This is a genomic window from Bacillus sp. CBEL-1 (assembly GCF_004348885.1).
Taxonomy (GTDB): domain Bacteria; phylum Bacillota; class Bacilli; order Bacillales; family Bacillaceae_H; genus Priestia; species Priestia aryabhattai_A.
In genome coordinates, this window is record NZ_SBIM01000008.1 from 1 (window position 1) to 57,671 (window position 57,671).

The following is a 57,671-nucleotide window of genomic DNA, read 5'->3' on the forward strand; positions in this document are numbered from 1 at the left end:
AGTTCGACTGGATAACTAACTCTTGTTCCCATAGAAAAAAACACCTCCAAGTGATGGTTAGGTACTACATACCCAGTTTTCAACTTAAAGGTGTTTTTTATTTGTCTCACTTTACGGGGTCAGTCCCTCAACCGTTCAGGTTTTTTATTAGTTGAATTACTTATGTCCCAGCCTTTTATAGCATCCATACAAATAACGATAAAATTTATCTTATTAAACAAGATGACTGTGGTTGTTTAAGATTTGGAGCTTCCACTTTTTGTCCTCGTAGGTAAAGGTTGTGATGCTCGTGTTTTGCAGAGCTGTTTTTCCTGTGCCGTGCTCTCCGTTTGTTACGTAGTGGATAAAGGTATTAATGATGGCTCCGTGGCTCACAACGGCTACCTTTCTTCCTTTAGATTCTTCCATAATTTCCGTTAGACGTTTTAAAAGGCGCTCTTGAATGACTTCTAGTGCTTCCATATCGTATAAAGCTTCGCTTCCCCAATTTGTATCATAATTGGGAACTAGGTCTCTTAATGAAGCAACCGGCTTTCCTTCTAGCTGGCCAAAAGAGCGCTCTCTCAATCTTTCACATGTTTCAATGTTATTAATACCGGATGCAGTCGCAATTGCTGCTGCCGTATCGTAAGCTCTCGTTAAATCGCTTGAATATAACTTTTCAATTCCTTCATTCTTTAAAAATCGTGCAACTTGCTGAGCTTGCTTCATGCCTTGCTCATCAAGTCCTATATTGCGCTGCCCTTGAATAAGCTTCTTTTTATTCCATTCGGTCTGTCCATGACGGATTAAGTACAGCATACCCTCACTCCTTTTTCCCTTTATTCTTTATTATAAAGAATAAAGGGATATTCAGGTGAAAAGTTTACCTTAATCAGGATTACATGATGCTTTTCCATGGCGAAGCACATCAAAGATAGCTTGACCATCACTTGAAGAGTTCTCCGAAAATCTAACGGGTAATAAAGAAAATACCGTATAGTAAACTGAAAAATAAACAAACTGATAAAAGAACAGATTTGCTGTGAAAAAACTAGATTCAATTAAACTATTTACAATAAAGATGGATGCTAAATTAGCCAATGATCCTCCCGCATAGACACAAGCATGAGAAAAACGGTTATCATATTTTAGCTTTTCATATACGCAGACGGAGTCTAAAAAATATATTGATTTCAACTTAATTTTCTTCCATTTAAAGATTGTTCTTCCTTTTCCAATTGTAAAGTTTACCTGTCCTCCGAATAGTAAGGCCATAAAGGAATGACCTGACTGATGGATAATAGATACAATAGGAACAATGAGCAAAAACGAAAACAAAAATTTAGGAATATCATCTAATCCAAACACAGTTCCATCTCCTTTATCATACGATTTGTTACCACTACTATTCCACTTTGTATCTCTTTAAAACCTGTGTTTTTCCAGTTTTATTCATTCAGTTAAACCAAAAACCTTCTGTAATCGTACAGAAGGTTTTTGTTAATAAGCGCTAATATTTAGTTCATTTAAAAAAGTAACAGCAAATGCTTCACAGGCTCGAATATCTTCTTCCATCTCAGGAGCCATTTCAATTTTTAAACCGGTGCAAACAATATCCGCTCCGCACTTTTTTAACCTTTCTTCAAGTAAGTCTACCGCCGCACAGAACTCTGGATAAACGCGGTCCCCAGAACCAAAAGTAGCGCCTTTTTTACCAATTAAGTTGATTTCACCTAAATTGTCATAGAAATCTTCAGCTTCATAAGGTAAATCTCCGTTCCCCCACGTATACGCTCCGAGTAAAATACCATCGTACGCTTGTAAATCTTGTACATCTAATAATTCAAGCTCTTCCATATGTACTTCATGTCCTGCACTCTGAATTTTATGTTTTAACAGATAAGCTATCTCTTCTGTGTTACCAGACATACTTGCATATCCAATTAGAATTTTTGCCATTTCTTTACTCCTCTTACTCGCATTTAAACAATTTGTGCATGAATTGTATCCACTTTATCTCTTATCTTTTGCAATTTAAACCGTTTGCTAACCATTGAATGAAATAGTTCGCGGTTTTGCGTATCGAGAGCTTCGTTAATCTTAAAGTTTAAATGATTCATTTGAAGATCTAAATCTAGGATTGAACAAATGACTCCGTTCAGATATAAATCTTGAAGCTCTTCAGTGCTTATGAAACATTGAAACTCTCGATTGACATCCATTAAGGAATGCCATCCTAACGAATCAATATATTTCCGTTCATCAGTCAATGTCCATACGTCTCCTTGGTGAAAGGTAATAACGTGTTGGTGACTTTCTCCAGGACAACAGCAGCTTACTTCATGACTAAATGCCTTTACTACGACTAAATGTTTATCCATTGATTTTTCTCCCTTTCTATTTATAAATTTCAATTCAGTCTCTCTAAGACTTCCTTATGTTAAAAAAGCTTATTGTTTCCAATTAGTAATTGATAATTATTATCAGTTTATATGATAATGATTATCAATGTCAACTATACTTTTTTAATTAAACAAAAAAAACATGTATATGTCATCATATACATGCTTTTAATCTCTTTTTAAAAATTGATAAACGGCTTCATCTACTTCGTTGCTCTCATGTAAATTTGAATGCGATTCATGAAACGTATGAAAGTGAATATGCTCGGTAAACGAATCAAGTCCATAGGCACTTTCAATCGTCACAACTCCATCAGTCCCATCGCCAATATCTCCAGCTCCGGAAAACACATCAATATGTTTTGCGAAATCTTCTTTATTAGCATGGATGTCTCTTAATGCAGCAGAGTGAAAGACCAAATCGCGAGCTCCTTCAGACGCCTGATGACTCTTTGCATGTGGATACATTTCCATTAGTTCACCATAGTCTAATCCCTTTAACGGCGATCCAAGCGTTACCAACTTATGAACATCTTTAGGTCTTTCTAAGCTAACTGCTGTAGCAGTTAAACCACCCATACTATGACCTAATAAATCAACAGAGGAAACATGGTACATTTTCTTTAAGTCATCGATAATACGTCCAACCCATTTCGTCTGCTCTTCCAGACTTGCATCTGCCTTTTTAAACACAATGTGTACCATAGGCAGATGCCCCGCTAACTTCCCTTTTTGTTTCCACTGTACTGTTCCATCACTTCTCACAATACAGTAAGCTGATTTTTGCCCCCAATTGTTTTCTTCAAATCGTTTTATCATCGTACCTAAGCTATTTTGATTTCCTAAATATCCATGTATAAACAAAACAGGTATTTCTCCCGACGAACTTGCACGCTTTGTTTGGGACGAGAAAATATACCAGCAAAAAGCTACTAATAATATAATGCTAAGAAGCAAAATGAATATTCTCAAGCTGCTAGCCTCCGATCGTGCCTTTACCATACTATTTCTCTAAAAGATTGTACTCCTATATTAGCTGTCTCTCGTTTGTTAGTCAAAAAATTTCGCATGAATCTTTCGTTGATACTGACGATAAGAGGGAGAAGACGCCATGCCTTTTTGCTTTACGATTTGCTGTAGCCTTACTTTTTTTTCTGTTAATTTTTGTTCTACATCAGCTTTTTCATCACCGTTACAAACAGCTGCCAGCTGTTCAAGCGTAATGACTTCTTTTTTTAGCTGTTTCTCATCTGAAACCATGCCTGCATTTTTCATCATTCGATATGCTTGACGCAGCTCTTCTGGAATATGACTCAGGTCTTCTAGCTGTAGCGGCTTTCCTGCTCCTGATAAATTATCGAAATCACCATCGTTAATCGCTTGTTTGATTTTTTCTTCCGCGATAATGTGGGCAATATCCATATTCCCCCTCCTTTTTATATACTATCGACTAGTTATGACTAATTTATAAAAAAAGCCTCCTTATATCAAATAAGGAGGTAAAAAGTTGTTCAAAGGTCATCATTGTTATGCCTACAGTTTAATAAAACCACATTATGATAGCGTTTTCAAGTTATTTTTAAAAGAAAGAATGGCTTTCACCACTCTTTTATCCTGTCTCGCTCTAGCGTTTTACTTTACACTATTCTGTATCTGATCGTGGAACTAAGATCTCCCCGTTTCCTTCATTTTTTTCTACAATCATTTGCAAAATTGTATTTGTTAATTTACTAGGTTGGTACGGTTTCACTAAATAAGCATACGCTCCAAATTCCATGCCTTTATTCTTTTCATCGAGAGCTGAAGAAATAAAAATTGGAATATGTTCAGTAGTTGGATCACCTTTCAGCATCTTTAAAATATCCCACCCGTTCATTTCATGCTCATGCAGCATAATGTCTAACACAATAGCTTCTGGCGGATTAGCTTGTATCGCTTCTATTGCAGCTTCGCCTCGATCAAAATGTCGAACGTAAAAACCGCTTTCTTTTAGCTCTACTTGCAACAGGCTTGCTAAACTTTTATCATCTTCAATAATGATGATGCTGCGCTTTCCGTCTTCTTTTTCTTGCTCAATTTGTTCAACAGAATGAGTTGTCATTAAAGGCAAGCTAACGGTGAATGTGCTTCCTTTTTTCCATTCTGAATTAACTTTAATCTCACCCTGGTGTGATTTAACGATTTCTTTTACAATAGAAAGCCCTAATCCTGTTCCACCAATTTTTCTCATATCTGAATTATCTACGCGATAAAACTTTGTAAATAGCTTATTTATTGCTTCTTCTGGAATTCCAATTCCTTCATCTTTAATTGAGATATGCACTTTATCATGCTCTGCAAGTGCTTTTATTTGTACATTCCCACCATCTGGCGAATACTTAACAGCATTGTGAATTAAGTTGTTAAATAGCTGTATGAGCTTATCCTCATCACCAAAAACAATAAGATCTTCACTACTTGTAATGATATCAAAGGTATGCTTTCCTGCATTCACCTGCTGAACGTTTACCACTTGCTTTAAAACCGGAACTAAATTCACATAATTTTTGTGATACGTTTGCGTTCCAGATTCCATTTTTTGCACATCAAGAAAATCGTTAATTAAAGCTGTTAAACGCTGAGCTTCTTGGTAAATGGTATTTAAATATTTCGTTTGCCTTTCTGGTCGAAGCGTTTTGTTTAACATAAGTTCTGTGAAGCCTAATACACTCGCTAGCGGTGTTCGAAGTTCATGGCTTACTGTACTAACAAATTCAGATTTCATTTGATCTACTTCAAACTCTTTTGTAATGTCTCGGTGAACAAATAAAACGCCAAAATGCTGACGGTTACGATAAACGTATTCGCTGTATACTTGAATTACACGATTTACTCCTGCAATATTTACTTGATATATGACAGTTGACTGGCGATTTTTAGACATATTAATGGTGTCAGTAATGAATGCTAGCAGCTCTTCACTATTATCTACTCGTTCACTAATTTGCTTCGTCCATTCATCCAACGGTGAGTTAAGAACAGTTTTTGAATGCTGACACCCGAAGATTTCACAAATATTTGTATTCACTTGTAAAACCTTACCTGATACATCCACAAGCTGAATGCCTTCTTTAATAGAATTGAGTACATCCTGAGACAATAAACGATCATGCTCAGACTCTTCGTAAATATTAATTTTCTCTAATGTAAGCGCTACTTGTTTACTTAAAGCAGAGAAAGTATCTAGATCGTTACTTGAAAAATCGTTAGTGTATCGGCTGTAGCACATACAAGCAATCAGTTCACCTTTGGATGAAATGACTGGTACAACAACGTCATATACATACATTTCTTTCTCATGATAAAGCTTCTCTGACTGTTGGCATAGCCGCTTAATAACAACAGGCTGATGTTCTTCTTTAAGCAGAGCTAAATGACTATCTAAGTTTGTAAGAGCTTGGTCTACGGCACTATTTGACAGTCCAATTGAAGCATGCCCTTTTTCATTTAAAAGAGCAATGAATCCATAATCTACTCTCATTACTTTTCGCATGTTTTTTACAATGCTATCTAAGACCTCTTGTTTTTTCAGAGAATTTTTCAATTCATCTATAAAATCATTTCGCGATTCTAATTCATGCTCTCGTTCTTTCATTTTATCTAATGCACTTTGCAATTCATCCTGCTGACTATGCAGCTCATCTTGTTGTGCAGTTAGCTCTTCGTTTTGAGCGAGCAATTCCTGTTCATTCGCCTGTAAGCTCCGTACCATTTTATAAAAAGCGTTGGATAGTACGCCAATTTCATCCTCACGCTTTTCATCTAGCTCATAAGATAAATCTTTACCATCAGCAATTTCACTAGCCACATAAGCAAGCTCGTTCAGAGGCTTTCCAACTCGTTTTAATAGGACCCTTGTTAATACAACGAGCACTAGTAAGCTGAACCCTAACAGACCAATAAAGAACCATTGGCTTTGATTCATATTCGTAGAAGCATCTGCATAAGCTACATCTATTTCATCTGAGAGTTGCTGTTGGTATGCGTTTAAGTCTTGTTGAACTTTTTCAACGCCTGCTGTGGCATCTTTGCGCTTTTGACTCTTACGTATTTCCTCTATTCCCTTCTTAACATACACATCTTTAAATGTTGGCATCGTCTCGGTGAAATAAACATTTACAAAATTATCAAGGTTGCGAATCATAGCTTGATCCTTTTCGTCAGCTAAAAGGAATAGCTCATCAATATTTTGCTGTAGAGGTTCTTTTCTACTCAATGCTTGCTCATACATGCTCTCATTATCAAATGCAATGTAGCCTCGAGCTTGAAGAAAAGCTTCATTTAAATCCTTTTTAATCGCAATAATTAGCTTTTCTTTTTTCGTTAACTCTTTACGCTGCTCGTCAAACGTTTCGGCAATATTTTGTTGAGCGTTAATAAGCACAACAGAACCGATTGCAAACATAACAAAAAACACTAGTATCAGTAAAATAAACTGGGAAGAAATACTCTTTCTTCCCACTTTTAATTTAGTTTTCATTTAAAATATCCTCAACCTTTTCCGCTAGTGCCAAAGGGCTAAATGGCTTTGACATAAAGTGCGTGGCCCCTGCTTCAATGACCCTAGACTGATCAGCAAGTTGATTTTTAGCTGACAATACGAGAATGTGTTTATACTTCTCGCTATTGATTGCTTTTAGCTTCTGAATTACTTCTAAACCGGTAAACACAGGCATCATATAATCCACAATAAGTAAATCAAAGTCTTCTTTTTGTGCATATTCAACAGCTTCTTGACCATCCTGTGCTTCTACTATTTCATGCCCTTCATCTTCCAACGTATCTACAATTAACATACGAAGCACCGCTTCATCTTCAGCAAGTAAAATTTTCGCCATTATTCTCCTCCTCAATGCTGGTTTTTAAAAGTATCTTGTAAAATATAATAAGACGATTTTAACCTCTCGTGATAAGTTGGCTCCTGCCACATTTCCCATGTATAGTGATAAAAGCTTTCAGATGGCAAACGGTTCTCTTTCATAACTGGAATTGTATCCGTTATTGCTTTTGTTTTGTGATTGACTGCTACAACAGCCAGATCAATTCCATCCAAAGTTACACTTTCTGATAGCTCACCTTTTTTCCATACGTCTCCCATTGCTTCTTTAGAACTCGGATCTTTCATGTTTAATAACGCCCATGGAATACGAATCTCAAAGACACCTGTTTTTTGATTCAAATAATAGTCTGCTAAGCTATCGAAATCCTTGTCTTTGGGATCTGTGGTACCAAACTTAAGCTTTCCAGCTTCGTATGATTCAAACGGAATAGTTTCTTTCTGTCCGCTTTCATTTTTAATTTTAAGCTCTTTATTAAGCGTTAATCGAATTGGATGGAACACCCCGTTATCTTTTTGATTCGCATACGGTACAGTTGGAATCATCTGCAGCTTATGTGCATAAGAAAAATAAAACGTATCATAGTAGCTATCAATCCAAAGATGACTGTTTTCTTTTCCATTAAGTTCAGCGACAAAATCAATGCCTTGTGTTTTTAAGCCTGGTAGCTGCTTTATGTTCGACTGACCTTGATCTTTAATTGTGTTGAAAAGCACATATAAACTTTCATCTTTAAGATTGTCTGACTTCCCTTTTACGTATAAATATCCTTCATCACTCGTTACTTGGAAGTTCTTTAATGAAGAAGAGGAACTGCTTTCTGTTGTTGCTTTCTTCCAATCATCCTCTTTTCCGTCAATAATTACTTTTTGCTCTCGTCCCGGTTCAAAGCTTAGTAAACCAAAATGCTGTTCATTAGTTTGCATATTATTCCAAAACGGTCTGCGGTCAGGATTGTCATAGTCCATTGTATTCCACGTTCGCTTAAACCACTCATCTTGCCATGTGAAAACAAGTCCTCCAGCCATTTTTTCTTCGACGATGTCTTCAAACAAGTGCGTTAGCATTTCTCCTTGTTCTTGTTCTGAATGAAATCCTTGATTCCATCCGTATCGATTGCGGTGTGTTAAACCTCGGGAAGCTGGAATACCAAACTCAGCCACAAGGAGCGGCATGTCGTGAACTTCTTTCATATGCTGCAAGTAACCAGCGTAATTATTTTTTTGACCACGGTGATCTACATAACTCACATAGCGAGATTCATAGTTTAAAAAATCCGGGTAGTAAGGATAGATATGATACGAAGCAAACAACCCTGGTTCAAACTGATCCGTTGCATGAATTAGATTTGGATTAACTGTTACTTTATCTTCGTCTACTGAAGGTTCAGATGGATGCGTCAATAAATCCGTCGTCACCCAGTTTGTAAAGCTCATAGGCCTTTGCCATTTGTAATTTTTCTGTTCATAATCAATGGTTTGTTCCATCATTTCAGCGAGCCATACCTCAAACGGCTGTGCTCCTTGTGTGTAAATATACTTACCTTTAAAATCCTTCATTCCTTGATGCTTCTCATTAGTTGATAATACAACGTCTGGGTCCCACTCCACTCCAATCATCCATCCAAGTACATATGGCGAAACATCTGCTTTATACGTCCCGCTTGCATGCCCTGCACGCTTTGGTAATGTTGCGTTACCGTGAACTAAATCAACTACGCGCTTAATTTCATCTACAAACTCAGATGTATTTTCTTTTGAAAAAGCGTCTTGCGACTCATAAAATACTTCTTCATTAATCCACACACCATGGAAAATGTAAAGAGGCTCTTTTGCTTGCTGATTGTATTCAGCTAGAGCTTCATAAAAACCTGGAGGATGAATCGTATATACCCGAATAGCGTTGGCATTCATTTTACCTATTTGCTTAAACCATCTCATGTACTCTGCCTTTGTAATAGCCGTCTCTCCAGGAAAATGTCCAGGTTTCGCAATCCCCATATTAACACCTTTTACTAGAATGTCTTGCCACTTTCCGTCTTTATAAACCTGCAGATAATCGTCTCCTGCTTTTCCAGTAGATTGATAGTCCTTGCCACTATAGACTTCAATCGGAAGCTTTTGGTCTTTCGCCTCTTTACTTTGAGTGACAACCTCTTTCATTAGCGGAATATATACATTCCAATAGAAAGCAGTCGAATCATCTCTTCGCAAAGATGTGATCCATTTTTTCCAAGTTGGATAAAAAGATGCTTGATGGAAAGCAGGTATTTCTCCTTCATCTGCGAAATCCCCTGCAAAGTAATACGTATCATATTTACTAGTCTTATGATACGTTACTGCTGGAATCGTTGTTGGAATATTGTGCTCTAAAAGTTTTTGCTTAGCTGAGCCTTTTAAGTTCAACGTATAGGTTGCTTGAATCTCCCTTTCATCTTGTGCTTGGATAACATCAAACCAATACTGATATGCTGCTTCATCATTCAGCCCAAGTTCCTTCTGACCGCTCTTGGTGTACTGAAACCAAACTGGATTATCTTTTAATTCTTTTTCGGTAATTACAATTAGTTCATTTTGTTCATTTACAAATAATAACCCTTTACCTTTGAGAGCCCATCCTTCTCCAAACTGCTCTCGATACGCTACTTTAGCCCAATTTGGAACTTCACTACTGCTAAAATCTTCAAAATAACGACCAATCCATCCTGTCCAAGTGACATTATAGAGATCGTAAAGCTCTGCTCGTACCTCTTTGGGAGTTGGACTTGCAAACGTATTAAATTCTCCAACAAGAGTTGAATGGTGATCATATAAAGACGTGCGGATAAAGGCAATATCTTCTGATGTTACTCCCCCATACAACAGCTTAGAGCGATTGCCTTCTTGCACACCGTCCTTCAAATCCTCTTCATATACTCCGTATCCATCTGCTAAATAAATCATGTCATAGTCATTGTTCTTTGGTAACGAGCGAATTGTATACTTACCGTTATCCTCTGGAACAAATCCTACATAGTCTTTCTTGGGGTCATAGGCTTTCCCGCCTTTAACTAACTTAGACTGATTTAACATCCACACAAGCCCTTGATGCTCCCGATACTCTGAATTTGGTACTGTTTTATCAATAATTAATACACTAAAGTCCGTTTTTCCTTTTAAAGCCCATACAATAAATGGAGATACAGCTAGCAATATAATAACCGTAATCCCTGCTGTCCAAAGCCATTTTCTCATTGCGACACACCCTTTCTTTGCATGTCACCCCAGCCTGTTTTCTTACGTAAAACATCAATGAGCCCGTGACAGCGCCAAATTACTGTTAACGGTCGATACCAAAATGATTCTGTAAGCGAGAAGAAAAATAAAACAGCAATATCTCGTACTTTTGGAAATTTTTTGAGACTCCACTCTTCTAGCAATACTGCTGCCATTGAATAGAGCGAACCATAAATAACCATAATCATAAACAGTAAATAAGCAAATTCTAGATATACTCCGCCTACAATAAGAGAAACTAAAATAAATAAGTAACCTGCTAATTCCACAACTGGGCCAATTAACTCAATAAAAAAGAAATAGGGCATCGATACCATTCCAATACTTCCGTACTTTGGGTTAAACATCATTTTCTTATGTTTCCAAAGACTATCAAACAAGCCCCGATGCCAACGGTTACGCTGACGACTTAAATATTTTATTTCATCTGGTGCTTCCGTCCAACAAACAGGATCGGCGATATACACAATCTGCTTTTTTTCTTTCTTATCTTTTAAGAGGCGATGAAGGCGAACGATAAGCTCCATATCTTCACCAACTGTTTTTGAATATCCACCAGCTTCAATGACCCAGCGTTTTGAAAATACGCCGAATGCTCCTGAAACAATTAGCAATAAGTTATGTCGACTCAATCCAATTCTCCCCATTAAAAATGCCCGTAAATATTCGATGACCTGCATTACAACAAGTGGCTCTCTTGCTAAACCTACAGATACAACGGCTCCATTTTCAATTCGACAACCGTTGGCAATCCGAACGCTCCCTCCAGAAACAATTACGTCGCCATTTGAATCAATAATTGGTTTCATTACTTTTAAAAATGCATCGCGTTCTAGTACCGAATCTCCATCAATTGAACAAAAATAAGGATAATGTGAGATGTTAATCCCCGCATTTAAAGCGTCCGATTTCCCTCCATTTTCTTTGTCAATTACATATAAATATTCGTAGATCTCTGATTGATAAAGTGCTTTTATTTGCTTTGTTTGTAACTGCTGTCGTATAACTCGATTCACTTTTTTCAGCTGAAACTCTTCAATTAATTGCTTCATCGTACCGTCTGATGAACCGTCATTAACGACAATTATCTCGTATTCTGGATACTCGATACTAAGAAGAGAACGAACGCTGCCGATGATTCCTTTTTCCTCGTTATACGCAGGAACTAAAATAGATAGTGGTGTTGTGTAGCTAACCTTCAGTAAGTCTTCATAAGGCTGTTTATCATTCAGCTGGTACTGTCTTCTTAATTGCACAGCTGAAATTAAAAACATAACAAAATAAAAAAGGAGTACAACTGCCATATAGATCAATACAGCTGTACCAAGGAAATATAAAACATAATGCCATATGGTATTAAACACTTCGTTCACCGCCTTTTTCTAGCCATTCATTCGCCATGTCACGTGCAAAGAGATCTTGTGTTTCCGCTGAAATCACACGTAGCCGCTCATATCCATTTGGAGCCTGAGTAATAGCTTGAGCTGCATTAGACCGAACAAGAAAGCTACGGTCATTTAATAGCTTCTCTAGCAACAGCAGTGCATCTTCTTCCTGTACTTTACTTAATAACTTTGCTGCCATCATTCTCTCTTCCCATAAATCTGATTTTACATGCTTCACCAAACGCGATGTCTCTGAAACGTAGGAAAGTTGATGCAGTGCTTTTAAAGCTCTAATACGAGCTTCATCTGATGTAGAATAAAGCTGGCTTTCTAAAAGCGAAAGTTGCTCAATTTTCCTATTAATCCCAATCACATCTATTATTGCAAGCTGTACAGCTTCCTTGTGTTCTTTAAATCGAACAACGAACCGTTCAAATTGTTCAGCACTCATCATTCCTAACAAAGATCGGTACGTAAATTCTGAGCGTTTATAACGATTACTCAATAGATATTGTTCATACTTTGGATGTTGAAAAAGCACTAGCATTCTTAATATTTGACTTTCCTCCGCTATCGTAACTCTCTTTTTATCCAGTACCTTTAGAACATCATCCAGGAGTGATACCATGTGTAGCTCTTCAATTGCATATAAAGCATTCATTCGCACGCTCCACCGTCGATGTTTCAGCTGATTGCGATATACATTCCCAAATTCTTTTTTTGCATAGCGTTGAATAAATTCCAGCAACTCTTCGCCATTCACTACTTTTACAAGTCCTAGTAGTAGTTCTTCGACAGCTATAATCTGCACACTATTTTTTGGACTTATCCTTAAACTCTCATCCTGTAAGTACATATACTGCATAAATGACTCTTGAATACTTTCTTTATAATTCTCTACTTGCTCTCTTTTACGATTTACACGGGCTTTTTTCATAAGTAAATACACGAAGAAAATTATCAACAACACAAACAAAATCAAAAACAAATAAAACACCCACTGGATCTTGATGATTTCCATATTATTTCACTCTCTTCATTAACAGCTGCATTCTTGCTTCTAATTCCATTAACTTAAACGGCTTTGTCATATAATCATCTGCTCCTAGCTGCAAGGCTCTTTGAATATCATTTTCACTATTCCTTGATGTCAACATCACCACTGTAAATTGATCATGGCGTTTTTCTTTTCTCAATCGCTGGAGTACTTCTAATCCATCCATTTTTGGCATCATTCCGTCTAAGATAACAAAGCAATGAGTATCTTCATTTATAATAGTTGAATTCATAAACTCTAAACCGTCTTTATACGTATGAATTTGCACCTCGTAGCGATTTCCAAGATCAATTCGCCCGAGTAATTCGGTTAACATAGTACGAATGATTGGATCATCGTCAATAATGGCTAAGTTAAATTTCTTCAGCTTCATTTGTTGGTGATAACACGATACTACTACTTGGTTACGCCCTTTTTCCTTTGCTGTATAAAGTGCGCGGTCAGCTTGATTTAATATGTTTTCCAGAGTACTTTCACTACTCACTTCAGCTACCCCAGCTGAAAATGTGACAAAGAAAGTCTGATTATTAATATGGAAAGATTCTTTTCCAAAGCTACTTAAAATACGATTCAATGTTGTTTGTGCTTCTTCAGCATTCGTCCTTGGAAGGTGTAATACAAATTCTTCACCACCATAGCGAAACAGCTGGTCTGTTGTTCGAATATTTGATTTTACATGCTTCACAAATCTCTGTAGGACTTCATCTCCCATTAAATGACCATATGTATCGTTTACTTTTTTAAAATGGTCTAAGTCAATCATAGCGATGCAATAAGCTTCTTTATTACGAATGTAATTTGTTTGTTGCTGCTTATACACTTCGGTTAAATACTTGCGGTTATAAGCACCTGTTAATTCATCTACCAATAAATACTCAGTAAACAGCTTACGGCGTTCTAAGTGACGCTCAATCTTTACTAGACACTCTTCCATATCAAGAGGCTTCGCTAAGAAATCATCTGCTCCCATTTGAAATGCTTTAATCCTTGTTTCTCTACTGTTATCTGCACTAATCATAATTGTCGGAATGAAACGTTGCCTCGCCTGCTCGTTAAAATAAGAAAGTAGTTCAAATCCATCTTCTTCCTGCATGTATACATCTAAAATAAGGCAATCGGGTTTTAATTCATAAAAAGCAGTAATCGCTTTTTCTCTATTTGACGCTACAAAGACGTGCCAGCCTTGCTGTTCAAATTGCTCTTTCAAGTAAATTAAAATGGATAAATCATCATCAATTAATAAAATACTAGCTGATGTTTGAGCTGGCTTATCGTTGGCCATAATTTGCTCAACTTCTACAATCTCATCTTTATAACAAATTTTTATAATATCAATTAGCAGGATCTGTAGTTCTTTTGTATCCCAAGTTGACTGTGGATTTTCAGATATCCCATCCAAAAGCTCTGCTGATACTTTTCCTAAATATTCAAGGCCAATTGTTTGAGACGTACCAGCCAACGAATGCAAGAAACGTTTTACATCTTGGTACTGTACGGGTTGACTTTTTTCAAACCATTCCTGCAACTGCTTGCGTATATTCATTAGCAAAGCTACCTGATATTTTTCCATTTTAGACAACACCTTTTTTGTTTTTTCATTATGCTATATAAAAAACCTTAATATTAACATATAATGGTTTACTTTTTATCAGTTATAAAGACCTACCAATTTCCAAACTATTACTCTAGAAAAATATACCTCATTTTACAATTGCAAACAACCTCTTCAACCTATTAAAATATGGGCTTATGATTGACAATCACTACTTCATTTGTTAGGGTAGTTAACGTTGTTTATTTTATGATATGAACAATATATCCTAGTTATAAATGATAAAAAGAGCACCTCAGTTTTTATTCTTATGACTAATTATTTAATCTATAACCACTACGCTTTTTCCACAATTATTATTTTTCCTAAAATGTAAATTAGATGAAAGGAGATTATATCAGTGTTGAGTGCATTTACTCCATCAGAACCCAAAGATGCGGAAGAATTACAAGAAACATTAGATGAATTAGAATTTCAGTTATATCGCATGCAAGATAACTTAAAAGAAATTGCTAAAAAATATGAGGTCATTGGTGTTGATCAACCTGAAGAAAATGAACTAGTTATTGTATCGGCACAAAATGACGGAAATGAATGCAAAATTATGATTAACAATTGTCATAAAGCGTATAAAGGCGTTTGGGATTTTGCCATTCATGGGGTATATGAAGACGACCACACCATTCATATTGGTGACATTAAAGGGCCAGTTAACAAAGGGTATGGTTCTATCTGCATGAACTATTTAAAAGAAGTAGCTCTTGATCAAAATATACACACTATTAAAGGCGATATCGCAAAGCGCGATTGGGATCATGTTAATCGACTAGTTCATTTTTATGAAAAACACGACTTCCACGTTGAAATTGACTATGATAACCAATGCGGTGAAATTGAATGGACCCCTTAAAACCAAAAACACATCTGCAACAGTTCGTTAACGAAACGAATGTGCAGATGTGTTTTTTATGCATGCTGTAAATAATAGTTTAAGCTTTGTTTAACACTTTCTAACGCTGAACCTTCACATTGATCTTGCTCAATAATCCACCATTTAACATCCATACTTTCAGCTTGATTAAAAATGGCAGTTATGTCCACTCCTCCAGTTCCAAGAGGTGCAAATAGCTGCTTGTCATCTGTCGTCATGTCTTTTAAATGAATTAAACGAGCGCGATCTTGATATTTCTTCATCCATTCAACAGGATTTTCTCCTGCTTTTGTAAGCCAGTATACATCAAACTCTACGCCTACATTTGTTTCATCTAAAATTGTTTCAAGAGCTGACTTACCATTTTGTAGTTTCTTTAATTCAAAGTCATGATGGTGGTAATAAAGCTTAATACCCTCTTTTGAACAGCGACCCTCCGCGTGATTTAATACGCTGATTAGTTGTTTATAGCCATCTTCTGTTTGTCGCTCTGGCAGTAAATACGGACATACAATCGCTGTATTACCAAGCTCTTTTTCAAACGCAATAACACCTTCCAGGTTCTCTTCAAGCTGTTCTAACGAGATATGACTAGCTGCAACTTGTAAGCCTACTTGCTCTAAAAGCTCTCTTACCTCTTGTGCTGAATATCCCCCATAACCTGCAAACTCTACGCCTTCGTAGCCTAACTCCGCCACTTTTTTAATCGTACCCTTAAAGTCTTTTTCTAACTCATCTCGTAGCGTATAAAGCTGTACTGCTACTGGAATCCTTGTCATATTTTTTCTCCCCTTTGTTTTTGATTTGTTTCTAGCATACATTGAAAACGTAATCATTTCCAACAAAAAAGCTCCGATAATCGGAGCTTTTTCTTATTTTACAGCACTTCCTAACATCCCTGAGATAAAATGACGCTGAAGTGCAAGGAAGAAAATAATGATTGGAATTGTTGCAATTGTAACGCCCATCATTACTTGTCCATAGTCAATAAACGATAAGCCAATTAAGCTAGATAACGCAACAGGTAATGTTGCCATTTCATTTGATGTGGTCGCAACAAGAGGCCACATGAAATTGTTCCATTGCGTCATAAACAGGAAGATTGCAGCTGCTGCCATTGCTGGCTTCATAGAAGGCAGTACAATCGTTAAGAAAATTCTAAACTCTCCAGCTCCATCGAGTCGCGCAGCCTCAATTAACTCCGTTGGAAAAGCTAAAAAGTTTTGTCTTAGCAAGAAGATAGCAAATGGATAGCAAAGCTGCGGTGCGATTAACGCGAAATACGTATCCAATAGGTTGAAATTAGACATCATTTGAAACAGCGGTATTAATGTTGCTTGATATGGAATCATCATTGATAGTAAAAACGTTGTAAAAATAAGGTTTCTTCCTTTGAATTCAAACTTAGATAATGCATAAGCCGCTGTCGAACAAACCATTAGCGCTACAATGACATATACAATGGATACAAACATTGAATTAAAGAACACACGTCCTAAGTCAATAGAGGCATTTAAATTTTGAAAGTTCGTCATAAACTGATCGCCAGGTATTAACGTTGGCGGGTTAGTAAACATCTTACCCGATTCGTTTGTAGCACCGATAAACATCCAATAGAACGGAAATATAGAAATGACGGTAAAAATACCTAATAAAAGGTACAAACCAATTTTTCTCAGCAATCCACTTTTTCTTTTTTTATTCGCATTTAACTTTGTATTAACAGTTGTCGTCTGTACTCTCTCTACTACACTCATTATTTATCACCCGTAAATTTAAATTGGAAGAATGTTAATACACCCACTAGTAATACAACAACATATGCAACTGCTGATGCATAACCAAAATCAAAATATTCGAAGCCATTTTGATAAATGTATAAACCAAGCGTCATCGTTGAGTCGGCTGGACCACCTTTAGTTAAGTTAAAAGGCTCATCGAATAATTGTAGCGTTCCAATCGTTGATAAAATGGTTGCAAATAAGATAACTGGTTTAAGCTGTGGAACCGTCACATGGAAAAACTTTTGAAAGCGATTAGCTCCGTCTAAATCTGCAGCTTCATAAACTTCGTGAGACAAGCTTTGTAATGCAGCTAAGAAAATAACCATATTGTAGCCTGTCCAGCGCCAAGTCATCGCCACGATAATTGAAACTTTCGCCCAGAAAGGATCTCCTAGCCATTGTATTGGATCTATACCGATAAACCCAAGTAACGTGTTCATGATTCCTTCATCTTGAAGAATGATGGAGAATAAGATTGAATATGCAACTAAAGACGTCACCGCTGGTAAGAAGAAGGATACACGGAAAAGTCCTCTTAGCTTCAGTAGCTGGCTGTTTAACGCATTTGCTAATATTAATGCAAGTAGAATCATTACTGGAACTTGAACAATTAAAATGATTCCCGTATTACCAAGCGCTGTCCAGAAAATATCATCTCCAAGTAAGCGCGTGTAGTTTGAAAGACCTGTAAAGGTATATTCACCTGCATCCATTGTTTGAAAGCTTAAAAGAAATGAAGAAAAGATTGGATAAATCGTAAATAATGCAAACAAGATCAAGGCAGGTGCAATAAAGACATATGGCAATGATTTATTTGTTTTCATGATGACCTCCGTTTTACACCGCAAGCATGAGACTTTGAGTTGAATCCCCTGCTTCAAAAAAGCAGGGGATATGGCCAATTCAATGCTTGCTTAACGTTCTATTTTTTTAGTAAATGCTTACTTAATGCGATTTTCCAAACGCTTTTCAGCTGCTTCTAATGACTTTTTAATGTCTTTGCCATTCGTTACTTCTGATACAGCTTTTACAGCTTCATCATTCGCAAGCGAATAGTTCCCAGTAAAGTTAACTGGTTTAATATCCTGCATTTCATCTGCGAACGTTTTCCAAATCGTTTGGTTGCTGAAGTATTCATCAGGCTGTGTGAATAACTCTGAATCATATACAGTATTTAATGAAGGGAATAATCCACCTTCCATTGCTGCTTCTTGAACTGAATCTGTTGTCGAGAAGTATTCCATAAATTTGTAAGCTTCATCAGCTTTTTTACTGTTTGCTGTTACGACATAGTTACTGCCACCTAGGTTTGAAGCACGATTTCCACCTTTTTCAAATGATGGAAGTAAAAACACCCCCCATTTTCCTTTTAGATCAGGTGCTTGTTGCTCAATTGAACCGTATAACCATGCGCCTGATGGAGAAGATGCTACTTTGCCTTCAGCTAATGCACTGATTGAAGCATCCCAACCAACTGTGTTACGAACAACACCAGCATCTTTTAACTTTTTGTTAAGTTCCATTGCTTGTTGAGACTCTTTAGATGTTAAATTAAGTTCACCTTTATCATCAAAATAGAAGGTACCTTGTTGTGTTAATGCAATACGGAATAATCCGTCATCATTGTTTAAATCAAGACCTAGTAAATCAACGCCGACTTTTTCTTTAATTTTTTTACCAGCAGCAATGTAATCATCCCACGTTTCGATTGTAGCTGGATCTACGCCAGCTTGCTCGAAGAAGTCTGTTCGATAGAAGACACCTGTTGGACCAGCGTCAAACGGGAAGCCATACATGTCACCATCTTTGGAAAGCAGCTGCTTTTTAAATTCAGGGAATTTATCACCGTGCTCATCAAAGCCTTTTTCCGATAGGTTTAAGAATGCTTTTGGAAATGAGTTAACGTATCCTTGGAAGCGATCATCTTCCACTAATACGATATCTGGAAGACCTTTACCTCCTGCTTGTAAACCTGTTGTTAGTTTTGAGTAAACGTCTTCACGCCCCATATCTACAACTTTTAATTTAAAGTCTGGATTTTCTTTTTGGTATTCTTCAGCTGCCTTTTCTAAAACAGGAACGTTAATATTCCATGCCCAAGCAACTACTTCTTTTCCATTACTACCGCTTCCACTTGCTTCGTCTGCTGATTTTCCTCCACATCCCGCTAAGATCAGCGTGAAAATAAGTGTAAAGCTGATAAGACCAAACCAACGCTTCATCATAATCCCCCTCTGAATAAACTCATTTTCTTTTTCTTACAAAATTTGAGTTTGATGTAAACGTTACATAATTCTTTTTTGCCTTTTTGCAAGCTTTATGTAAGCGGATACAATTAACTTAGTTAAATTATATGAAGGATTGACCATTTACTCAATGGTAAAAATAAAAGGCAAAAATGATACATTTTTGCCTTTTGTTTAAATTTATACAGTAAGGAAGGCTTTGCTAAAAGAAGGATAACGTTTGCTAGTAAAGAGAAGAGTTTAGAATAAGTTAACCATTTGTTAACTAAAACCCCTCCGTATAAGTAATTTGAAAATTCAATCACTTGTTGGAATTTAGGTATTTAGCACTCTTTCCTTTATAAAGTTGTAAACAATTGTATTTCACGCTACAAAAATGTAGTTTGCTAGCTGGTGAAAAAGGAAAACAGTTTTTTTTGCTATTGCAAAGAGACTTTTTTGCTAAGGTGACCTTTTAGCAGCAATAATTTATTTAAAGGCACTAACGATTCTCTCTACTTGGCATGCTTTTAATGACCACATTACTTGTTTCTTATAATTTTAACCCCCCTCTTTACTTGGCGTAATTTCCATTATAGCTTGCTTCCTTTCAGCAGCCTCCTCGTAAACTGCAGGGCTTTTTCACAGGAGAAACTTTTGATAAAAACATTTCTTGCCTCTAGTAACTTATATATAACAGTTTGGTGCTTGTAAAATCGGGTAATAAAAAAGCATGGGAAGAGTCCCATGCTTTTTGTTAGTTAAGTACCGTTATTTTTACTGTGCGGCGTCCCCATGACATCGCTGCAGATTGGCTTGGTACGAATACGTCAATTTTATAACCTTTAATTGCGCCACCTGTATCACCAGCAACCGCGACTCCGTATCCTTCTACATACACTTTAGAACCTAAAGGAATGACTGATGGATCAACTGCAATTACTTTTAAGTGAGGGTTAGCTTTTAAATCAATGCCTGTTGCTGTTTTACCACTACAGCCTGCGCAGCTTGCCGTATATGCTGTTGATTGAACATACATCTCTTTGCCACTTACTTTTTCTGGTTTAGACTCAGAAGCAGGCTTAGATGCTGGCTTTGCAGCTGGTTTTGATTCTGTTTTAGCAACTGGTTTTGTGCTTTCAACCTTCTTTTCTTGCTTTACTTCAGCTTTAGCTGTTGCAAGCTCTGCTTGACGTTGAGTTTCTTCTTTTTCAGCTTTAACTGCTTCTTCTTTCTCTTTAGCTACTTTTTCAGCTTGCTCTTTTGCCGCTTGTTGCTCTGCAGAAATTTTATCTTGAATTGTTGCTAACTGTGACTGCAGGCTTGCTTTTTCAGATGAAGCTGATTCAATATCATTTACAACTGCGCTGTACTTCTCTTGCATTTTTGTTAGAGCAGCTGTTTGTTTTGAGATATTTGATTCTAATTCAGCTTTTTTTGCTTTTAAATTAGCTTCTTCATTTTCTAGTACTTTTTCTTGCTTATCAATTTCTTTTTTATCTTTTTCAATCTGATCTAAGTCTTGTTGATGCTGCTTTAAAATATCATTGTCTGCTGATAGAAGCGTTGTTGCTGCACCCATGCGCGCAACTAAGTCACCAAAGCTTTCAGCGTTCATTACCATTTCAAGCATAGCATTCGATTTATCATCATGTTGCAATGCAACTAAACGCTCTTCAATAATGTCTTTACGACTAAGAACTTTTTCTTGAAGCTCTACAATCTCTTCTTTCTTTTTCTCGATCATGCTTTTCGCTTCTTTAATTTTCTTTTCAGTTGAAGCTAATTCTTTCTCATTATCAGAAATAACTTTATGTAAAGAATCTAATTCGCTTTGTAATGCTTTTACGTCCGTATCGATTGACTGTTTCTCTTTTTCTTTTTGTTGAACAGTCTTTTCGCTTTCTTTAAGCTGTTGTTCAGTACTTTGGAGCGCTTCTTCATTCGATTGGGCGTGAGTCTCTGTTATGCCTGCCGTGAAGAACATTCCCGTGACTGCTACAAGAGTCATACGCTTTAAAATTTTCATAAAGTAATAGTCCCCTTTCCTCATAGACATAGTTATACCATAAAAAAGAGGCGAGTTATGTTACAATACCGTTAAAAGTTTCCCATTTTCTGTATATAAGTATAACTTTTTATTCATACATTTACGTGAACCCCTGCTGTATAAAGGTTTTTTTAACTTCTCATCTTTTAAATGACTGTAAAAAAATGTCCAATATACAATGAAGAATTTTGTCAAAAAGTCGTTATGTTACAGAAATATTACATTGTTACAACGAAAAATGGGGTGTTTGTGAACTAATTCACGTAATTATTTTACATTTACTTACTTTTATAGGGTTTTATTTACTTTTTTTCTTGGGTGTTATAGTAAAAACATCACATGTCTCTTACTTTCTCACAATAGTAAAGCCTCTTGCCTAGTAAACTAGGCAAGAGGCTTTATGTTTTTATTATTCCTTTGTAACAAGTTTTAATGGTGCAGAGATTTTTTCTTCAACTTTTTTACCTTGTAACACATCTTTTGCTGCTTTTACAGCAAGTTCTCCAATAAGTTCTGGTTGCTGAGCAACAGTCGCAGTTAATGCACCTGACTCAACAGCTTTAAGAGCGTCCTCGTTGCCATCAAAACCTATGACTGCAATGTCTTTTCCTGAACTAGTAATTGCTTCAATAGCTCCTAGCGCCATTTCATCATTATGGGCAAATACCGCTTGAATATCAGGGTTTCCTTGCAGGACATTTTCCATCACGGTTAACCCTTTTGTACGATCAAAATCAGCAGATTGTTTAGCTACAACGTCTAATTGCTCATCTGCGATATTATGGAATCCGCTTCCTCGCTCACGCGTTGCTGAAGCTCCAGGTACTCCTTCTAATTCTGCAACTTTTGCATTTTTTCCTAATGTTTTCACCACATACTCTGCAGCCATTTGGCCACCTTTTACGTTATCAGATGCTACCAACGCTTCTACTTTTCCTTTTTCAGATGAACGGTCAAGCGTCACAACCGGTACTCCGATACCATTTGCTGACTGAACTGCTGTGGAGATAGCAGAAGAATCCGTAGGGTTAATAAGCAGCGCGTTAACTCCTTGCTGCAATAAATCTTCTACGTCATTGATTTGTTTGGCAGAGTCGTTTTGTGCATCAACTACAATTACTTCAATACCTTGTTTTTTTGCTTCTTTTACGACACCATTTTTTAATGACACAAAAAATGGGTTATTTAAAGTAGAAACCGATAATCCAATTTTCATATCTTTGATATCTCCACTTTGAGAAGGCTTTGCCCAAGTTGGTGGTTCTAAGGAACATGCCCCTAGTAACAAAACGGACAAAGACATAATAAGTAATAATACTTTTTTCACGTTGATCCCTCCTACGCTGCTTTTTTACGGTCAATTAGTACCGCAATTAAGATAACAATCCCTTTCACAACCATCTGATAGAACGAAGAAACGCCGAGTAAATTTAAGCCGTTATTTAATGTTCCAATGATAAGTGCACCAATCAACGTTCCGACGATTCGTCCTTTACCACCTGTTAAGCTTGTACCACCTAAAACAACTGCTGCGATGGCATCTAATTCATAGGAAGTACCAGCAGTTGGCTGAGCAGAATTTAGACGTGATGTTAAGATTGCTCCGGCTAATGCAGCTAATAATCCAGCTAATGAATAAATCATAATTTTAACGCGCGGTACTTTAATTCCCGAAATAAACGCAGCTTTTTCATTACCGCCAATTGCATACGTGCGACGTCCAAACGGTGTTTTGTGTAAAATAACCCATAATACAATAAATGCAAGCATCATCGTGATAGCTGGTACTGGAATGCCTAAGAAATAACCACGACCGAATAGTTGGAAATAATAATTGTCTCCAAGTCCAGTGATGGGATTACCGTCTGTGTAAACGAGCGTTAAGCCTCTAAAAATAGTCATTGTAGCAAGTGTTGCAATAAAAGGTGCCATTTTCCCTTTTGTAATTAACAAACCGTTTACTGCGCCCATTGCAGCTCCTAATAAACACCCAATTAAAATCGCTAAGATTGGATCAATTCCTGAGACTATCATCCCAGCCATTAACGCACTGGATAGAGCTAAAATTGAACCGACTGATAAATCAATTCCTCCTGTTAAAATAACAAATGTCATTCCAAATGCAATCAATGCATTAATCGCTACTTGGCGAAGCAAGTTTAAAATATTAAGCGGTTCCAAAAAACTAGGATTTAATACCGATACAATGACTACTAAAATAAAGAGTCCAAGTAGTGGTCCTAGCTTTTGCATCATGTTAGACATATAATTTCCTTTGCTTGACTGTAAATCGTTAGGCGTATTCATATTACTGACCTCCTGTTGCATATGTCATAATTTTTTCTTGCGTTGCTTCTTCTTTTAATAATTCTCCCGCTAGCTTTCCTTCATGAATTACTAAAACGCGATCACTCATACCTAATACTTCTGGAAGTTCTGAAGAGACCATGATAATTGCCACTCCACGTTCTGTTAACTCGTTCATAAGCTGATAAATTTCACGCTTGGCTCCAACATCTACTCCGCGAGTTGGTTCATCTAAAATTAATATCTTCGGTCCGATACCAATCCATTTCGCTATAACTACCTTTTGCTGGTTTCCTCCTGATAAGCTACCCGCACTAATGTCGGCTGACTGCGTTTTAATCGTTAAACGCTTAATAAGCAACTCGACAAACTCTCGCTCACTTTTTTCAGCAATCATTCCTTTTGTTGAAAAACTTTTTAGGTTTGGAAGCGCAATGTTTTCTCGAATTGAAAAATCCAATACAAGCCCTTCGTCTTTTCGATCTTCTGTAATAAAACCGATTCCATGCTTTACTGCTTCGTCTGGTGTTTTAATTTTGACAGATTGGTTGTTTACCAAAACTTCTCCTGAATCAATAGGATCAAGACCAAAAATAGCACGCATAATTTCAGTGCGTCCAGCTCCCATAAGACCAGCTACTCCAACAACTTCTCCTGATTTTACAGAAAACGAAATATCATGAAAGGCATGTTTTCTTGTTAAGTTTTTTAGCTCCAATACCGTTTCTCCAATTTTAGTTTGCCTGCTTGGGAATCGATCGGTCAGTGAGCGCCCTACCATTTTACGCACAACGTCATCAAAGTTTGTTTCGGGGATCGGTGTTGTGTCTACTGTTTTTCCATCGCGCATAACAGTAATACGATCACAGATGGTAAAAATCTCTTCCATTCGATGTGAAATGTAAACAATGGATACACCTTGGGCTCTTAATCCATTTATTACTTCAAATAGCTTTTCAATTTCACGATCCGTTAACGCTGCTGTTGGTTCATCCATGATAATTACTTTCGCATTCGTCATTAACGCTTTGGCAATTTCAATCATTTGCTGTTCACCCACAGAGCATAAGCTTGCTTCTTGCTCTAGTGGAATGTTGACAGCTAAGCGATCAAATTGCTTTTTGGCCTGCGCTTTCATTTCTTTTGTTTTCAAAATTCCAAACGGTGAGTAAAGTTCTTTTCCAATAAATAAATTTTCAAGAACCGTCATATGAGGCCAAACGTTCAATTCTTGATGAATAAAGGTAACTCCTGCTTGTTCTGCTTCTTTTGGATTTGAGAAATAACGCTCTTGGCCATCAATTTCAATTCTGCCTTCATCTCGCTTATGAAGTCCGGTTAAGATATTCATTAACGTTGATTTTCCTGCACCGTTCTCTCCCATTAATGCATGAACTTCTCCAGGTAGCAGTTCAAAATCAACACCTGAAAGTACTTGGTTTGTACCAAATGCTTTATAAACATTGGACATTTTAATGTGCATACTATTCACCCCTTTTAAAAGATAACTCCTGCTTGTAAAATACAGTTTGCATAGGGCGTTACTTCTCCTGTTCGGATAACGACTTTCGCTTCCTTTGTTAACGCTTTCAGTATTTCGTGTGAAACAAACTGCTTTTCTGTGTCGAAAAAGGCTTCGTTCATATAGTTCATTGTTTCTTTGTTATTTTCCTTAATCTCATGTGCAAGAATTACTTTTTCAATAACCATGTCATCTCTTACTGTATCTACGACGTCTTTAAAACTAGGAACACCTAGCTTTAAAGACAAATCAATACGGGCTACCCCGTCTGGGATTGGTAAACCTGCATCAGCAATGACAATTATATCCGTATGGCCAAGATCTGTTAGCACTTTTGAAATATGACTATTTAAGATTCCGTGACGTTTCATCTCTATAAGTTCCCTTCAACTTGTTCTCTAGTTGGCATACCGCCTTGAGCTCCAAATTTTGTGACAGATAATGAAGCTGCTCTGTTTGCAAAACGAATGCTATCATTCAGACTTTTCTTTTCCGCTAGCGCTACAGCAAAAGCAGCATTAAATGTATCTCCTGCACCTGTTGTATCTACGGCTTCTACTTTATATGAAGGAACAAGCACTTCTTCCTTTTCGTTAAAATAACGAACGCCCGCTTTACCTTCCGTAATAAACAGCTTGTTCGCATATTTATGGAGCACTTCTTCCTTCGGTTTGTCTTTAAATAAAACCGTTGTTTCATGCTCATTTGGCGTTAAGTACGTCACTTGTTCAATAACCTCTTCTTTTAATTCTCTTGCTGGGGCTGGATTTAATAGAAGAGGCACATTAACTTCTTTACAAAGCGAAGCTACGTATTCAACTGTCTCTTCTGGAATCTCTTGCTGGATAAGTACAATGTCGGATGCTTTAACAATTTCTTTTGCCTGGTCTACATATTCTGGCGTAATAAGGTCGTTCGCTCCTTTTACAACAACAATACTGTTATCACCTTCAGCTAGAATAATATGGGCAGTTCCACTTTCCATGTGTGTAACCGGTTCCACATAATCTATGTTAACACCATTCTCTTTAAAATTATTTAAAATGGCTTTTCCATAATGATCATCACCTACTCGGCCAATCATGTATACCTCTGCTCCAAGCCTTGCTGCTGCTACCGCTTGGTTTGCACCTTTTCCTCCCGGAACCGTTTTAAACGATTCTCCAAGCACTGTTTCTCCAGCGCCTGGACGTTTACTTGAAGTAACTACTAAATCCATTGATGAGCTACCAATAACCGAAATTTTCACCATCTTAATCAACCTTTCTTGTTGTATTTCTTTCAATAAACGCAACCGGTAATTCAATATGTTTATCCTGAACAATTTCTTTTTTGATATATTTTAATAACAGTTTTGCTGCTTCTTTTCCCATTTCATAAGCGGGCTGTCTAATTGTTGAAAGTGCTGGAAATAACAGTTCACTTTGAGGAATATCATCAAATCCAATAATTTGTAACTCATCTGGAATTATCTTTCCTAGCCGCAAAGCTTCATGTAAAATAGCTGCTGCTACAATATCATTACTGGCAATTACTCCATCTGTATTGGCATGCTTTTCAAACAGTTCTTTTGCCCATTTCTTCGCTTCATGAAACGAAAATGAAGTCGTATTCATCACTTGAAAATCGACGTTTGCTGCGCTTAACGTTTCAAGTGCACCTTGAAAACGTTCTTGAGCTGGCTTTACGTTTGGAGGACCTTTTAAAAGAGTAATTTGTTTACTTCCTCTTTTTATAATTTCTTGTGCAGCAATTTTCCCACCTTCTCTTCCATCCGCATATACTGATGGATATTGAGGCGATGTACGGTCTAAAAAGACAACCGGAAAGCCTAAACCTTCATACGTTTCATCATCAGATATCGTTCTGGCTGTAATCATACCAACAACGTGATTTTGAGTAAACGTATGTAAATAAGCCGCTTCTTTTTTTAGATTTTCATCACTATTTCCAAATAAAAGACGAAATCCTTGGCTATGCACTTCATCTTCAATACCGCGCGCAAGCTGTGGAAAGAATGGGTTCGTAATATCTGGAAGCAACAATCCAATCAAGCGTGACTCACGCTTATATAGAGATCGTGCTACTTCATTTGGACTATAGTTTAGTAATGTAATTGTTTGCATGACTTTTTCTCTCGTATCTTCGCGTACATAGCCTGTGCTATTAAGCACGCGAGAAACCGTCGCAACAGATACACCAGCATGCTTCGCTACGTCTCGAATTGTTACCATACGAATGCCCCCCTCCTTTATATGTAACCGTTTACATTAATAATATATCATGAAATTGCTTTGTTGACAACACAAATATTTTCACCTATTTTCTTTTTCAAAAAAAAACGTACATATATAATAGAAGAAACTCGTTTAAATACCTGTAAATATTGAGCAAGTAATGTTAAGAACCACATGATGTTTATTGGTATAGTAACAATAAGGTAGGTGAAACAAAATGACGTATGAACAGTGTGTCTTAAACACCATTGATTATATTGAAGATCATTTGCATGACTCAATTACTTTAGAGCAGTTAGCTGAAGTAGCTTGTTTTTCTCCATTTCATTACCACCGAGTCTTTCAAACGCTAGTTGGTGAATCCGTCATGGAATACGTGCGAAAACGAAAATTAACGGCTGCAGCTCAACGATTATTTTACACAAATGATAAAGTAATTGATATTGCATTTGACCTTGGCTTTCAATACACCGAATCATTTAATCGATCTTTTAAAAAGGTATATGGACTATCGCCAAAAGAATATCGCAGTGCCAATATGTTGTGTGGACCCCTGCGTGGAAAAGCCTATCTACAAAAACCAGTAACAGGAGGAAACAAAGTGAAACCTATGTTAATCACAAAAGATGCTTTTCACATTATAGGATATGAATTACGAACAAAAAACGTCGACGGTCAAAACAACAAAGATATTCCTGCGTTTTGGACTCATTATCTTAAAAATCAGCTTAGTACTAAGATACCCAAGCCATTATATAAAAACAAAGAGCTAGGAATCTGCACAGACTTTACCCCTTCTACGGGTGAATTTACCTATATAATTGGAATGGAAGTGCAAGAAGATACTGCAGCACCTGAAGGCTTAACATATCGTAGCTTTCCTAAAATAGACTATGCTGTTTTCACAACGCCTAAGTCCAGTGAAGACGACTTTACGTTCTCCATTCAATCTACGTGGAACTATGTTTTCACAGAGTGGTTTCCACAATCAGGATACGAACATTACGGTTCAATGGAGTTTGAGCTGTATGATGAAAGATGCTTTGGAAAAACAGATAAGCAAATTGATTTGTACATTCCGATTCAAAAGAAGCTTAGTAAAGCGTAATTATATAGTAACTATATAATAGAAGAAACTCGTTAACTATATCCAAAGTATCTGTTATATGCTTTGTATACAATAAGACAACATGAACAATAAAAGAGCGTCGCTTTGGAACAAGCGACGCTCTTTATGATTCGTTCTTTATTAAAAGTCAAAGTTATCTGGGTCTGGACCAACGCGATGGTTTTTATTTAGTGCATCGATTTTAGCCATATCGTCTTGAGAAAGTTCAAAGTCAAAGATTGATGCATTTTCAACGATGCGGTGCTCTTTAACAGACTTTGGAATTGTTACAATTTCACTTTGTAAATCCCAGCGTAAAATAACTTGTGCTGTTGATTTACCATGCTTATCTGCAATCTCTTTCAGTACCGCGTTATCTAATAATTCACCTTGAGCTAATGGAGACCATGCTTCAATTTGAATATCATTCTTTTTACAGAAGTCTCGAAGCTCTACTTGAGTTAATAATGGATGAAGCTCTACTTGGTTAACCATTGGTTTTACTTCAGCGTCTTTCATTAAATCTTCTAAGTGATGAATTTGGAAATTCGATACGCCAATTGCTTTTACTTTGCCATCTTTATATAGCTTTTCTAGCGCTCTCCAAGTGTCTTTGTATTTTCCTTCTACCGGCCAGTGAATTAAATATAAATCCAAGTAATCAAGACCTAGTTTATTTAAGCTTGTTTCAAACGCTTCTAACGTTGACTCATAGCCTTGGTCTGCATTCCATACTTTTGTTGTAATGAAAAGATCTTCACGTGGTACACCTGCTTCTTTAATTGCTTGTCCTACGCCTTCTTCATTTTCATAAATTTTGGCTGTATCAATACTTTTGTAACCTGCGTTAATTGCCCATTTCACTGAGTCAACTACCTGCTGTCCATCTTCTACTTTAAATACACCTAGACCAAACCATGGCATTTCAACGCCATTTGCTAACTTTGTTGTTGATTGTAAATTGTTCATTAGAATTCATCCCCTCTATAACTGTATATTTGAATCACAACTTGTGAGTCATTGTGTGAGAAATTGCATCGGCACATTTTTTGACAAGCTTAGCATGATGTTCATCTTTATCTTGAGAAACTCGACCCGAAGGTCCTGAAAGTGCTACAGCAGCAACGACTTGCCCATTTTTTCTTACAGGTGCTGCAATACACCTTAATCCAATTTCCCCCTCTTCATTATCAACCGCATAGCCTTGCTCACGAATTTTATGCAGCTCCGCTTCCAAAGCTGTACGAGATGTAAGAGTATGAGAAGTAAAAATTTCAAACGCCAGTTGTTCAATGATTTGATTTTGCACTTCTTCTGACTGATAGGCAAGAATACACTTTCCAATACCGTTTGCATGAATTGCTTTTTTATTCCCTACTTCTGAATGTGTACGCGTGCTATAGTATTCGCCGCTCACAACTTGAGTTGTCACCATTTTGTTATCAGAAATAACTCCCGCATAAATAGTTTCGTTTGTTTGTTGATTCAGCTTCTCCATTGGTGGAACAGAAAACCAGTTTAAATCGTAGCTGTTCCCACCAGATAGCTGAGATAATAGCACAGCAGAAACGCGATAGCGGTGATCGGCTGTTCTTTCAATGAACTCATTTTGTTCAAGTGTACTCACTAAGCGATACATGGTGCTTTTATTATATTGAAGCACATTCATCATTTCAGAAATTGTCATATTCGGCTCTTTTATTAATAAAGAGAAGATATCTAATCCTTTTTTTAATGTACCCACTTCAGACATTTTAAGCTCCTCCTTTAGCCGAATAATAATTTTATTATAATTACGGTATAATTTTTTATCAAATAAAGAAACTCACTTCGATAAAATTCCCTATAAAAGAGAATATCAAACCCTTCTATAATTGGTATTCCACGATTTTTACTAATTAAACAAGAAAGCACTTGAATATTTTTACAGAAATTAGTATTGTGTATCTTGTAATGCAAAATAGTAACATTTTTTAACCCACTATCTTATATTACAAGGTAGTTAAGGAGGAACGGTTTGTGTCTTCAACTCAGATGTTAAAAGGAATTTTAGAAGGCTGTTTATTAGCAGTCATTTCAAAAGGTGAAACATATGGATATGAAATGATTGAAAAATTGGAAGCCCACGGTTTTCATATGGTAAGTGAAGGCAGCATTTACCCACTCCTTCTCCGTATGCAAAAAGAACAGCTTATCACAAGCATTATGAAAGCTTCGCCTAATGGTCCAAAACGAAAGTATTATACGTTAACACCTGAAGGACAACAAGAGCTAAAGGACTTTCAAGAACGTTGGAATTTGTTATCACACAGCGTTAATCAGTTAATGAACAACAAAAAATAGAAAGGGGAATGAATATGACGTTATCAAAAGAAAGCACGGATTTTTTGCAAAATTTACGCCTTTATTTGTTTTCAAGCGGAAAAAACGAAAGGGAAACAGAAGATATTATTCTTGAGTTATCTCATCATTTATCAGATGCAGAACAAGACGGGAAAAGTGTTCACCACATTATCGGTCAATCCCCAAAAGCATATATGGAAAACTTATCAAGTGAAATGAAGACTGACTTAATGGGATGGTTGAAGTACTTGCCAATGATTATTTTAGGCGTATTTGCTTACAGCTTGCTTGGCGATGCCATTCATGGTGATATTGCATATTCTGCCTACACGCTTATTGGCATGCCTATTTTCATTATGGTTATGGTGCTTATTTTGCTAAGTCTCTTTCGTGTTGTGGCAGCTAGACAATTGTCAGGATTAGCTTTGCTCACTCTGTTTATCCCTTACAGTGTCTTATCGATTGGTGGGTTTATTGCGCTTGTATTTCTAGAGAGAAAGGCAGAAATAAAACTTTTTGTTGTTTCTGGTGGCTTGTACTCACTGAGTGGCTTGGTAAGTGCACTAGCAGCGATCACATTCTTAATAGCCGTATCAGTTTGGTCCAAAACATGGGTGAGCATTTTAATTCCTATTTTTCTTTATTTACCTGAAGTTATTATAGATTTTCTTTCAATATCAGAGTCTATTGGGTTAGTAGTAAGTTCACTTATTTCATACGCCGCAATTAGTGTTTATATGCTCATCGTCATAAAGAAAACCCAAAAACAATCAGTTTAAATAACGGCTCATTTCGAGCCGTTGTTTTCAAATCTCTCTAGCTGATCTAACTTATTTTCTGCTGCTAGTATTTCGCGCTGCCGTTGTCCCAGTAAATCAAAATGAGGGTAGCCTGAACGATTATCAATATATCTAGATGGAATATTATATTTCTTTCCCCACTGAATGAGTTTTGCTATATCGCTGCAACCTACTTTTGTTACCGTTGTTGCACCCGGAAATCGTTCATCAATCCAATAGTGAGTTAAAAATGCAATCTCTCCTCGATTCACAGCTTCCTTCCATGCATATAACTCTTCACGCTTTAATCCAAATGCCATCGTGTCACCTTTTTCTATCATCTCATTTTCTGTTATATAACATATTTTTATATTATCTATATAATGTATAACAGAATCATATAAATACCTTCTTAGTAAAAAAGTTTCTTTAATAAATAAACCTATCTTTTTATTATCTCAATAAAAAATATCATTAGGTAAAATAACTTTTTTATGATGTAAATAGCCTTTTTTGAGCTTGTTCATATTATGCTACAATTATATCCAATTCTCTTTCATAGTTATCTCTTCTCTAGCTTTTACTTTTTTACAGCTAGAGGAAATGTCGATATTTCTTAGTTTTTGTCATATAATCTAAATTTACTTTTTTTTCTGAAAACAATATAATGACGGTGTACAGGAACATCTATCCAATATGTTCCAAACTTAATTTAAAGGGGGTATTTTCATTGGCGATGAACGGAAGCTCGTTACAAAAAACCGAAGAACAACCTACCTCACCAGACTATACGAAAATTGTTCAATCTCCATCTTTCCAACAGCTCTTAAAAACAAAACGAAATTTCATTTTACCATTATCACTATTTTTCCTAGCTTTTTATTTTACACTACCTATTTTAACAGCTTATTCTAACGTATTAAATCAACCTGCTTTTTTATCAATGACATGGGCATGGGTATTTGCTTTTGCTCAATTTATTATGACGTGGACACTGTGTATTCTTTATACCCGTCGCGCAGCTAAATTTGACGAACTAGTTGAAGTAATTAAAGCTGAAGCTCGCTAAAGAAGGAGGATCTGTTAATGAATGGACTTGCATTTTCACTATTTCTCGTAATTGTTGGATTAACGCTCGTAATCACATACTTAGCTTCTAAACGAACCAAAACTTCCAGTGATTTCTATACGGCTGACGGAAGCTTAACAGGTCTACAAAATGGAATGGCGATTGCTGGAGATTATATGTCTGCCGCATCATTTTTAGGTATCGCAGGAATGGTAGCGCTTTCTGGGTTCGATGGTTTCTTTTACAGCATCGGATTTTTAGTTGCTTACCTTGTTGTGTTGTATGTTGTGGCAGAACCACTTCGTAATCTTGGAAAATATACGATGGCTGACATGATTGCTGCACGCTTTGACCAAAAGAAAGTTCGTGGAGTTGCGGCTTTAAATACTATCACGATTTCAATCTTTTATATGATTGCACAGCTTGTAGGCGCAGGCGCACTTATTCATTTATTACTAGGACTTGACTACGTCTACTCTGTTTTAATCGTTGGTGTCTTAATGACAATTTACGTGGTATTTGGTGGCATGACAGCAACAAGCTGGGTTCAAATTGCCAAAGCTATTTTATTAATGATCGGGACATTTATTATTTCCGTGATGGTGTTTGCAAAGTTTGATTTTAGCATCGTAAAAATGTTTTCAGAGATGAAGACAGCAACACCTCTTGGCGAAGGCTTTTTAAATCCTGGAAACAAGTTTACCAACCCGCTTGATATGATTTCTTTAAACTTAGCTTTAGTGCTTGGTACTGCAGGATTACCTCATATTCTTATCCGTTTCTTTACGGTAAAAGACGCAATTACAGCAAGAAAATCCGTTATTTATGCAACATGGATTATCGGTGCGTTTTACATTATGACTATCTTCTTAGGATTTGGTGCAGCAGCCTTTGTTGGATACGATGAAATTATTGCGGCAAACTCTGCTGGTAACATGGCAGCTCCGCTATTAGCCCAAGTTTTAGGCGGAGATTTCTTATTTGCTTTTGTATCAGCCGTTGCGTTTGCAACGATTTTAGCAGTTGTTGCGGGGCTCGTTTTATCAGCAGCTTCAGCTTTTGCACATGACTTTTATAGCCATATCGTTCGTCGTGGTGAGGCAACGGAAAAAGAACAGGTTGTTGCGGCACGCTGGGCATCAATCGGTGTATCAATTATCTCCATTATTCTTGCATTATTTGCTCAAAATATGAACGTAGCCTTTTTAGTAGCACTTGCTTTTGCAGTAGCAGCTAGTGCAAACTTACCAATCATTTTGTTTACGATTTTTTGGAAACGATTTAATACTACAGGTGCAGTAACAGGGATGCTTGTAGGCTTACTAAGCTCCCTTATTCTTGTAGCAATTAGTCCTAACGTTTGGTCACCTGAGGCAGGAGCAGCCATCTTTGTTGGGGAACCGCTTATTACGCTCACTAACCCAGGGATCATTTCAATTCCACTTGGATTCTTAGCTGCTATTATCGGTACGCTTGTCTCAAGTGAAAAAGCAGATGCGAAGAAGTTTGATGAAGTATTAGTTAAAGCAAACACAGGCATGGGCATTCAAGGTCCTGTAAAGCATTAATAAACAAAGAAATAGCTCCCTACACAAGGGGAGCTATTTCTTTATGCTTATAGAACTGCAATGATTTTTCCTGTCACGGTACGACTAGCTAACTGTGTTAATGCTTGTGGAACCTCATCTAAAGAGATGGTTTTCTCAACAAGCGGATCTAGCTTCCCTTCTTTCACAAGTTGCAGCATGACATCTCCTATTTCCTTTAGAGCTGTTTGCTCTTGACGATTAGTTGATTGGTGAGCACTGCCTAATGCAACTTGATGAAAAGAAAGTGGATGTGCAAATGAAATGGCGCTATTCACGTCAGGTGGCCCTGCAATAAAAGCGATTTGCCCGTTAAATGCAAGTGCTTCTAGTGATTTATTTGCATTTTCCCTTCCAACCGTTTCCAGAACAGCATGAACACCTAACCCGTTTGTAATCGCAAGCGTTTCTTCCACAAAATTCGCCTCTTTATAATCAATGGCATAATCAGCACCTAGTGATTTTACGTACGCATGATTTTTTTTAGATGCTGTCGTAATGACGGTCAACCCTGCTTGCTTGGCAAGTTGAATCGCAAAACCGCCTACTCCACCAGCTCCCGCATGAATTAAAATAGATTGACCTTTCTCGATATGAAGCTTAGAGAATAGCGCTTGGTATGCGGTATAGCCAGCACAAGGTAACGCTGCCGCCGCTTCAAACGATACGCCTTGTGGGATAACAGATACCGTATGAGCCGTTGTCACAGCATATTCAGCAAAACCACCTTTTTTCGTTAAGTCACCATGATAGACAACACGATCCCCGACTTGAATATCGGTCACATGTGCACCTACTTCTTCAACAATACCCGCTACGTCTAATCCTAAGATATGGGGATATGACCAGCTTGGGTTTCCACCCGTTGCCGTTTTATAATCAACGGGATTAAGAGCAGCAGCTCGTACGCGTACTACTACTTCTCCAGCATCAGGCACAGGCTTTTCACTATCTCTCACCTTCATGTGTTCCCATTGTCCCTTTTCTTCTAAAAGTAAAGCTTTCATCCTAGTATGCTCCTTCTGAATATGTCAGTTCGTAACTATGCGTATAGATTTCGATTAAATTGCCGAATGGATCTTCACAGTACACCATTTTGTAAGGCTTCTCATTTGGATAATACTCACGAATTGGCATACGTTGCTTTCCACCATGAGCAACAATTTTTTCTGTAAGTCCTTCAATGTCAGGGTCTTGAACGCAGAAATGGAAAATGCCTGTTTTCCAAAATTCAAAGTTATTTTCAGGCGTTTCATTTTGAGGAAACTCAAAGATTTCTACACCAATTTTATCTCCTGTTGCTAAATGCGCAATACGAAACTTCCCCCAGCCAGAGCCAAAAACATCTGTACACATTTGTCCAATTGCACTGTCATCTTCTATAATTTCAGATGGCTCCATAATGACGTACCACCCTAGTACTTCCTTATAAAATTTAACGGCTTCGTCCACATTAGGAACAGAAAGCCCGATATGTGAAAACGAACGTGGATATGGTTGATTCATTATTGTTTCCTCCTTCATATTTAAGATTGATTTCAGTATAATGGAATCGTACATCCATGAATAGACGGCACTTTCGTGTAACCAGGTTACCAAGAAGTAACCTCCTTAACGAATTCAATTAATAGATTATCCAATTGACATCCTTCTATTACATTGCATAAGGAGAGATAACGTTGAAGGCTACTAAATATAATATTCCTGTAGAAGCTACTCTCGAAGTGATTGGAGGGAAATGGAAGGTTGTAATCCTTTGTCATTTGAAAGAGCAAGCTCTTCGATTCAGCGAGCTACAGCGCGTCATTCCAAACATCACAAAAAAAATGCTCTCCCAGCAGCTGAGAGAGTTAGAACATGACGGCATTATTAAACGTACTTTATATGACGAAATACCACCAAAGGTCGTATACTCGTTAACAACTGAAGGGGAAACGCTAAGAGAAGTGTTAAACCTAATGTGTGCTTGGGGAAGCGAACGCATAGCACAAAGCCCAGATGCTATTAATTTGTTTAAGGAATGCTAAAAAAAGCTTAGCCCTCACGAGGCTAAGCTTTTTTTCTATTAAGCTGTTGCTTCTTCGTCTTCGTTTACTTTGCGAAACTTTCGCACATTCAAGCTGAAGACAATAATGGTTAAGATAATAAATACAAGCGCAAATATTCCTAACACGCCTGCTTGGCTCCAAGCAAATCCATAATCATCACCAACCGAAATGATTTCACGGAATCCTCGAATGGCATACGTCATTGGCAAGAATGGATTAATTACTTGGAAAAATTCAGGTACCAACGCTTTCGGGAACGTTCCTGAGCTTCCTCCAATTTGAAGGAGAAGCATGATAAACGTTAAGAACTGCCCTATCTTACCTAAAGCTGTTGTTAAAAATAACACGAGGGTGAAGAATGTTAAGCCTGTAATTATTGTAAACACATAAAATCTCCACACGCTCGTTACGTATAAATCAAGTCCCCACAGCAGTACTGTTGCTACAAGAATTGATTGAAAAACAGCCATAAAGGCAATTACGCTAAACTTACTTAAGAACCATGCCAAACCAGACGTCGGCGTAACGGCTGGGTCTTTTAATGAATAAACAGAAGAGAACATCAACGCTCCTGCAAATAATCCAATACATAAGATATACGGTGTTAAGCCCACTCCATACTTATCAACATTGTTCTGTTTGTCATCTTGTAAGTCAGTTGGACTAGCAAACATGCTGTACGTTTTATCATTTGGATTCACTTCTTTGGCATCATTTGCCCCTTCTTGTAGAGAGGAATGAAGCTCACTTGTACCTTCTGCTAATTCAGAAGATCCATCATAAAGCTTACCAGAGCCTTCTTCTAACTCTTTTGTACCGCTAACAAGCTGAGAACCACCTTTGTCTAATTCACCTAAGCCGCTCACCAAGTCTTTTGTTCCTTCAGCAAGCTTGTTTGCACCTTCGCTTGCTTCCCCTAACTTGTCATTAAATGTTGTAAAATTTTTATTAAATTCTTCTTGACCACTTGCTAGCTTAGTCGCACCATTTGATAGTTCTGTGACTCCACTTTGAATTTGTTTACTAGCGTCTGATAGATCAGTCACTGCGCCCTGAATTTGTCCACCGGCTGCTGATAACTCTTTCAGGCCATCTGCTAGCACTTGAACTTGATCAACCTGCGCTTTTAATTCATTCACTTGAGCCTGCTGCTGCTCCATAAATTGTTCAGAAGAAAGCTTTGTAATTTCATCAATAAGCTTTTGCTTTTCTTCATCTGGAATATTTTCATTTTCGTTAATAGAATTTACAATTTGCTGTTGTCTAGTATCAAACGCTTCTTGAGCTGAATCAATTTTTTCTTTCACTGCGTTAATTTCTTGCTTCTTTTGCTCAATTTTTTTAGCAACTTCATTTACTTTTGTATTTGCTTCGTTTAAGCCACTTACGAATTCAGGAAGTTTTTGCTCTAGCTGATTTAAACCACCTACAAAAGCAGGAAGTTTTCCTTCTAACTGATTTAAGCCGTCATCGATGGCTACTGCTCCACCTTTTAGCTCTCCAGAAGCCGTTTCTAATTTCCCACCAGCATCTGTTAGCTCACCTAATCCACTTGCTAGCTTAACTTGATTTTCATTAATAGTTTTAGCACCTTTATTGGCATCGCTAATACCACTTGCTAATTTTGTTACGCCTTCTTCAAAAGTAACAGTGCTATCAGCTAACTTTTTTAGATTATCACGAAGCGTTTTAGAACCATCTTCAATTTTGCCAGCACCATCGCTTGCTTCTTGAAGGCCATCTGCTACCTCTTTAAAACTATCAAACACAGTCTCTGCATACTGCTTTGTTACTTCTTCTTTAATTTGTTCATTTATTTTTGTTACTGCATTTGAACCAATCTGCGCGCCGGAATAGTTTTTACCAGCGTTCGTATGATAGACAAACTTCATTTTCTTTGGATCTTCATCCATTAAAGTTGTTGCGTTTTCAGAGAAATTACTTGGCAGTTCTAGGACGAGGTAATATTTTTCATCCTTTAAGCCTTCTAGCGCTTCTTCTTTATTCGTAAAACGCCAGTCAAACGTATCGTTATCCTTTAAATTTTCAACAAAATCATCACCGACGTGAAGTTCTTTCCCATCTAAAGTAGCGCCTTTGTCTTCATTGACAACCGCTACAGGAATTTGATCTGTTTTTCCATATGGATCCCAATAAGCTGATAAAAAAATCACATTATATAAGAACGGAACAAATAATAAGCCAACAATAATTAAAATATTCATCGGCTTTGAAATAATGGATTTCCATTCTCCCTTCAGCATATTCATCGTTAAATCCCCCAATAGCTTTTCAGTTAAATCGACCGTTTGACCAAAAAACAAATACGGTCATTAAGTTCTGATTAATGTTATCATACTCACAAACAGTAGGTCAATTATAATTTAAAATATTTTTCTTCATATTTAATATAGAAATTGAATTTCTATATACTTTTTGTTATCGACTATCATTTTATTCCCTGTTTAAACATAAAAACGCATCAATCGATGCGTTTTTATGTTTCATTAATTTGTGAGATTTATAAACATATCTTCTGCCTTGGGTTCTTTTTTAATTAAACTGGAATCCTTTAACCACTTCGCCGTTTCTTCCCAAGACTTCGCTGTCTGACTGCCAAACCCTTCAGCTGATTCCATCTTTGGAAGCAAGATATCAAGGCTTTGCTTTTCTACTCCTTCCACTAATGGAAAGTTCGCTTTGTCTTGATTGCTTAATAAAATGTCAAGAGCTTCATCCGGATGTTCATTCATAAACTCATAGCCCTTTGTTGCTGCTTTCCAAAACGCGCGAATAGATTCTTCATCTGTGTCCCATGTACGATCGCTCGTTACTGCTACTAGCTCATAATAATTAGGAACACCATAATCTGTTGGGTTAAAGTAGCGCGTATCATACCCTTTGTCTTTCAAAACAGGAACTTCGTGATTAATATATGCACCGATTACCGCGTCGACTTTTTTCGTTACAACTGAAGACCCTAATTCAAAGCCTACGTCAGCCATTTTAACCTTGTCCGGATTCCCTCCATCTGTTTTAATCATCTTTTTCAGCAGCGCTTCATTTAAAGGAATTCCTGTATATCCCACTGTCTTTCCTTCTAAATCTTTTGGACGCTTAACAGGACTTTCATCCAAAAAGACAACGTGATTTAATGGAGAACGAACAATCGCTCCTACTGACTTTACGGGAACATTTTCGTTAGCCCTTGCCATTACGACATCTGGCTGATAGTAAAATCCTAACGTAATTTTACCTGTGGCTGCTAAGTTTAACGGATCGGTTGGATTGGCTGGATATTGAATGTCTACTTTTACACCTTCCTCTTCGAAATAGCCTTTTTCTTGTGCAACGTATAAAAAGCTATGTACAGCATTTGGATACCAATCCAACATTACCGATACTTCTTTTAATTCTTTCTTATGAGTTGCTGAACTTGTTTCATCTTTACTACAAGCAGTCGTTAATACTAAAAGCAGCAGTGATAAACTAACTAGCCATTTTTTCATTTAGCTTTCCTCCATTTTAGTGATCTACGTTCAATCCATGTAATGCCAATAAAAGAGATGATGCCAATAAGAGATAACACAACGATTGGAGCGAATACACCGGCTCCATCAAACTGTGTCATCATTCGTCGACTGAAATAACCTAAACCTGCTTGTGCACCGAGCCACTCACCGATAGCAGCTCCAATAACGCTTAAGGTTACCGCTACCTTTAAGCCTGAATAAAAATGAGGTAAAGCGGCTGGTACGCTTAGCTTCATAAAAAGGTCTCGCTTGGTCGCTCCCATCGTTTTTAAAAGTTCAACGTGTTCACGCCTCGTTGAGCGAAGACCATCAAACGTGTTCACGGTAATAGGAAAAAATGTAATTAAGACCGTTACCACTACTTTGCTCCAGATGGAATAGCCAAACCAAAGTACAAAAATAGGCGCTAACGCTATGATTGGAATAGTTTGTGAAGCTACTAAAATAGGATAGATAGCCCGCTCGATGGTTTTGTTGTTATTCATCCAAGTTGCAACTAAGACGCCTACAACAATCGAAATAGCTAAACCTATTAAAATAATCAGTAACGTTGAAGGTAAATGTTCAATGAAAAGCACTTCCTTTAGCTCCCATATTCTCACACACACTTCAATTGGAGATGGTAAAATAAAGGGCATTCCCACAATATAAGCGATAACCTGCCAAATAATTAGTAATACGAACGTTAAAATAATAGGTAAGCTCCACTCTTGTATCCTTTTCATGCATCCACCTTCATCCTGAGCTCTTGCATTAGTTGGTGCTTCAGCTTTACAATCTCTGGTCGATCTATGTCCTGCAGAGCTCTTGGTCTTTCAAGAGGTACCTTCACTTGTTTAAATCCCTTTAAAGGTTGCTTATCAAAGATAAAAATACGGTCTGATAAGAACAACGCTTCCTGCACATCATGCGTGATAAACAAAATGGTTTGATTACGCTTTTGCCACTGCTCAAGGAGCCACTCCTGCATGGATAGACGAGTAATAGCATCCAAAGCACTGAACGGTTCGTCCAGCAAAAGCACGTTCGAGCCACTCAATACCGTGCGTAGGAATGAAACACGCTGCTTCATTCCTCCTGATAAATCAGATGGAAACCTCTGTTCATATCCTTTTAAACCAAATTCACTGAGCAGTTCTTTTGCTTGTATATACGCTTCGTCTTTTGGTACCCCTTTTAACTCTAAAGGCAAAGCAGCGTTATCTAGAATGGTCCTCCAAGGTAAAAGAAGATCTTCTTGAGGCATGTATCCCACATGCCCAAAGCGATTGTGGTGCTGCTGATTATTAATTAAAATTCGTCCCGCCTGCTCTATCTCTAACCCGGTAATAAGGCGAAATAACGTGCTCTTTCCGGAACCGCTTGCGCCGACAATGCTTACAAATTCTCCTTCTTCAATATCAAAATTAAGAGATTCCAAGATTGCTTCTCTGCTTTCTTCATATGAAAAAGTCACCGTTTCAAACTCCAAAGCCTTTTTATACATGAACAGGCCACATCGCTTTTTCGTAAGCCATATCCCAGAATAAGTATTCAAAGCGTGTCGTATTAATAAAAATTTCTTCTAACTTAGTAAGATCTGCTTCTGATTTTCCTTCTGCTAGTTGATCCATTAAATCAATACACCAAGTCGCCAGTTCACCAAATTCAGCTGAGCTGTACATATCAATCCATTCACTATAAAGTTCATGCTTTGCACCAGGCTTGGTGCGAAGCTCTTTTCCAATCTCCCAATAGCTCCACATGCAAGGCAGGAGTGCCGCAACAAGTTCCGCTAAGGTTCCGTTTTGAGAAACATGAAGCATGTAGTGCGTGTAAGCAAGCGTTGTTGGAGCTGCCTCTGCTGTTTCTAGCTCTTCAGGGGTAATTAAAAAACGCTTTGCATATTGTCTATGTAACTCCATCTCTTCATTCATTGTTGAATGTAATAACGCTGCAAATTTCCCCATTGTTTGAACATCTGTTGCTTTTACTGCTCCAAGAGCAAACAGCTTCGCATAGTCAATCAAGTACACGTAATCTTGCACCATATAAAAGTGAAACTTATCTTGTTCTAACGTTCCTTCTCCCATTCCTTTTACAAAAGGATGCTCATGCGTTTGCTTCCAAATCGGCTTTACTTTTTCATACAAACGTTCACTAAATTTCATTTTGCATTCTCCTTTTTTGTATGTAGCCATTCATAAATAAATTGAACCATCACTTTCGTGTAATCAAGCAATTGATTAACAGATAGCTTTTCATTAACAGAGTGAGCCTCCGTTAAGTCTCCTGGACCATAAATAGCTGTAGCTATACCTGCATCAGCTAGCCAGCCACCGTCCGTAACCGTTGGCGAAACGTTGATATGCGCTTCTTTCATTGTTACTTCTCTATGAGCACCGACTAACGAGTGAACTGCTGGATGATTTTTATCTACTTCAAATGCCGGGAAAATTTCTCCTCTATCTTCAATCATTGATGTGCCTCCCCACTTAAACGTTGGAGGATTTTCTCTTAGCCACGGATCTGCTTTTGCAACCTGTAACAGATAGTCTTCTACTTCTTTCATTACCTCTTCATATGATTCATTTGGATAATAATGAACGGTCACCCACAGCCTGCATTCATCTGCGATAAAGGCTGCGTTGCGGCCACCTTCAATAACAGCTGGATTGATTGTATTTGTTCCAAGCGGAAAACCGGGATAGCTTTTGACAACAGCCCAGTGGCGCTCAAGCTCCTGCAGTGCACCAATTAATTTCGCCATTTTTTCAATTGCACTGGCTCCTAATAAGCCGCCCCCTGCATGAATCATTTGCCTTCTTGTGGCATCATGATATGTTTGCTTACTTTTCACGGTTATCCACCCCGTAATGACTCCACCTTGACCTTGGATTTGCAGCTCACTTGTATCAACCACAATCGCAAAGTCTGCGCTGTATCCTCGCTTGCAGCATTCAAGGGTCCCAGCTTCTCCAACCTCTTCCCCGATAACCGATTGAAAGGTTAAATCCCCCGGAAATTTCATTCCAGCTTCATGTAGAAGCTTAATGGCAAACAGCGCTCCAGCGAGTCCACCTTTCATATCAGCAACGCCTCTCCCCATTATGAATCCTTCTTCAAATTTCGTTTGGAAAGGACTTATATCCCATGCTTCGCCTTCGTTGACTGCCGCAACATCAATATGTCCATTAATAATTAAACTCTGATATTCGCTTTGACTTGTTCCTTTTAACGTTCCTACAACGTTAGGGTCATTTGGGTACACGTCCCACATGTCAATTTCAAAACCATAGCTTTCCAACAGCTCTGCAATATATATCTGCGCTTCTTTTGTATTACGTGCAGGTGGTGCTGGTGTTTTATACGAGACGAGCTTGGTCAAAAGCTCAATAAGTTCATCTTGTCTAGTATCCACCTGCTCTACCACATCTGTAATGTTCATACTAATCCCCTCCCTCTAAACCACATAAAAAAGCGCTTCTTTTCATAGAAAAGAAGCGCTTGAATATACACATATATCCCTTTTACATCCTGTAAAAGTCCATAGATGTAGCACACAATACCTCTTTCCTACGCTAGTATTACCTAGTTCAGGTTATAAGGGTTAAGACCATGTCTCTCTCAGCTTCAAGAAGCACCCCTAGTGGTTTAATAATGACTATTTATTTGTAAAGCTATCTGATTATTATCTCTATTAGTTGTACCACACTACCTCATATAGTTCAATATAATTTACAGAATTCCAATTTGACCTCTACACTAACAAAAGAGCTATGTTTAACCTTATCATAGAAAATTGAGAACCCTGCTGATTATACAAGACTAGGGACAAGCTATTGGAATTAAGAGTTCCGGCTTTTGTATGCTTACTTCTTTTGGCAAGTTGGACAGTAATACAACCGCCTCGAAGCAGCAGGAATTTTTTGAATTTCCGTTCCATCTATTCGACACGCTTCTCCCTCTCGGTTAAATACCCAGTGTCGATAAGCAGAGCGTTTTACTCCTTTTTCCTTTAACTTTTCAACTAAAGGCAAATCGTTTGTAATCCCTCCCGTTTCATACGACTGCTTCATTAGCAAAATTGTTGCTTCCGCAGCTTTTTTAATCTGCTTTTCTGTACAATCACAAGGTCGCTTATCCGGGTGAATACCTGCTAAAAACAGGATCTCACTGCGCAAATAATTCCCAATGCCCGCTACAAAGCTCTGGTCAAGCAATAGAGACGTCCATTTTCGGCGATAAAATGCTTTGCTTGTAAAACGTTCAATTAAGTCCTCTACGCTCACTTGTTCACTTAAGATGTCTGGTCCGACTCTCGAAACAAACGGATGAGCAAGAACTTCTTCATCAAGCAGCACTTCGATATCCGATGCGCTATACAAAAGAGCTGATTTTTGCTCGTTGTGAATGGCTAAGCGGAGCTGCCGATTTGTTTTTGGATACTGATACGCCTTTCTGATATACCATTTACCGTAGAGCTGATTATGTGAATAAATCGTATATCCATTATCAAAGCGAATAAGCATTGCTTTCCCTTTTGTATCAACTCTCTTAACCGATGCTCCCGTAAGCATGCTTTCGTATTTTTTTAATGCTTCAAACGCAAACCATACTTCTCCTACAGGCCTAGAAGTAATCGCTCTTTGTACTTCATCTGCTGCTCTTCGAATTTCTGGCCCTTCCGGCATATTAACATCTCCTTTACTCTCTTACTTTTTCTATTTTCATTAGGTTTTAAAGAAAATTCAAGAATGAGTAGGCTTGAAAGCACATTTAAAATAGACAGTTATTTTTCCTTTCCCTACACTAATGGAATATCTACATCTAAACGGTCAAAACTAACAACAACACATATATTTATAAAGGAGTATACTATGAGTACATTTTTACCATTATCCGCTTCTGAAATGGCTGCGATTTGGCAACAGTACATGAATGATAAAGCTGTCTCATGCACGTTACTACACTTTCTGCGCCATGTGGATGATCAAGAAATTGAGCAATCATTAAAAGCTACTCAGCATATTATTGAACGAAATCTAGACGTTTTAAGCGCATTGTTTTTAAAAGAAAACATGCCAATTCCGCTTGGATTTAATGAAGAAGATTTACATGTTGACGCTCCTAGACTCTTTTCGGATTCGTTTTATTTACTATATTTAAAGCATGTTTCCAATTTGCTGTTATTATCCGCTACATATGGAGTAGACATTGCAAAACGTGAAGACATTCGGACTTTTTTCAGAAAACTGCTGCTATTAGCCGAGCAGTTAAACCAACAGGTAACCGACTTACTTTTAGCCAAAAAAGTATATATTCAGCTCCCGCCAATCCCTATTGCAGACTCTTCTGATATGGCTGGAAAAGAAATGTTTTTGGGTCACTTTTTTGATGAAAAAAGACCGCTTACTGTCATTGAGATATCACATCTCATTTCAAATATTGAAACGAATCTAATCGCAAAAGATTTGCTACTTGGCTTTGCACAGACAGCAACTTCTGAAGATATTAAAGCATTTTTACTAAAAGGACGTCATATAATGCAGGCTCATATTGAACAGCTGTCTGAGCCACTGATGGTTGAAAACATTCCCATCATCATGGAATGGGATTATGGAGTTGAAAAATCTGCTGTACCACCTTTTTCAGAAAAGCTCATGATGTTTCACGTATCAGCAATGGTATCGGAAAGCGTTCGAAACTACGGCATGTCTATGGCCACTAATCCAAGGCTTGATTTATCCGCTAAATATACAAAGTTTACAAATGAAATCTTACAATTTGCTGAAGAAACATCCCGCATTAGTATTGAGCAAGGCTGGCTTGAAGAGCCTCCTCACATCCCATTTCCAAAAATACATTTAGAGCCGTAAAAAAGTGGAGCTAATGCTAGCTCCACTTTCTTAATGACTTACCTGTTCAATTACCTCCTGTAGTGACTTCTCTTTCATGGAAGCAATACGTAAATGATACGTTTCAAAAGTCAAATGTGCAGACAGACGATTCGGTACGATTACACATTGTAAACCTGCTGCGATAGCGGCTTTTGCACCGTTTGCAGAATCTTCAAAAGCAATGGCTTCAGAAGGATGTACGCCTAACTTTTCAACTGTTTGCTTATAAAGAGCCGGGTCTGGCTTAACTTTTTCCACGTCATCACGCGTTTGCATCACTTCAAAATGATCAAGGAGATCTAATTCCTTTAAAAACGACGTCACCCACGCACGGTCTGAACTGCTGGCTAAACCAATTTTCAGACCTAATTCTTTCGCTTCTTTTAAATACTCCAGAACACCTTCACGAGCTGCCAGCTGCTTCATTTTTTCTTGATGACGTTTTAACGACTCTTTCGCAATCTCGTCCTTCGTTAATTCACGACCAAACTGCTCATATAAAAAGTCGTAAAGCGCTGTAGTATCTGTTCCTATATAAGACGCAAACTCTTCAATTTTTAAATGTACGCCACGAGGTTCTAACATATCGCAATACACTTCATACCAAACTGATTCTGTATCTACAATTAATCCATCAAAGTCAAATACAATTGCTTTAATCATCTTTCATACCGCCTTTATACCTCAATTCTAGTTAATATCCTATCACGTTCTTCTGAGTAGAGCTACAAGTATACGCTTTACCTAGCACATCCGCATATGGATATGATTCACATCTTCTTATTTCTTTACGCTCAACTTTTTGTATTAGACTAAAAGTATAAAAAATGAGAAATCATTTTCTCTTTTTCATCTCTTCAGAAGGAGGAACGAAAATGAAACAAGAAGGAATTCCGGTCACTGAGATACCAAAATTCCAAACGTGTTCAGAAGAGTTTTTTCTGATTAATTGGTACAAAGAAATGTTTAGCAATCCTTTTATTCTAGACATTCATCGTTCTACAAATAAAAATCATTGAATATTTGGAAATGGCCCTCACTTTCGCTTAGGTGCTCAGCTGGTACGACTTGAAATGCAAGTGGCGCTAGAAGCTTTTATTCAGAGGTTTTCGAGAAACGAAGCCGCTTCAGATTTTATATTAGAAGACAATCTAACCGCTTCGGGAACGGATCAAACGTTCGTCCGCCTACCGATCAAAGTATACGGCTAACTAAAAAGCCGCGCTCTCACCGGAGCGCGGCTTCTCTTATTTTGTAGCAATAATTAAAACCGATTCTGCTTGAAACGATTGAATACTTGTGCCGTCTGTTTGAATATGAAAGAACGCTTTCAATTCACTTGAAGCACTCAGCATCTTCCCTGTGAGTTCTTGCTTATCGTTTTGAGGTACTTTCATCATTTCACACCAATCATCAAACAGAAATGTTTTTGGAAAGCGCGTCATTAGCTCAATTGTAAAGCCCGCTTCCTCTAACATTTTAAACCACTCTGTTTTTTTATAAGCACGATGATGACTAGGATCTCGCTTCTTTTCCACTTCGTTATAAAAAGCATCATGCGCATCACTTTCTGGCGCCACGTTATCGACAACTATAAACGCTCCATCCTTTTTTAATACCCGAGCCGATTCATTCACAAAGCTTTGCACATCTGTAAAATGATGAGGAGCAATTCGGCATGTTACAAGATTAAACGCTTCGTCTAAAAACGGTAATTTCTCAGCTTCCCCCTGCACAAACGATACGTTCTCATGACCGTTACTTTTAATAAATTCTTCTGCATGAAGAAGCATTTGTGGAGTAAGGTCAAAAGCTACTACCTCACCAAATAAACCGGCAAGCTTATTAGCCACGTGACCTCCACCCGTTGCGATATCCAATGCTTTTTCTCCCGCATAATCAGCCGCTGCTTCTGCTAAGAAAATTAAATCAGCTCCCTTGGAATGGCCTTTGCTTTTCACATAGTTTTTAGCATTACTGCCAAATTGACTCACCACTAGCTCTTTTTCATGATTCATCTCCCACCACTACCTCTCTTTATAATTTAGCTATTACCTTTCTTGAACCTTGGCATGAGTATGAACTCTCTGTTCCCCAACGCGATAGAACCATCTAAAGATGGGTGGTAATAACAGCGAAACAATTAAAATACGAAAGACTTGAACAGCTACCACAAACGGTGCATCTGCTCCTAATACAACAGAAGTAGTCGCCATCTCCGCAACTCCTCCTGGAGCAAAAGCAAGTGCTGTTGTAATAAATGGAATGCCTCCAACCTCAGATACGATATATGCACATATAAACATTGTACCAATTAACACAATTGTGCTAATAAAAGCCACTCCAATCGTTCGTTTCATACCCTGAAACATATCAGCGCGAAAGCGTGAACCGATACTTGTTGCAATGATTACTTGAGCCATAATTAAAACAAGATGTGGCCACCAAGCCGTTAAGTTATAGCCCACAAGCGCTGAGCCTGCCACTTGCGTAATACCTACAGTCAACATCCCTCCAACAAGCCAGGGAGCCGGAAATTTGAAACGCTTGCCAATTAGGTATCCAATAAAAGCTGCAACAACTAATGCAAACGTCCATAATACTGACTCCAAACTAAAAGAAGAAGCTGCCTCAGAGGTTGTTGCTACTATTGCTTTCTCGCCTAACGATGAAACAAGAAGTGGAACCGTAAGCACAACAAGAAACACCCGCATAATCTGAACAACACTTACCGTTGCGGTGTTTGCCCCAACCTCTTCTGCAATCCCTGGCATGGCACTTAATCCACCGGGAGCTGTACTGAACAAGCTTGTTAACAAATCATTTGAGGTGAATTTAAACAGAATAAACCCAGAACCTAATGAAAATAAAATAGAGATTAATAAAATGATAGATACAGGAAGCCAATTGTCTACAAATGTGCTGACAACTGTTAGATTAATTTGTTGCCCTAGCTCAATTGCTAGAATGAGTTGACCAACGTACAGCCAAATCTTTGGCATTCCTTTAGAATTCGAAGGAATCTTCAAAAATTGAGGACGAGTAATTGCTAAAGTTGTTGCGACAATAAGTGTTCCAATCATCCAGCCGATTGACATTCCTAATGAAGATAGTAGCAGTCCGCCTAAAGCACTTAGTATAATCAATAAAAACGTAGATGAAAAAGATAATGTTGCTTTCATTTCAAATCCTTCTTTCTATTTTTGCTACGATTACTTTGTCAGTCTAAAAACAAAGGGTCTAAACCTTCTTGCCCATACGGATGAGCTTTACGTTTTCTATCTATTTAAACTATAGTATACTTTTAGAGATAATTGAAATATCGGATTTGTATGTAGAAAGATAAAAAAAATGAATACCTAAATAAAGGAGGAAGAAATGGACGATCGCGATTGGCTCATTTTACAGCTTTTATACCAAGAAAAAAATATCACAAAAGCTGCAAAGCTACTTTATATTTCACAACCAGCCCTGACGAACCGCTTGCAGCAGATGGAAAAAGAATTCGGTGTCCAAATTGTTAATCGTGGGCGCAGAGGTATCCATTTTACACCTCAAGGAGAATATTTAGCAAAATCTGCTGATAAAATGATTGCGCATCTCCAACACATAAAAGACCACGTTTTAAATATGGGCGATAAGCTAACGGGTACACTAAGGCTTGGCGTCTCGAATTTCTTTACGGATTACAAATTACCAGGACTTTTGCGGTTATTTAAAGACAAATATCCTGATGTCGAATTTAAAGTTACCACCGGATGGAGCAGTGACGTTGTAAACCTCTTACACCATCAAGATGTTCATATTGCTTTTGTAAAAGGTGATTATAACTGGCGCAATGAAAAGAGACTTCTCTTTGAAGAAACCATTTGCATTGCTTCTAAAAAACCTATTGAGATAGATGATCTCCCACACTTACCTCGAATCGATTATCATCAAGACCGTTTTTTGAAGACCGCTGTTGACCATTGGTGGAGCGAAAATTTCAATCAACCTCCAAGCGTCAGTATTCACGTAGACAAAGCGGATACGTGTAAAAAGATGGTTGAAAATGGGCTTGGATACGCGATGCTCCCTCACATGCTAGTTGAAGATGTTGAAGGACTTCACGTCATTCCGATGCAAAACGAAGATGGAACCGCTCTACTTCGAAAGACGTGGATGTACTTTCATGAAGAGTCACTTGAAATTAAAATTGTTAAGGCCTTTATTGAATTTATTGAAGAGATTAATCTGCACGATATTCATTAAACGGATAAGAAAGCTATATGGAATCATATAGCTTTTTTACTTGCCGTTCATTAATTCTTCATATAGCTTACTTTGTCTTTCCAAAAATACAGACGCACCGCTGCTATTCTTATAAAAAGGGTAAAAATCATTTTCTTTTAAAAGCTGTTTCCACGCCTTCGTATTGACCATTTTGTATATGGTTTGATTCCAGTAATCAATTTCTTCTTGCGTCATATTCGGTGGACCCATCAATCCTCTCCAGTGGCTAAAAACAACGTCAACCCCTTCTTCTTTCCAAGTTGGAACATTGTTAAATTCCGCTAAGCGCTGTGGAGCTGAAACGCCTAAAATCCGAACGTCTCCTCGCTTGTACGCACTTTTTGCTTCTGATAGCGACATAGGAGCTACTTGAACTTCATTTTCTTGGAGCGCATCTAGTACGCCATGGCTGCTTCCATATACATAAAAAGCTAAGCGAGAAGTTTCAACGTTTGCTTTCTGCGCTGCTTGTACAAACGACAAATGATCGTCATTTCCTAATCGAGGAGATAATCCAATCTTTAATAAATGATGGTTTTCTCTTAAAGCATCCATCAAACTCTTCATCGTCGTAATGGAGGAAGAGCTTGGAACAACGATGACTTCCCATTCGGTTGCCAAAATCGCCAGAGGTGTAAAGTCTTTATACGTTAACTGACTTTGTCCTAGTAAATGATTCGTAATTAATAAGCTAGAGTTACCTGAAATGACATTGCCTTTTTCATGTTTCTGTACATACCGCCATGCTTCTTCTCCTTGACTTTGTGTTTTATTCACAACAGAAACAGGTATATCCATTACTTCTTGCTGTAACACATGCTGCATAGTCCTAGCGGTTAAGTCTGCTCCACCTCCAACCGCTCCTGGAGCTACTAATTCTACGTGATCAAATTGAACGTTTTGATCACGGTTGCTGCAGCTCATTAACATAAGAATTACGCTTATTAAACTAACCCACTTCTTCATGTATTCACCCTGACCTATGTTAAATGATACTTTCGCTCCGGCCGACCAACAATCCCATAATCATACTGAACATGACACTCTTGCACCGATACTAAATATTCTAAATAGCGACGGGCCGTCGTTCGAGAGACGCCCATCGTTTTGCCCATTTCTTCAATTGTAATACCTTCTGTGAGGTCTTTTAAAATAGCCTTCACTCGTTTTAACGTAATTCCGTCAATTCCAGATGGTAAGACTTTTTCCACTGTCTGCTGCTTATCATAACCAAAATACGAGTTAACAAATGACTGGTCCACTTCATCTCGAGCTTGCAATAACCTTCTTTTTTTCTGGTACCCTTCGATTGCTTCAATGAATGACTCCATTTTTACAGGCTTAATTAAGTAATTGACCACACCGTTGCGCAAGCATCGCTCTAGAATATCCTTTTCAGTGGCAGCCGTCACCACAATAACATCTACTTTTGGAAACCGTTCACGAATGCGTGGTAATAAATCCGTTCCCATTTCATCAGGCATATAAATATCTAAAATAAGCAAATCGATATTTTCTTGCTCAAGCATTTCTATGGCGTCTTTAGCATTTAAAGCCTTTCCTACTACTTTCACATTCTCTATTTCTTGTAAAAATCGTTCTTGAACCTGAGCGATTCGAAAATCATCCTCTGCAATGGCTACTTTTAACATGATGTCTCTCTCCTTTGTTTGATTTTCTCTCATTCCAATTGCGTTTACTTTCGCTTCGGTAGATAAACGGAGAATGTGGTACCTTCTTCTTCAGGATGAATGTCAATCCAACCCTGAAGCTCATTAATCATTTCTTTTACATTTGAAAGTCCATATCCTCGGTTTTGTCCTTTCGTTGAAAACCCTTTTGAAAACAATTTATCAATTATATCTTCTGAAATTCCACTTCCATTATCACTTACTTCAATAATGATATCTTGACCAATATCTGTAATAAAAAATGAGACTTGCTTATCCTCTTGCGCACTGACTGCATCAAAAGCATTATCAATTAGGTTTCCAATAATGATGATTAAGTGTGAGACATCAATATGCGAAGGTAACTCTTTTAATAAGCTATCTTCCGCAATAGTAAACTCTACTTTCTTTTCAGACGCTTTTCCCATCTTGCCTAATAGCACAGCTTGTACTTTAGCATCCAAGATTTGATGAAATAAAATCCGATTTTGCGTTTGGTGCGCATTGGATTCTTTTTGAATAAATTCAAAGGCTTCATCATACTCCCCCAGCTGAAGCAGTCCAGACAGCACATAAAGCTTGTTTGTAAATTCATGTGTTTGTGCTCGTAAGTCCTCAGAGTATCTTCGTACTTCTCCTAGCGTATGAATTAAATGATTCAGCTCTGTTTTATCGCGGAAACTTGCTACTACACCAACGATTTTGTCATTTTCAATAATGGGCAGTAAATTTAAAATGAAAAGCTTATTATGAAAGCGAATTTCTTGATCATTTTGCGCTTGCCCATCTACCAACACTCGCATCATGTTTGTATAAGGAAATACTTCAATAATAGACTTTGGTATATAGTTATCCTGTAAGCCAAGCATATGCCTCGCTGATGTATTCATCATCGTAATTCGACCTTTCGCATCAATGGCGATAATGCCTTCTTTTATTGAACGCAAAATCGCACTACGCTCTCGATACAGAGAAGCGATTTCGTTTGGCTCTAACCCAAGAGTATCTTTCTTAATGCTTTTGGCGAGCAAGACTCCCCCAACAATTCCAAGAAGAAGCACAAGAAAAGCGTAAAATATAATTTGTTGAATGCGTTTAATTAAATGAGCATGAACGTCTCGCTCTAAAAATTCTACGGTAACGACACCAATAATTTCACGGTAGTTTCCTTCTTCGCTAATCACCGGAGCTTTTCCCATAATAGATAGACCGGAAGTTCCCATGCCTTCTAGCGTATAGTACCCTCCAAACATAAGCGCACGGTAGTTCGAACTTGCATTAGATTGGCGGTCTGTTGTTTTCTCATCGTCAGGTGAATAAATGGCTTTTTTTCGGTTTTCAACGATAACTGCTTCGGCACCAATTTGTTCACGCACTTGCTCTGCTAAAGGCTGAATGACCTTTGAAGGATTCTTATCATTGAAAGCTTGTTTGACCTCTGGCATAAAGGAAATTGATTTGGCAGCCTGCAAAGCTAGTTGTTCCGCTTGCTTTTTTGATTCGACTGCTTGCATATAAGAAAATATACTAGCAAGTAACGTAACCACAAGCAGGACCAAACCCACGGTCAGACCAACTGTTTTTGTTTCTAACGAAATGGAAATTGTTTTTTTCATTCTAGTTTGACATCCTTCTTCTATTTGCACTCCTCTTTTATTCTACCAAAGTTTTTATCTTACGTTTTGATTTGTCTGACTTTTATAAATATGAAATCCCTACTTCAGATAAGGAAGGACCACTACTAATAAAAATTACAATCACGGCTTTTTTATTAAGTTGACTTTTAATGAGAACTTTTCATTCTTTTGGTAGTTTAAAAGAGTCCCTTTACTTTGAAGCTTCAAGATAAGAACTCTATTGCCTTCTTAATTATTTCAAAGCATTCTTATTGAAGTAGACTATCTTTTGTAGCTTGAGTTCATCTATTCATTATATAGAAAAGAACTTACCCGCTTGAAAGCGAATAAGTTCTCATGTTATAAGGTGATGACTCCTGTAATAATAGCAACAAGCAGCATGACCATTGATGTACCAATTGTCCACTTTAACGTGTAGCGTTGGAATTCTCCAAGGTCAACTTTTGCCATACCTACTAATAGATATGTAGAAGCAACAAGTGGACTGAGTAAGTGAACGGGCTGACCAATTAATGACGCACGAGCAATTTCAGCTGCATCAATTCCATATGTTGCTGCTGCCTGTGCGATAATTGGTAGAATCCCATAATAGTAAGCATCATTTGACATAAAGAATGTAAACGGCATGCTTGTAATAGCTGTGATGACTGACATGTAAGGTCCCAATGCATCTGGAATAAGCGACACTAAGCTATTGCCCATCGCATCAACCATTTTTGTACCAGATAAAATTCCTGTAAAGATCCCTGCTGCGAAAACCAGTGATACAACGGCTAGTACGTTACCGGCATGAGCAGTAATTCGCTCTTTTTGTGTTTCTAAGTTTGGATAGTTAATCATAATCGCAATAGCAAACGCTATCATAAATAAGATTTGTAAAGGCATGATTCCACTAATTAACCCAACCATTAATAAAATTGTTAAACCAAGGTTCACATAGAGTAATTTTGGTCGCTTATAGCTTGGCTGTTCCACTGCTGCTGCTTGCTCTGCAAACGCAACTTGTACAGGTGAAATATCCTTCAAATCTATTACCCCTAAGCGTTGACGTTCTTTTTTACCAAACAAGTAAGCAGTGAAAATAACCCAAATTGCTCCTCCAACCATTGCTGGAATTAACGGTGTAAATACTTGAGAAGCATCTAGGTTTAATGCACTCATCGCACGAGCAGTTGGGCCACCCCAAGGCGTTAAGTTCATAACCCCGCTTCCCATAATGGCAATACAGGCTAACATCATCGTACTCATGTTTAGCTTTTTATAAAGTGGTAGCATTGCAGAGAGCGTAATCATATATGTAGTTGTTCCGTCACCGTCTAACGAAATAGTTAGAACAAGGATGGCTGTACCAACCGTAATTTTCAGTGGATCCCCTTTAACAATCTTTAAAATCTTACCTACGACTGGATCAAATAAACCTGCATCAATCATAATACCAAAGTACAAAATAGCAAACATGAGCATTACGCCCGTTGGTGCTAATTCCTTCACACCGGCTAACGCCATTTCACCTATATCTGTTGTAAATCCACCAATGATTGCAAATATAACGGGAATAACCATCAGTGCAATTAATGGTGTTAAGCGATTTGTCATAATTAAAAACATGAAGGTACATACCATTGCAAAACCAAGTATTGCTAACATATAAATCCCCCTACCCCTTTGTTTTGTATACGCTTTCATTAAAGGTGACAAAGCCATGGTTTTATCTGTATTTACATGATGTTAAACATTGAGCTGCCAGTTACACTAGCTTCTGTTTTTACAACACCTTAATTTTCTGTTTTTTCTTAAAATAATCATAATTTAAGATTCGGTTCGCTGTAAATAATTCGTCATATAAATACTTTTAAAACTTTTTATATAATTAAATCCTTTTTGTTCATGACTTTTAAAACATAGATAGGAGTAGGTTTGTTATTCAACACGAAGAGTAAGCGGAGAGCGTAGTGGAGAATGCACTTGTTGATATTGCTGAATTGCTTCTTGAAGATAAGGAATGTTATATAGCTGCTTGGATTCCATTCCTTCTATCTGTAAAAAATGTTCAATTGCATATGTGTTTGCAAACAGTTCTTGCTGCTTGTTTCCCTCTCTTAATACAACTTGATTTTGAGTTCGATCTACGTGATGGCCTAGTTCATGAAGAACAATGAAAGCAAACTGATGAGCTTTTTTGTTTTTCATGGTGTCAATAAAGACAATTGGACATTCCTTTACTGTGTATTTTTTATAGTTAATTTCAAAGTGTAGCGCCTGCTTCTTTGCGGAGGTTTGCTTTGGAAATTGTCCATAATAAACGCCCAGAACGTCTCTCCCTTGTACCTTAACACTGCCAAGGCAATAAACGCCCTTTACACCGTTCCAGGCTTCAGGAGAAGTAACTTTTTCAATTTCTTTGAGAATTGCTCGTTGCTTTTTACTCAGCAATCCGTAAAAAAGTACACCATGAACAGCTACAGGTTCATCTTTTTTCCAAAACATCTTGTCGCCTCCTCTACAATCGATTAATTCTTTGTTACCTTAACTATATGATATTTATAGCCATAGTTAAAATATCGTTTTTTTATCGTTAGCTATTATATTTAGTTATGTCAGATTTAACTTGTTTTTAGAGGGGGAAGCACTTGTTCTCTGCATAGCGTGATTTCCATTTCAGGTTGCTTCCTTTCCGCAGGGCGAGCGCTGAGCCTCCTCGTAAACTGCGGGGTCTCATCTGGCCCGCTAATCCTGCTGGAGTGGCGCACCTTTCATTTCAATCACGGGACTTTTGAATAGGGAAAAACTTGATAAGGTTACTCTTCTATTCTAACAACACCCTTTACTTGGTATGATTTATAAAGAGCACGCTGTAAAATATCATATTACCCTTTGACTTTACTTCTATATATGTTCTACTTTCTGATTTCCCGTCATAAACTAAAAAAGACACCTTCGCCTAGCAAAGATGTCTTTTCGTGTTACCTTGTGAGCTTTGTAATTGATTCAATGTCTTCAGGAGTTGTTCGGCAACAGCCACCAATAAGCTGTGCTCCCGCTTGGCGCCAGTCGGATGCAAAGCACTGATAGGACTGCTGTGCTTCTGATCCACTCCACGTTTTGCTTGTTGGATCATACTGTTCACCAGAGTTAGGATATACCAGAATCGGTGTCTTCGTGTTTGCTTTCATGTTGTGAACTAGGCTTTTTACGTACTGAGGAGGCGTGCAGTTAATGCCTATCGCTATCACTTGTTCATGCGAGTCGAGCCACTCTGCACATGCTGCAGCCGCTGTTCCATTGCTGATGTGTTCTTCATCTTTGGCACTGAAGCTAATCCACGCATAAGCATCGGGAAACTCTTTAAGCACCCGCACGATTGCTTTTGCTTCCTGTAAACTTGGAATTGTCTCACAGGCTAATAAATCCACACCAGCTTCAAGTAATGCTTTTATGCGAGGACGATGGAAATTCATGAGCTCTTCTTCTGTTAAGCTATAGTTTCCCGTATACTCAGATCCATCTGCCAAGTATGCTCCGTATGGCCCTACAGAGCCTGCTACTAATGGTTTTGGTCGAGCGGCAGTTTGATTGTTTTGCCAAAATTCATCTCTTGCCTCAATCGCTAACTGGGCAGAGAGCTTCATTAAACGAACCGCGTCTGCTTTATTAATACCGCGCTTTGCAAAACCTTCAATTGTTGTTTGATAGCTAGCCGTTATCGCACAGTCAGCTCCTGCTACAAAATAATCTTTATGTACTTGTTTAATGGCTTCTGGTTGTTCAACTAACACTTTCGCTGACCATAAGCTGTCATTTAAATCACAGCCGTATCGTTCTAATTCTGTGGCTAATGCGCCGTCGAGCACAACAAGAGGGTGTGTATGTAAAATATGTTGAATTGGGTTCATAGGATGTAGAGTTTAAACTCTTTTAAAGCCACCTTTCAGATTATTTCAAATATGTTGAACAGTCTAATAGAGGCGAAGGTGTTTGTCAAGGAAACCTTTAGGTAACAAACTCTTAACATGAGATTAACAGTTTTTTCACTTGAATTTCATAAAGAAAAGGTAAGATTAACAGTGTGAAAAGCCTTTTTAAAAATAACTGTGCAAAATTTCACAAAGTGTTCAATTTTTAAGTGAAAACGCTTTCTATTTTTGTGTATACTAAGAGTAG

54 protein-coding genes and 1 riboswitch are annotated in these 57,671 nt (G+C 37.7%); of the genes, 10 read left to right on the forward strand and 44 right to left on the reverse strand.

Going from position 1 to position 57,671, the window contains the following annotated elements; all coding sequences use genetic code 11:
* Nucleotides 1–213: 213 nt before the first annotated feature.
* From EPL02_RS06045 to EPL02_RS06100, 12 genes are all read right to left on the reverse strand, one after another.
* Complete coding sequence (locus EPL02_RS06045; protein ID WP_094912314.1) at nucleotides 214–801, reverse strand: histidine phosphatase family protein; 588 nt, start codon at nucleotides 799–801, stop codon at nucleotides 214–216.
* A 69-nt stretch (nucleotides 802–870) separates the two neighbouring features.
* Nucleotides 871–1,350, reverse strand: a complete 480-nt coding sequence (locus EPL02_RS06050) for a zinc metalloprotease (protein ID WP_062686939.1) — start codon at nucleotides 1,348–1,350, stop codon at nucleotides 871–873.
* A 132-nt stretch (nucleotides 1,351–1,482) separates the two neighbouring features.
* On the reverse strand, nucleotides 1,483–1,941 hold the full coding sequence (locus EPL02_RS06055) for a flavodoxin (RefSeq protein ID WP_094912313.1): 459 nt from the start codon (nucleotides 1,939–1,941) through the stop codon (nucleotides 1,483–1,485).
* 23 nt (nucleotides 1,942–1,964) lie between these two features.
* On the reverse strand, nucleotides 1,965–2,363 hold the full coding sequence (locus EPL02_RS06060; protein WP_131887256.1) for a hypothetical protein: 399 nt from the start codon (nucleotides 2,361–2,363) through the stop codon (nucleotides 1,965–1,967).
* Nucleotides 2,364–2,552: 189 nt separating this feature from the next.
* The gene (locus EPL02_RS06065; RefSeq protein WP_131887257.1) at nucleotides 2,553–3,356 is read right to left on the reverse strand and encodes an alpha/beta fold hydrolase; all 804 of its coding nucleotides are present in this window, start codon (nucleotides 3,354–3,356) and stop codon (nucleotides 2,553–2,555) included.
* Between the two features lie 78 nt (nucleotides 3,357–3,434).
* Nucleotides 3,435–3,806: a DnaJ family domain-containing protein gene (locus EPL02_RS06070; RefSeq protein ID WP_131887258.1), complete on the reverse strand. Its 372-nt coding sequence runs from the start codon at nucleotides 3,804–3,806 to the stop codon at nucleotides 3,435–3,437.
* A 220-nt stretch (nucleotides 3,807–4,026) separates the two neighbouring features.
* Nucleotides 4,027–6,903 carry an ATP-binding protein gene (locus EPL02_RS06075; RefSeq protein WP_131887259.1) on the reverse strand — a complete coding sequence of 959 codons (2,877 nt, stop codon included), beginning with the start codon at nucleotides 6,901–6,903 and terminating at the stop codon, nucleotides 4,027–4,029.
* The gene (locus tag EPL02_RS06080; protein WP_094912305.1) at nucleotides 6,893–7,261 is read right to left on the reverse strand and encodes a response regulator transcription factor; all 369 of its coding nucleotides are present in this window, start codon (nucleotides 7,259–7,261) and stop codon (nucleotides 6,893–6,895) included. The genes EPL02_RS06075 and EPL02_RS06080 overlap by 11 nt, the downstream gene beginning before the upstream one ends.
* A gap of 11 nt (nucleotides 7,262–7,272) precedes the next feature.
* Nucleotides 7,273–10,494, reverse strand: a complete 3,222-nt coding sequence (locus EPL02_RS06085; RefSeq protein ID WP_131887260.1) for a hypothetical protein — start codon at nucleotides 10,492–10,494, stop codon at nucleotides 7,273–7,275.
* Nucleotides 10,491–11,900, reverse strand: a complete 1,410-nt coding sequence (locus EPL02_RS06090) for a glycosyltransferase family 2 protein (protein WP_094912301.1) — start codon at nucleotides 11,898–11,900, stop codon at nucleotides 10,491–10,493. Before EPL02_RS06090 ends, EPL02_RS06085 begins: the two co-directional genes overlap by 4 nt.
* On the reverse strand, nucleotides 11,893–12,858 hold the full coding sequence (locus EPL02_RS06095; protein ID WP_165932523.1) for a HEAT repeat domain-containing protein: 966 nt from the start codon (nucleotides 12,856–12,858) through the stop codon (nucleotides 11,893–11,895). The genes EPL02_RS06090 and EPL02_RS06095 overlap by 8 nt, the downstream gene beginning before the upstream one ends.
* A gap of 85 nt (nucleotides 12,859–12,943) precedes the next feature.
* On the reverse strand, nucleotides 12,944–14,548 hold the full coding sequence (locus tag EPL02_RS06100; RefSeq protein WP_131887262.1) for a response regulator: 1,605 nt from the start codon (nucleotides 14,546–14,548) through the stop codon (nucleotides 12,944–12,946).
* 385 nt (nucleotides 14,549–14,933) lie between these two features.
* Between EPL02_RS06100 and EPL02_RS06105 the strand changes: the two genes are divergently transcribed.
* Nucleotides 14,934–15,440 carry a hypothetical protein gene (locus EPL02_RS06105; RefSeq protein WP_094912437.1) on the forward strand — a complete coding sequence of 169 codons (507 nt, stop codon included), beginning with the start codon at nucleotides 14,934–14,936 and terminating at the stop codon, nucleotides 15,438–15,440.
* Between the two features lie 56 nt (nucleotides 15,441–15,496).
* Here the strand turns inward: EPL02_RS06105 and EPL02_RS06110 are convergent, their stop codons facing one another.
* The 11 genes from EPL02_RS06110 to EPL02_RS06160 form a co-directional block, all read right to left on the reverse strand.
* Nucleotides 15,497–16,240 carry a sugar phosphate isomerase/epimerase family protein gene (locus tag EPL02_RS06110; protein WP_131887263.1) on the reverse strand — a complete coding sequence of 248 codons (744 nt, stop codon included), beginning with the start codon at nucleotides 16,238–16,240 and terminating at the stop codon, nucleotides 15,497–15,499.
* A 93-nt stretch (nucleotides 16,241–16,333) separates the two neighbouring features.
* Nucleotides 16,334–17,140: a carbohydrate ABC transporter permease gene (locus tag EPL02_RS06115; RefSeq protein ID WP_094912435.1), complete on the reverse strand. Its 807-nt coding sequence runs from the start codon at nucleotides 17,138–17,140 to the stop codon at nucleotides 16,334–16,336.
* Nucleotides 17,141–17,217: 77 nt separating this feature from the next.
* A complete protein-coding gene (locus EPL02_RS06120) occupies nucleotides 17,218–18,069 on the reverse strand; it encodes a carbohydrate ABC transporter permease (protein ID WP_094912295.1) in 852 nt (283 codons plus the stop codon).
* Nucleotides 18,070–18,186: 117 nt separating this feature from the next.
* A complete protein-coding gene (locus EPL02_RS06125) occupies nucleotides 18,187–19,467 on the reverse strand; it encodes an ABC transporter substrate-binding protein (protein ID WP_094912294.1) in 1,281 nt (426 codons plus the stop codon).
* A gap of 760 nt (nucleotides 19,468–20,227) precedes the next feature.
* Entirely contained in the window at nucleotides 20,228–21,499 is a 1,272-nt protein-coding gene (locus EPL02_RS06130; protein WP_094912293.1) for a 3D domain-containing protein, read from the reverse strand.
* A 430-nt stretch (nucleotides 21,500–21,929) separates the two neighbouring features.
* The gene (gene rbsB, locus EPL02_RS06135; RefSeq protein ID WP_413691473.1) at nucleotides 21,930–22,823 is read right to left on the reverse strand and encodes a ribose ABC transporter substrate-binding protein RbsB; all 894 of its coding nucleotides are present in this window, start codon (nucleotides 22,821–22,823) and stop codon (nucleotides 21,930–21,932) included.
* Nucleotides 22,824–22,858: 35 nt separating this feature from the next.
* Nucleotides 22,859–23,827, reverse strand: coding sequence for a ribose ABC transporter permease (gene rbsC, locus EPL02_RS06140; protein ID WP_094912290.1), 969 nt, complete (start codon nucleotides 23,825–23,827; stop codon nucleotides 22,859–22,861).
* Nucleotide 23,828: 1 nt separating this feature from the next.
* Entirely contained in the window at nucleotides 23,829–25,310 is a 1,482-nt protein-coding gene (locus tag EPL02_RS06145) for a sugar ABC transporter ATP-binding protein (protein WP_131887265.1), read from the reverse strand.
* A gap of 14 nt (nucleotides 25,311–25,324) precedes the next feature.
* A complete protein-coding gene (rbsD, locus tag EPL02_RS06150; RefSeq protein ID WP_131887266.1) occupies nucleotides 25,325–25,720 on the reverse strand; it encodes a D-ribose pyranase in 396 nt (131 codons plus the stop codon).
* Between the two features lie 2 nt (nucleotides 25,721–25,722).
* Complete coding sequence (rbsK, locus tag EPL02_RS06155) at nucleotides 25,723–26,601, reverse strand: ribokinase (RefSeq protein WP_131887267.1); 879 nt, start codon at nucleotides 26,599–26,601, stop codon at nucleotides 25,723–25,725.
* Between the two features lies 1 nt (nucleotide 26,602).
* On the reverse strand, nucleotides 26,603–27,583 hold the full coding sequence (locus EPL02_RS06160; protein WP_131887268.1) for a LacI family DNA-binding transcriptional regulator: 981 nt from the start codon (nucleotides 27,581–27,583) through the stop codon (nucleotides 26,603–26,605).
* 220 nt (nucleotides 27,584–27,803) lie between these two features.
* Between EPL02_RS06160 and EPL02_RS06165 the strand changes: the two genes are divergently transcribed.
* On the forward strand, nucleotides 27,804–28,694 hold the full coding sequence (locus tag EPL02_RS06165) for an AraC family transcriptional regulator (RefSeq protein WP_094912285.1): 891 nt from the start codon (nucleotides 27,804–27,806) through the stop codon (nucleotides 28,692–28,694).
* Between the two features lie 141 nt (nucleotides 28,695–28,835).
* On the opposite strand, the gene EPL02_RS06170 is transcribed toward EPL02_RS06165, so the two are convergent.
* The gene (locus tag EPL02_RS06170; RefSeq protein ID WP_131887269.1) at nucleotides 28,836–29,663 is read right to left on the reverse strand and encodes an aldo/keto reductase; all 828 of its coding nucleotides are present in this window, start codon (nucleotides 29,661–29,663) and stop codon (nucleotides 28,836–28,838) included.
* A gap of 34 nt (nucleotides 29,664–29,697) precedes the next feature.
* On the reverse strand, nucleotides 29,698–30,447 hold the full coding sequence (locus EPL02_RS06175; protein ID WP_131887270.1) for an IclR family transcriptional regulator: 750 nt from the start codon (nucleotides 30,445–30,447) through the stop codon (nucleotides 29,698–29,700).
* A gap of 266 nt (nucleotides 30,448–30,713) precedes the next feature.
* Here EPL02_RS06175 and EPL02_RS06180 point away from each other — a divergent pair, with 266 nt between their 5' ends.
* Nucleotides 30,714–31,037, forward strand: a complete 324-nt coding sequence (locus EPL02_RS06180; RefSeq protein WP_094912282.1) for a PadR family transcriptional regulator — start codon at nucleotides 30,714–30,716, stop codon at nucleotides 31,035–31,037.
* Between the two features lie 14 nt (nucleotides 31,038–31,051).
* Nucleotides 31,052–31,816: a hypothetical protein gene (locus tag EPL02_RS06185; protein ID WP_131887271.1), complete on the forward strand. Its 765-nt coding sequence runs from the start codon at nucleotides 31,052–31,054 to the stop codon at nucleotides 31,814–31,816.
* A gap of 8 nt (nucleotides 31,817–31,824) precedes the next feature.
* Here EPL02_RS06185 and EPL02_RS06190 read toward each other — a convergent pair whose 3' ends face one another.
* Entirely contained in the window at nucleotides 31,825–32,136 is a 312-nt protein-coding gene (locus EPL02_RS06190; RefSeq protein ID WP_131887272.1) for a hypothetical protein, read from the reverse strand.
* Nucleotides 32,137–32,552: 416 nt separating this feature from the next.
* Here EPL02_RS06190 and EPL02_RS06195 point away from each other — a divergent pair, with 416 nt between their 5' ends.
* Nucleotides 32,553–32,885: a DUF485 domain-containing protein gene (locus EPL02_RS06195; RefSeq protein ID WP_094912434.1), complete on the forward strand. Its 333-nt coding sequence runs from the start codon at nucleotides 32,553–32,555 to the stop codon at nucleotides 32,883–32,885.
* A 17-nt stretch (nucleotides 32,886–32,902) separates the two neighbouring features.
* Nucleotides 32,903–34,453 carry a solute symporter family protein gene (locus tag EPL02_RS06200; RefSeq protein ID WP_131887273.1) on the forward strand — a complete coding sequence of 517 codons (1,551 nt, stop codon included), beginning with the start codon at nucleotides 32,903–32,905 and terminating at the stop codon, nucleotides 34,451–34,453.
* Between the two features lie 47 nt (nucleotides 34,454–34,500).
* On the opposite strand, the gene EPL02_RS06205 is transcribed toward EPL02_RS06200, so the two are convergent.
* Together EPL02_RS06205 and EPL02_RS06210 are read right to left on the reverse strand one after the other, a co-directional pair.
* A complete protein-coding gene (locus EPL02_RS06205) occupies nucleotides 34,501–35,478 on the reverse strand; it encodes a zinc-binding dehydrogenase (RefSeq protein WP_131887274.1) in 978 nt (325 codons plus the stop codon).
* 1 nt (nucleotide 35,479) lies between these two features.
* The gene (locus tag EPL02_RS06210) at nucleotides 35,480–35,977 is read right to left on the reverse strand and encodes a lactoylglutathione lyase family protein (RefSeq protein ID WP_094912277.1); all 498 of its coding nucleotides are present in this window, start codon (nucleotides 35,975–35,977) and stop codon (nucleotides 35,480–35,482) included.
* 173 nt (nucleotides 35,978–36,150) lie between these two features.
* On the opposite strand from EPL02_RS06210, the gene EPL02_RS06215 reads away from it, so the two are divergent.
* Nucleotides 36,151–36,498: a winged helix-turn-helix transcriptional regulator gene (locus EPL02_RS06215; protein WP_094912276.1), complete on the forward strand. Its 348-nt coding sequence runs from the start codon at nucleotides 36,151–36,153 to the stop codon at nucleotides 36,496–36,498.
* Nucleotides 36,499–36,536: 38 nt separating this feature from the next.
* On the opposite strand, the gene EPL02_RS06220 is transcribed toward EPL02_RS06215, so the two are convergent.
* The 7 genes from EPL02_RS06220 to nei form a co-directional block, all read right to left on the reverse strand.
* Nucleotides 36,537–38,789, reverse strand: a complete 2,253-nt coding sequence (locus EPL02_RS06220) for a YhgE/Pip family protein (protein ID WP_131887275.1) — start codon at nucleotides 38,787–38,789, stop codon at nucleotides 36,537–36,539.
* A 237-nt stretch (nucleotides 38,790–39,026) separates the two neighbouring features.
* A complete protein-coding gene (locus EPL02_RS06225) occupies nucleotides 39,027–40,028 on the reverse strand; it encodes an ABC transporter substrate-binding protein (RefSeq protein WP_131887276.1) in 1,002 nt (333 codons plus the stop codon).
* Nucleotides 40,025–40,777: an ABC transporter permease gene (locus tag EPL02_RS06230; RefSeq protein WP_131887277.1), complete on the reverse strand. Its 753-nt coding sequence runs from the start codon at nucleotides 40,775–40,777 to the stop codon at nucleotides 40,025–40,027. The genes EPL02_RS06225 and EPL02_RS06230 overlap by 4 nt, the downstream gene beginning before the upstream one ends.
* On the reverse strand, nucleotides 40,774–41,538 hold the full coding sequence (locus EPL02_RS06235) for an ABC transporter ATP-binding protein (RefSeq protein WP_131887278.1): 765 nt from the start codon (nucleotides 41,536–41,538) through the stop codon (nucleotides 40,774–40,776). Before EPL02_RS06235 ends, EPL02_RS06230 begins: the two co-directional genes overlap by 4 nt.
* The gene (gene tenA, locus EPL02_RS06240; protein WP_131887279.1) at nucleotides 41,531–42,202 is read right to left on the reverse strand and encodes a thiaminase II; all 672 of its coding nucleotides are present in this window, start codon (nucleotides 42,200–42,202) and stop codon (nucleotides 41,531–41,533) included. The genes EPL02_RS06235 and tenA overlap by 8 nt, the downstream gene beginning before the upstream one ends.
* Entirely contained in the window at nucleotides 42,199–43,479 is a 1,281-nt protein-coding gene (locus EPL02_RS06245; RefSeq protein ID WP_131887280.1) for an acetylornithine deacetylase, read from the reverse strand. Before EPL02_RS06245 ends, tenA begins: the two co-directional genes overlap by 4 nt.
* A gap of 108 nt (nucleotides 43,480–43,587) precedes the next feature.
* Nucleotides 43,588–43,689, reverse strand: a riboswitch (TPP riboswitch).
* Nucleotides 43,690–43,903: 214 nt separating this feature from the next.
* Nucleotides 43,904–44,725, reverse strand: a complete 822-nt coding sequence (gene nei / locus EPL02_RS06250; RefSeq protein WP_131887281.1) for an endonuclease VIII — start codon at nucleotides 44,723–44,725, stop codon at nucleotides 43,904–43,906.
* Nucleotides 44,726–44,911: 186 nt separating this feature from the next.
* On the opposite strand from nei, the gene EPL02_RS06255 reads away from it, so the two are divergent.
* Nucleotides 44,912–45,910, forward strand: a complete 999-nt coding sequence (locus EPL02_RS06255; protein ID WP_131887282.1) for a DUF3231 family protein — start codon at nucleotides 44,912–44,914, stop codon at nucleotides 45,908–45,910.
* Nucleotides 45,911–45,940: 30 nt separating this feature from the next.
* Here the strand turns inward: EPL02_RS06255 and EPL02_RS06260 are convergent, their stop codons facing one another.
* A complete protein-coding gene (locus EPL02_RS06260) occupies nucleotides 45,941–46,594 on the reverse strand; it encodes an HAD family hydrolase (protein WP_094912267.1) in 654 nt (217 codons plus the stop codon).
* A gap of 212 nt (nucleotides 46,595–46,806) precedes the next feature.
* Here EPL02_RS06260 and EPL02_RS20795 point away from each other — a divergent pair, with 212 nt between their 5' ends.
* Complete coding sequence (locus tag EPL02_RS20795) at nucleotides 46,807–46,950, forward strand: hypothetical protein (RefSeq protein WP_165932524.1); 144 nt, start codon at nucleotides 46,807–46,809, stop codon at nucleotides 46,948–46,950.
* Between the two features lie 228 nt (nucleotides 46,951–47,178).
* Here EPL02_RS20795 and EPL02_RS06265 read toward each other — a convergent pair whose 3' ends face one another.
* Both EPL02_RS06265 and EPL02_RS06270 read right to left on the reverse strand, forming a co-directional pair.
* The gene (locus EPL02_RS06265; protein WP_131887283.1) at nucleotides 47,179–47,949 is read right to left on the reverse strand and encodes a class I SAM-dependent methyltransferase; all 771 of its coding nucleotides are present in this window, start codon (nucleotides 47,947–47,949) and stop codon (nucleotides 47,179–47,181) included.
* A 33-nt stretch (nucleotides 47,950–47,982) separates the two neighbouring features.
* Entirely contained in the window at nucleotides 47,983–49,113 is a 1,131-nt protein-coding gene (locus EPL02_RS06270; RefSeq protein ID WP_131887284.1) for an AbrB family transcriptional regulator, read from the reverse strand.
* Nucleotides 49,114–49,309: 196 nt separating this feature from the next.
* Here EPL02_RS06270 and EPL02_RS06275 point away from each other — a divergent pair, with 196 nt between their 5' ends.
* Nucleotides 49,310–50,182: a LysR family transcriptional regulator gene (locus EPL02_RS06275; RefSeq protein ID WP_094912264.1), complete on the forward strand. Its 873-nt coding sequence runs from the start codon at nucleotides 49,310–49,312 to the stop codon at nucleotides 50,180–50,182.
* A gap of 36 nt (nucleotides 50,183–50,218) precedes the next feature.
* Here the strand turns inward: EPL02_RS06275 and EPL02_RS06280 are convergent, their stop codons facing one another.
* From EPL02_RS06280 to mmuM, 6 genes are all read right to left on the reverse strand, one after another.
* Nucleotides 50,219–51,169, reverse strand: a complete 951-nt coding sequence (locus EPL02_RS06280; RefSeq protein WP_094912263.1) for a tripartite tricarboxylate transporter substrate binding protein — start codon at nucleotides 51,167–51,169, stop codon at nucleotides 50,219–50,221.
* A 14-nt stretch (nucleotides 51,170–51,183) separates the two neighbouring features.
* Nucleotides 51,184–51,855 carry a response regulator gene (locus tag EPL02_RS06285; RefSeq protein WP_094912262.1) on the reverse strand — a complete coding sequence of 224 codons (672 nt, stop codon included), beginning with the start codon at nucleotides 51,853–51,855 and terminating at the stop codon, nucleotides 51,184–51,186.
* A 44-nt stretch (nucleotides 51,856–51,899) separates the two neighbouring features.
* Nucleotides 51,900–53,489 carry an ATP-binding protein gene (locus tag EPL02_RS06290; RefSeq protein WP_131887285.1) on the reverse strand — a complete coding sequence of 530 codons (1,590 nt, stop codon included), beginning with the start codon at nucleotides 53,487–53,489 and terminating at the stop codon, nucleotides 51,900–51,902.
* Between the two features lie 360 nt (nucleotides 53,490–53,849).
* Nucleotides 53,850–55,157 (reverse strand): CitMHS family transporter, encoded by a 1,308-nt coding sequence (locus tag EPL02_RS06295; RefSeq protein ID WP_094912260.1) that lies wholly within the window; start codon nucleotides 55,155–55,157, stop codon nucleotides 53,850–53,852.
* A gap of 273 nt (nucleotides 55,158–55,430) precedes the next feature.
* The gene (locus EPL02_RS06300) at nucleotides 55,431–55,997 is read right to left on the reverse strand and encodes an ImmA/IrrE family metallo-endopeptidase (RefSeq protein WP_131887286.1); all 567 of its coding nucleotides are present in this window, start codon (nucleotides 55,995–55,997) and stop codon (nucleotides 55,431–55,433) included.
* Between the two features lie 476 nt (nucleotides 55,998–56,473).
* Nucleotides 56,474–57,403 (reverse strand): homocysteine S-methyltransferase, encoded by a 930-nt coding sequence (gene mmuM / locus EPL02_RS06305; RefSeq protein WP_131887287.1) that lies wholly within the window; start codon nucleotides 57,401–57,403, stop codon nucleotides 56,474–56,476.
* Nucleotides 57,404–57,671: the final 268 nt, after the last annotated feature.

Bases quoted from the DNA above. Each gene is read 5' to 3' on its own strand.
- EPL02_RS06045 (WP_094912314.1), bottom strand. From the start codon at position 801: ATGCTGTACTTAATCCGTCATGGACAGACCGAATGGAATAAAAAGAAG.
- EPL02_RS06055 (WP_094912313.1), bottom strand. From the start codon at position 1,941: ATGGCAAAAATTCTAATTGGATATGCAAGTATGTCTGGTAACACAGAA.
- EPL02_RS06060 (WP_131887256.1), bottom strand. From the start codon at position 2,363: ATGGATAAACATTTAGTCGTAGTAAAGGCATTTAGTCATGAAGTAAGC.
- EPL02_RS06070 (WP_131887258.1), bottom strand. From the start codon at position 3,806: ATGGATATTGCCCACATTATCGCGGAAGAAAAAATCAAACAAGCGATT.
- EPL02_RS06075 (WP_131887259.1), bottom strand. From the start codon at position 6,903: ATGAAAACTAAATTAAAAGTGGGAAGAAAGAGTATTTCTTCCCAGTTT.
- EPL02_RS06080 (WP_094912305.1), bottom strand. From the start codon at position 7,261: ATGGCGAAAATTTTACTTGCTGAAGATGAAGCGGTGCTTCGTATGTTA.
- EPL02_RS06085 (WP_131887260.1), bottom strand. From the start codon at position 10,494: ATGAGAAAATGGCTTTGGACAGCAGGGATTACGGTTATTATATTGCTA.
- EPL02_RS06095 (WP_165932523.1), bottom strand. From the start codon at position 12,858: ATGAAAAAAGCCCGTGTAAATCGTAAAAGAGAGCAAGTAGAGAATTAT.
- EPL02_RS06100 (WP_131887262.1), bottom strand. From the start codon at position 14,548: ATGGAAAAATATCAGGTAGCTTTGCTAATGAATATACGCAAGCAGTTG.
- EPL02_RS06110 (WP_131887263.1), bottom strand. From the start codon at position 16,240: ATGACAAGGATTCCAGTAGCAGTACAGCTTTATACGCTACGAGATGAG.
- EPL02_RS06120 (WP_094912295.1), bottom strand. From the start codon at position 18,069: ATGAAAACAAATAAATCATTGCCATATGTCTTTATTGCACCTGCCTTG.
- EPL02_RS06125 (WP_094912294.1), bottom strand. From the start codon at position 19,467: ATGAAGCGTTGGTTTGGTCTTATCAGCTTTACACTTATTTTCACGCTG.
- EPL02_RS06130 (WP_094912293.1), bottom strand. From the start codon at position 21,499: ATGAAAATTTTAAAGCGTATGACTCTTGTAGCAGTCACGGGAATGTTC.
- rbsB (WP_413691473.1), bottom strand. From the start codon at position 22,823: ATGTCTTTGTCCGTTTTGTTACTAGGGGCATGTTCCTTAGAACCACCA.
- rbsC (WP_094912290.1), bottom strand. From the start codon at position 23,827: ATGAATACGCCTAACGATTTACAGTCAAGCAAAGGAAATTATATGTCT.
- EPL02_RS06145 (WP_131887265.1), bottom strand. From the start codon at position 25,310: ATGCACATTAAAATGTCCAATGTTTATAAAGCATTTGGTACAAACCAA.
- rbsD (WP_131887266.1), bottom strand. From the start codon at position 25,720: ATGAAACGTCACGGAATCTTAAATAGTCATATTTCAAAAGTGCTAACA.
- rbsK (WP_131887267.1), bottom strand. From the start codon at position 26,601: ATGGTGAAAATTTCGGTTATTGGTAGCTCATCAATGGATTTAGTAGTT.
- EPL02_RS06160 (WP_131887268.1), bottom strand. From the start codon at position 27,583: ATGGTAACAATTCGAGACGTAGCGAAGCATGCTGGTGTATCTGTTGCG.
- EPL02_RS06165 (WP_094912285.1), top strand. From the start codon at position 27,804: ATGACGTATGAACAGTGTGTCTTAAACACCATTGATTATATTGAAGAT.
- EPL02_RS06170 (WP_131887269.1), bottom strand. From the start codon at position 29,663: ATGAACAATTTACAATCAACAACAAAGTTAGCAAATGGCGTTGAAATG.
- EPL02_RS06175 (WP_131887270.1), bottom strand. From the start codon at position 30,447: ATGTCTGAAGTGGGTACATTAAAAAAAGGATTAGATATCTTCTCTTTA.
- EPL02_RS06185 (WP_131887271.1), top strand. From the start codon at position 31,052: ATGACGTTATCAAAAGAAAGCACGGATTTTTTGCAAAATTTACGCCTT.
- EPL02_RS06190 (WP_131887272.1), bottom strand. From the start codon at position 32,136: ATGGCATTTGGATTAAAGCGTGAAGAGTTATATGCATGGAAGGAAGCT.
- EPL02_RS06195 (WP_094912434.1), top strand. From the start codon at position 32,553: ATGAACGGAAGCTCGTTACAAAAAACCGAAGAACAACCTACCTCACCA.
- EPL02_RS06200 (WP_131887273.1), top strand. From the start codon at position 32,903: ATGAATGGACTTGCATTTTCACTATTTCTCGTAATTGTTGGATTAACG.
- EPL02_RS06205 (WP_131887274.1), bottom strand. From the start codon at position 35,478: ATGAAAGCTTTACTTTTAGAAGAAAAGGGACAATGGGAACACATGAAG.
- EPL02_RS06210 (WP_094912277.1), bottom strand. From the start codon at position 35,977: ATGAATCAACCATATCCACGTTCGTTTTCACATATCGGGCTTTCTGTT.
- EPL02_RS06220 (WP_131887275.1), bottom strand. From the start codon at position 38,789: ATGAATATGCTGAAGGGAGAATGGAAATCCATTATTTCAAAGCCGATG.
- EPL02_RS06225 (WP_131887276.1), bottom strand. From the start codon at position 40,028: ATGAAAAAATGGCTAGTTAGTTTATCACTGCTGCTTTTAGTATTAACG.
- EPL02_RS06230 (WP_131887277.1), bottom strand. From the start codon at position 40,777: ATGAAAAGGATACAAGAGTGGAGCTTACCTATTATTTTAACGTTCGTA.
- EPL02_RS06235 (WP_131887278.1), bottom strand. From the start codon at position 41,538: ATGTATAAAAAGGCTTTGGAGTTTGAAACGGTGACTTTTTCATATGAA.
- tenA (WP_131887279.1), bottom strand. From the start codon at position 42,202: ATGAAATTTAGTGAACGTTTGTATGAAAAAGTAAAGCCGATTTGGAAG.
- EPL02_RS06245 (WP_131887280.1), bottom strand. From the start codon at position 43,479: ATGAACATTACAGATGTGGTAGAGCAGGTGGATACTAGACAAGATGAA.
- nei (WP_131887281.1), bottom strand. From the start codon at position 44,725: ATGCCGGAAGGGCCAGAAATTCGAAGAGCAGCAGATGAAGTACAAAGA.
- EPL02_RS06255 (WP_131887282.1), top strand. From the start codon at position 44,912: ATGAGTACATTTTTACCATTATCCGCTTCTGAAATGGCTGCGATTTGG.
- EPL02_RS06260 (WP_094912267.1), bottom strand. From the start codon at position 46,594: ATGATTAAAGCAATTGTATTTGACTTTGATGGATTAATTGTAGATACA.
- EPL02_RS20795 (WP_165932524.1), top strand. From the start codon at position 46,807: ATGAAACAAGAAGGAATTCCGGTCACTGAGATACCAAAATTCCAAACG.
- EPL02_RS06265 (WP_131887283.1), bottom strand. From the start codon at position 47,949: ATGAATCATGAAAAAGAGCTAGTGGTGAGTCAATTTGGCAGTAATGCT.
- EPL02_RS06270 (WP_131887284.1), bottom strand. From the start codon at position 49,113: ATGAAAGCAACATTATCTTTTTCATCTACGTTTTTATTGATTATACTA.
- EPL02_RS06275 (WP_094912264.1), top strand. From the start codon at position 49,310: ATGGACGATCGCGATTGGCTCATTTTACAGCTTTTATACCAAGAAAAA.
- EPL02_RS06280 (WP_094912263.1), bottom strand. From the start codon at position 51,169: ATGAAGAAGTGGGTTAGTTTAATAAGCGTAATTCTTATGTTAATGAGC.
- EPL02_RS06285 (WP_094912262.1), bottom strand. From the start codon at position 51,855: ATGTTAAAAGTAGCCATTGCAGAGGATGATTTTCGAATCGCTCAGGTT.
- EPL02_RS06290 (WP_131887285.1), bottom strand. From the start codon at position 53,489: ATGAAAAAAACAATTTCCATTTCGTTAGAAACAAAAACAGTTGGTCTG.
- EPL02_RS06295 (WP_094912260.1), bottom strand. From the start codon at position 55,157: ATGTTAGCAATACTTGGTTTTGCAATGGTATGTACCTTCATGTTTTTA.
- EPL02_RS06300 (WP_131887286.1), bottom strand. From the start codon at position 55,997: ATGTTTTGGAAAAAAGATGAACCTGTAGCTGTTCATGGTGTACTTTTT.
- mmuM (WP_131887287.1), bottom strand. From the start codon at position 57,403: ATGAACCCAATTCAACATATTTTACATACACACCCTCTTGTTGTGCTC.